At 63.1% G+C, this 57,671-nt stretch carries 48 protein-coding genes and 2 pseudogenes (2 of these 50 only partly in view); 35 read left to right on the plus strand and 15 right to left on the minus strand.

Annotation, left to right across the window (positions count from 1 at the left end; translation table 11 throughout):
- The 3 genes from RSO41_RS08485 to RSO41_RS08495 form a co-directional block, all read right to left on the minus strand.
- Window positions 1–1,156, minus strand: partial view of an NCS1 family nucleobase:cation symporter-1 gene (locus RSO41_RS08485; RefSeq protein WP_315618683.1) — the 5' portion only. It extends 290 nt beyond the left edge of the window; the window shows 1,156 of its 1,446 coding nt (coding positions 1–1,156); the start codon lies at window positions 1,154–1,156; its stop codon lies beyond the left edge, outside the window.
- A gap of 74 nt (window positions 1,157–1,230) precedes the next feature.
- The gene (locus RSO41_RS08490) at window positions 1,231–2,490 is read right to left on the minus strand and encodes an NCS1 family transporter (RefSeq protein ID WP_410000318.1); all 1,260 of its coding nucleotides are present in this window, start codon (window positions 2,488–2,490) and stop codon (window positions 1,231–1,233) included.
- Between the two features lie 241 nt (window positions 2,491–2,731).
- Entirely contained in the window at window positions 2,732–3,472 is a 741-nt protein-coding gene (locus tag RSO41_RS08495; RefSeq protein WP_315618685.1) for an aspartate/glutamate racemase family protein, read from the minus strand.
- Between the two features lie 645 nt (window positions 3,473–4,117).
- Between RSO41_RS08495 and puuE the strand changes: the two genes are divergently transcribed.
- Window positions 4,118–5,053, plus strand: a complete 936-nt coding sequence (gene puuE / locus RSO41_RS08500) for an allantoinase PuuE (protein WP_315618686.1) — start codon at window positions 4,118–4,120, stop codon at window positions 5,051–5,053.
- Between the two features lie 149 nt (window positions 5,054–5,202).
- Here the strand turns inward: puuE and RSO41_RS08505 are convergent, their stop codons facing one another.
- Window positions 5,203–6,651 (minus strand): YfcC family protein, encoded by a 1,449-nt coding sequence (locus RSO41_RS08505; protein WP_315618687.1) that lies wholly within the window; start codon window positions 6,649–6,651, stop codon window positions 5,203–5,205.
- A 380-nt stretch (window positions 6,652–7,031) separates the two neighbouring features.
- Here RSO41_RS08505 and RSO41_RS08510 point away from each other — a divergent pair, with 380 nt between their 5' ends.
- From RSO41_RS08510 to RSO41_RS08545, 8 genes are all read left to right on the plus strand, one after another.
- Window positions 7,032–7,565, plus strand: a complete 534-nt coding sequence (locus RSO41_RS08510; RefSeq protein ID WP_315618688.1) for an ureidoglycolate lyase — start codon at window positions 7,032–7,034, stop codon at window positions 7,563–7,565.
- Window positions 7,562–8,398, plus strand: a complete 837-nt coding sequence (locus RSO41_RS08515; RefSeq protein WP_315618689.1) for a bifunctional allantoicase/(S)-ureidoglycine aminohydrolase — start codon at window positions 7,562–7,564, stop codon at window positions 8,396–8,398. Before RSO41_RS08510 ends, RSO41_RS08515 begins: the two co-directional genes overlap by 4 nt.
- A 352-nt stretch (window positions 8,399–8,750) precedes the next feature.
- Window positions 8,751–10,529 (plus strand): glyoxylate carboligase, encoded by a 1,779-nt coding sequence (gcl, locus tag RSO41_RS08520; RefSeq protein WP_315618690.1) that lies wholly within the window; start codon window positions 8,751–8,753, stop codon window positions 10,527–10,529.
- A 204-nt stretch (window positions 10,530–10,733) separates the two neighbouring features.
- Window positions 10,734–11,510, plus strand: coding sequence for a hydroxypyruvate isomerase (gene hyi / locus RSO41_RS08525; protein ID WP_315618691.1), 777 nt, complete (start codon window positions 10,734–10,736; stop codon window positions 11,508–11,510).
- Between the two features lie 74 nt (window positions 11,511–11,584).
- Window positions 11,585–12,472 carry a 2-hydroxy-3-oxopropionate reductase gene (locus RSO41_RS08530; RefSeq protein WP_315618692.1) on the plus strand — a complete coding sequence of 296 codons (888 nt, stop codon included), beginning with the start codon at window positions 11,585–11,587 and terminating at the stop codon, window positions 12,470–12,472.
- Between the two features lie 289 nt (window positions 12,473–12,761).
- A complete protein-coding gene (locus tag RSO41_RS08535; protein ID WP_315618693.1) occupies window positions 12,762–14,072 on the plus strand; it encodes a glycerate kinase in 1,311 nt (436 codons plus the stop codon).
- Entirely contained in the window at window positions 14,069–15,556 is a 1,488-nt protein-coding gene (pyk, locus tag RSO41_RS08540; protein ID WP_315618694.1) for a pyruvate kinase, read from the plus strand. The genes RSO41_RS08535 and pyk overlap by 4 nt, the downstream gene beginning before the upstream one ends.
- A gap of 94 nt (window positions 15,557–15,650) precedes the next feature.
- On the plus strand, window positions 15,651–16,382 hold the full coding sequence (locus tag RSO41_RS08545; RefSeq protein ID WP_315618695.1) for a GntR family transcriptional regulator: 732 nt from the start codon (window positions 15,651–15,653) through the stop codon (window positions 16,380–16,382).
- A gap of 215 nt (window positions 16,383–16,597) precedes the next feature.
- On the opposite strand, the gene RSO41_RS08550 is transcribed toward RSO41_RS08545, so the two are convergent.
- Complete coding sequence (locus tag RSO41_RS08550) at window positions 16,598–17,299, minus strand: FMN-dependent NADH-azoreductase (protein ID WP_315618696.1); 702 nt, start codon at window positions 17,297–17,299, stop codon at window positions 16,598–16,600.
- Between the two features lie 122 nt (window positions 17,300–17,421).
- Here RSO41_RS08550 and RSO41_RS08555 point away from each other — a divergent pair, with 122 nt between their 5' ends.
- From RSO41_RS08555 to RSO41_RS08565, 3 genes are all read left to right on the plus strand, one after another.
- Window positions 17,422–18,327, plus strand: coding sequence for a LysR substrate-binding domain-containing protein (locus tag RSO41_RS08555; RefSeq protein ID WP_315618697.1), 906 nt, complete (start codon window positions 17,422–17,424; stop codon window positions 18,325–18,327).
- Between the two features lie 459 nt (window positions 18,328–18,786).
- Window positions 18,787–19,299, plus strand: coding sequence for a DUF192 domain-containing protein (locus RSO41_RS08560; RefSeq protein ID WP_315618699.1), 513 nt, complete (start codon window positions 18,787–18,789; stop codon window positions 19,297–19,299).
- Between the two features lie 135 nt (window positions 19,300–19,434).
- Window positions 19,435–20,211 (plus strand): 5'-nucleotidase, lipoprotein e(P4) family, encoded by a 777-nt coding sequence (locus tag RSO41_RS08565; protein ID WP_315618700.1) that lies wholly within the window; start codon window positions 19,435–19,437, stop codon window positions 20,209–20,211.
- Window positions 20,212–20,304: 93 nt separating this feature from the next.
- Here the strand turns inward: RSO41_RS08565 and RSO41_RS08570 are convergent, their stop codons facing one another.
- Both RSO41_RS08570 and RSO41_RS08575 read right to left on the minus strand, forming a co-directional pair.
- Entirely contained in the window at window positions 20,305–21,189 is an 885-nt protein-coding gene (locus RSO41_RS08570) for an ion transporter (RefSeq protein WP_315618701.1), read from the minus strand.
- Window positions 21,190–21,236: 47 nt separating this feature from the next.
- A complete protein-coding gene (locus RSO41_RS08575; RefSeq protein ID WP_315618702.1) occupies window positions 21,237–22,103 on the minus strand; it encodes a CYTH domain-containing protein in 867 nt (288 codons plus the stop codon).
- Between the two features lie 108 nt (window positions 22,104–22,211).
- Here RSO41_RS08575 and RSO41_RS08580 point away from each other — a divergent pair, with 108 nt between their 5' ends.
- The 6 genes from RSO41_RS08580 (at window position 22,212) to glrR (ending at window position 29,994) form a co-directional block, all read left to right on the plus strand.
- Window positions 22,212–22,892 (plus strand): TIGR00153 family protein, encoded by a 681-nt coding sequence (locus RSO41_RS08580; protein WP_315618741.1) that lies wholly within the window; start codon window positions 22,212–22,214, stop codon window positions 22,890–22,892.
- Window positions 22,893–22,947: 55 nt separating this feature from the next.
- Complete coding sequence (locus tag RSO41_RS08585; RefSeq protein ID WP_315618703.1) at window positions 22,948–24,213, plus strand: anion permease; 1,266 nt, start codon at window positions 22,948–22,950, stop codon at window positions 24,211–24,213.
- A gap of 226 nt (window positions 24,214–24,439) precedes the next feature.
- Window positions 24,440–25,753 (plus strand): amino-acid N-acetyltransferase, encoded by a 1,314-nt coding sequence (gene argA / locus RSO41_RS08590; RefSeq protein WP_315618704.1) that lies wholly within the window; start codon window positions 24,440–24,442, stop codon window positions 25,751–25,753.
- An 802-nt stretch (window positions 25,754–26,555) separates the two neighbouring features.
- Complete coding sequence (locus RSO41_RS08595; protein WP_315618705.1) at window positions 26,556–28,040, plus strand: HAMP domain-containing sensor histidine kinase; 1,485 nt, start codon at window positions 26,556–26,558, stop codon at window positions 28,038–28,040.
- A gap of 2 nt (window positions 28,041–28,042) precedes the next feature.
- Window positions 28,043–28,588 (plus strand): hypothetical protein, encoded by a 546-nt coding sequence (locus RSO41_RS08600; protein ID WP_315618706.1) that lies wholly within the window; start codon window positions 28,043–28,045, stop codon window positions 28,586–28,588.
- Window positions 28,589–28,602: 14 nt separating this feature from the next.
- Window positions 28,603–29,994 carry a two-component system response regulator GlrR gene (gene glrR, locus RSO41_RS08605; protein WP_315618707.1) on the plus strand — a complete coding sequence of 464 codons (1,392 nt, stop codon included), beginning with the start codon at window positions 28,603–28,605 and terminating at the stop codon, window positions 29,992–29,994.
- Between the two features lie 263 nt (window positions 29,995–30,257).
- On the opposite strand, the gene xseA is transcribed toward glrR, so the two are convergent.
- On the minus strand, window positions 30,258–31,622 hold the full coding sequence (gene xseA, locus RSO41_RS08610) for an exodeoxyribonuclease VII large subunit (RefSeq protein ID WP_315618708.1): 1,365 nt from the start codon (window positions 31,620–31,622) through the stop codon (window positions 30,258–30,260).
- 133 nt (window positions 31,623–31,755) lie between these two features.
- Between xseA and RSO41_RS08615 the strand changes: the two genes are divergently transcribed.
- From RSO41_RS08615 to RSO41_RS08630, 4 genes are read left to right on the plus strand one after another with little or no spacing between them, the layout of a single operon-like run.
- Window positions 31,756–33,480 carry an alkaline phosphatase D family protein gene (locus RSO41_RS08615; RefSeq protein WP_315618709.1) on the plus strand — a complete coding sequence of 575 codons (1,725 nt, stop codon included), beginning with the start codon at window positions 31,756–31,758 and terminating at the stop codon, window positions 33,478–33,480.
- A gap of 12 nt (window positions 33,481–33,492) precedes the next feature.
- On the plus strand, window positions 33,493–34,095 hold the full coding sequence (locus tag RSO41_RS08620) for a hypothetical protein (RefSeq protein WP_315618710.1): 603 nt from the start codon (window positions 33,493–33,495) through the stop codon (window positions 34,093–34,095).
- The gene (locus tag RSO41_RS08625; RefSeq protein WP_315618711.1) at window positions 34,092–35,666 is read left to right on the plus strand and encodes a GMC oxidoreductase; all 1,575 of its coding nucleotides are present in this window, start codon (window positions 34,092–34,094) and stop codon (window positions 35,664–35,666) included. The genes RSO41_RS08620 and RSO41_RS08625 overlap by 4 nt, the downstream gene beginning before the upstream one ends.
- 36 nt (window positions 35,667–35,702) lie before the next feature.
- Window positions 35,703–36,803, plus strand: coding sequence for an alpha/beta fold hydrolase (locus RSO41_RS08630; protein ID WP_315618712.1), 1,101 nt, complete (start codon window positions 35,703–35,705; stop codon window positions 36,801–36,803).
- A 122-nt stretch (window positions 36,804–36,925) separates the two neighbouring features.
- On the opposite strand, the gene RSO41_RS08635 is transcribed toward RSO41_RS08630, so the two are convergent.
- A complete protein-coding gene (locus RSO41_RS08635) occupies window positions 36,926–37,981 on the minus strand; it encodes an AbrB family transcriptional regulator (protein ID WP_315618713.1) in 1,056 nt (351 codons plus the stop codon).
- A 202-nt stretch (window positions 37,982–38,183) separates the two neighbouring features.
- Between RSO41_RS08635 and guaB the strand changes: the two genes are divergently transcribed.
- The 4 genes from guaB (at window position 38,184) to RSO41_RS08655 (ending at window position 43,096) form a co-directional block, all read left to right on the plus strand.
- Window positions 38,184–39,653, plus strand: coding sequence for an IMP dehydrogenase (gene guaB, locus RSO41_RS08640; protein WP_315618714.1), 1,470 nt, complete (start codon window positions 38,184–38,186; stop codon window positions 39,651–39,653).
- 158 nt (window positions 39,654–39,811) lie between these two features.
- Window positions 39,812–41,389: a glutamine-hydrolyzing GMP synthase gene (gene guaA / locus RSO41_RS08645; protein WP_315618715.1), complete on the plus strand. Its 1,578-nt coding sequence runs from the start codon at window positions 39,812–39,814 to the stop codon at window positions 41,387–41,389.
- 112 nt (window positions 41,390–41,501) lie between these two features.
- The gene (locus RSO41_RS08650) at window positions 41,502–42,314 is read left to right on the plus strand and encodes a hypothetical protein (RefSeq protein ID WP_315618716.1); all 813 of its coding nucleotides are present in this window, start codon (window positions 41,502–41,504) and stop codon (window positions 42,312–42,314) included.
- Entirely contained in the window at window positions 42,311–43,096 is a 786-nt protein-coding gene (locus tag RSO41_RS08655) for a hypothetical protein (protein ID WP_315618717.1), read from the plus strand. The genes RSO41_RS08650 and RSO41_RS08655 overlap by 4 nt, the downstream gene beginning before the upstream one ends.
- Before the next feature lie 177 nt (window positions 43,097–43,273).
- Here the strand turns inward: RSO41_RS08655 and RSO41_RS08660 are convergent.
- Window positions 43,274–43,546 (minus strand): annotated as a pseudogene (locus RSO41_RS08660) (integrase core domain-containing protein); the annotation flags it as partial.
- Between the two features lie 195 nt (window positions 43,547–43,741).
- Between RSO41_RS08660 and bla the strand changes: the two are divergent.
- The 4 genes and pseudogenes from bla (at window position 43,742) to yghU (ending at window position 46,872) form a co-directional block, all read left to right on the plus strand.
- Entirely contained in the window at window positions 43,742–44,647 is a 906-nt protein-coding gene (gene bla / locus RSO41_RS08665; protein WP_315618718.1) for a class A beta-lactamase, read from the plus strand.
- A 118-nt stretch (window positions 44,648–44,765) separates the two neighbouring features.
- On the plus strand, window positions 44,766–45,677 hold the full coding sequence (locus RSO41_RS08670) for a putative RNA methyltransferase (RefSeq protein WP_315618719.1): 912 nt from the start codon (window positions 44,766–44,768) through the stop codon (window positions 45,675–45,677).
- A pseudogene (locus RSO41_RS18465) lies at window positions 45,643–45,888 on the plus strand (hypothetical protein); the annotation flags it as partial. The gene RSO41_RS08670 and the pseudogene RSO41_RS18465, both read left to right, overlap by 35 nt.
- A gap of 114 nt (window positions 45,889–46,002) precedes the next feature.
- Window positions 46,003–46,872 (plus strand): glutathione-dependent disulfide-bond oxidoreductase, encoded by an 870-nt coding sequence (gene yghU, locus RSO41_RS08675; RefSeq protein ID WP_315618720.1) that lies wholly within the window; start codon window positions 46,003–46,005, stop codon window positions 46,870–46,872.
- 180 nt (window positions 46,873–47,052) lie between these two features.
- Here the strand turns inward: yghU and RSO41_RS08680 are convergent, their stop codons facing one another.
- The 4 genes from RSO41_RS08680 to RSO41_RS08695 form a co-directional block, all read right to left on the minus strand.
- Window positions 47,053–47,259: a cold-shock protein gene (locus tag RSO41_RS08680; RefSeq protein WP_149321704.1), complete on the minus strand. Its 207-nt coding sequence runs from the start codon at window positions 47,257–47,259 to the stop codon at window positions 47,053–47,055.
- A gap of 377 nt (window positions 47,260–47,636) precedes the next feature.
- Entirely contained in the window at window positions 47,637–48,524 is an 888-nt protein-coding gene (locus RSO41_RS08685; protein ID WP_315618721.1) for an LD-carboxypeptidase, read from the minus strand.
- Between the two features lie 133 nt (window positions 48,525–48,657).
- Complete coding sequence (locus tag RSO41_RS08690; protein WP_315618722.1) at window positions 48,658–48,978, minus strand: hypothetical protein; 321 nt, start codon at window positions 48,976–48,978, stop codon at window positions 48,658–48,660.
- A gap of 88 nt (window positions 48,979–49,066) precedes the next feature.
- Window positions 49,067–49,936, minus strand: coding sequence for a LysR family transcriptional regulator ArgP (locus RSO41_RS08695; protein WP_315618723.1), 870 nt, complete (start codon window positions 49,934–49,936; stop codon window positions 49,067–49,069).
- 98 nt (window positions 49,937–50,034) lie between these two features.
- Here RSO41_RS08695 and RSO41_RS08700 point away from each other — a divergent pair, with 98 nt between their 5' ends.
- The 3 genes from RSO41_RS08700 (at window position 50,035) to RSO41_RS08710 (ending at window position 54,762) form a co-directional block, all read left to right on the plus strand.
- The gene (locus RSO41_RS08700) at window positions 50,035–50,652 is read left to right on the plus strand and encodes a LysE/ArgO family amino acid transporter (protein WP_315618724.1); all 618 of its coding nucleotides are present in this window, start codon (window positions 50,035–50,037) and stop codon (window positions 50,650–50,652) included.
- Between the two features lie 153 nt (window positions 50,653–50,805).
- Window positions 50,806–53,877, plus strand: coding sequence for an EAL domain-containing protein (locus RSO41_RS08705; RefSeq protein WP_315618725.1), 3,072 nt, complete (start codon window positions 50,806–50,808; stop codon window positions 53,875–53,877).
- A gap of 111 nt (window positions 53,878–53,988) precedes the next feature.
- The gene (locus RSO41_RS08710) at window positions 53,989–54,762 is read left to right on the plus strand and encodes an META domain-containing protein (protein WP_315618726.1); all 774 of its coding nucleotides are present in this window, start codon (window positions 53,989–53,991) and stop codon (window positions 54,760–54,762) included.
- Between the two features lie 149 nt (window positions 54,763–54,911).
- Here the strand turns inward: RSO41_RS08710 and RSO41_RS08715 are convergent, their stop codons facing one another.
- Complete coding sequence (locus RSO41_RS08715) at window positions 54,912–55,631, minus strand: YebC/PmpR family DNA-binding transcriptional regulator (RefSeq protein WP_315618727.1); 720 nt, start codon at window positions 55,629–55,631, stop codon at window positions 54,912–54,914.
- A 155-nt stretch (window positions 55,632–55,786) separates the two neighbouring features.
- Between RSO41_RS08715 and RSO41_RS08720 the strand changes: the two genes are divergently transcribed.
- Together RSO41_RS08720 and RSO41_RS08725 are read left to right on the plus strand one after the other, a co-directional pair.
- Window positions 55,787–56,974 carry a Xaa-Pro peptidase family protein gene (locus RSO41_RS08720; protein ID WP_315618728.1) on the plus strand — a complete coding sequence of 396 codons (1,188 nt, stop codon included), beginning with the start codon at window positions 55,787–55,789 and terminating at the stop codon, window positions 56,972–56,974.
- 119 nt (window positions 56,975–57,093) lie between these two features.
- Window positions 57,094–57,671, plus strand: partial view of an ABC transporter ATP-binding protein gene (locus tag RSO41_RS08725; RefSeq protein WP_315618729.1) — the 5' portion only. 1,321 nt of this gene lie beyond the right edge of the window; only the first 578 of its 1,899 coding nucleotides appear in the window; it begins with the start codon at window positions 57,094–57,096; its stop codon lies beyond the right edge, outside the window.

A 57,671-nucleotide genomic window follows, 5' to 3' on the forward strand; every position in this document is an offset into this window, starting at 1 on the left:
CCACGGCCCCGAGGGCATTGACGAAGCCGGCGATGCCGATCTTGCTGATGACTGCCATCCACAGGGCGCCGACGAAGAAAGCGATCACGGCAGTGATCAGGCCACCGATGCGAAAGCTGATGCGGCGCGGAAAGAGGTTGGCCAGGTCATAGGCCGGCGGAATGAAGTTGGCGACCAGGTTGATGCCCACGGTGGCGGCGAAGAAGGTGATGGCGGCGACGATGGTCAGCGGCAGTGAATCGACCCGGTCGATGATGTCCGAGGGATTGGTCAGCGTTTCGCCGAACAGTGCCAGGGTGCCGGCCGTGATGATCAGCGCGATGAAGGAGAAGAAGGCGACGTTGAGGGGCAGGCCCAGCAGGTTGCCGAGCTTCATCTCGCGCTCGCTGCGCACGAAGCGGGTGAAGTCGCCGAAGTTGATCACCACGGCGGCGAAGTAGGCGATCATGGTGCCGGTAATCGCCATGAAAGCGGTCAAGGCATTGCCTTCGTAGTCGCTGGCACCGCTGAAGATGGTGCTCACCGCCGGCAGCAGATCGCTTCCGGCCTTGAACCAGACAATGATCATCAGCGCGATCATTACCACGTAGACGAGCGGACCCGCCCAGTTGAGGAAGTGCTTGATGCGTTCGATGCCTTGCCAGAAAAGGGCGATCTGGAAGCACCAGACGATCACGAAGGAAAGCCAGTCGAGGGCTGTCATGCCGAGCCACTGGCCGCCGGGGTCGCCGAACAGCGAGGTGAGCAACAAGGACACTGCCGTGGAAGCGAAATAGGTCTGCACGCCGTACCAGAAGATGCCGATGACAGCGCGCAGCATGGCCGGGAAGTTGGCGCCGTGAACTCCCATGCTGGCGCGGATCATCACCGGGAAAGGAATGCCATACTTGACGCTCGGCTTGCCGGTCAGGTTGACCAGTACCATCACCACGAATCCGGCAAGAATGATCGCTGCCATGACGGCCCAACCATTGAGGCCGTAGGAGATGAACAGCGAGGCCGCGAGCGTATAGCCGAACAGGCTCTGGATATCGTTCGACCAGACATTGAAGATCTCGAACCAGCCCCAGGTGCGCCGTTCCGACGTGATCGGCGCGAGGTCGTCGTTGTACAGGCGTGGATCACGGCTCTGGATGTCCAGTTCTTGGTCCGTCATGAAGGTGTGCCTTTTGGTCTTGTTGGGCGAACGAAGGCCCTCCCCGTCGGGAGGGCCATGGGTAGCGGTAAGGCTCAGTCACGAAAGCGCTGGCAGGGGGCCCAGTAGCGCATCAGCAGGTAGTAGGTCAGGCCCGCCGGGATCAGGCTGGCGTACCAGGACACGGTGGAAATGCTGAAGGCGGCGATCACGCCCACCGCGGTGGCCACCAGGGCGGCGACGTTGACGCCGCGATAGGGGCCTTGCTCGTCGTACAGCTTGCCGAGGTCCAGCGTACGGCGGCGAATCAGGTAATAGTCCACCACCAGCACCGCGAAGATCGGGCCGAGAAAAGCCGAGTAGGTCTGCACGAACATCTGCAGGCCGGCGGCGGACTCGTCCTTGACCAGTTCCCAGGGGAAGGTGGCGAAGGCCAGCAGACCGACGATCACGGTGGCCGTGCGGAATTTCAGTTTGAAGGCATCCATCAACACATAGGTCGGTGGCACCACATTGTTGAGGACATTGGTGGTGACCTGAGCGAAGGCGATGAACAGCAGGGTGGTCATCAGCAGCGGGGTGTTGTCCACGGCGTTGGCGAAGACCTTGACCGGATCCGCCACGCCGGTGGCCTCGGATACCATGTAGCCGATCAGTCCCATGAACATCGTGCAGGGCAGGATCGACATGGCATAGATCGTGGTCAGCAGGCCTGGCCCGGTGCCTTCCTTGTGTTCACGGGAGTAGTCGCTGACGTTGAGCATCATGGTGCTGTAGATGCCCAGGAACAGCATGGTGGCACCCCAGAAGGGCATGCCCCAGGAGCCTTCCATGGTCAGCATGCTGGCGGAGAGCTCGTCGCCATAGCGCTGCACCGTGCTGTAGAACATGTAGACCAGCGAGCACAGGATGAAGGCACTGCCGATGTTCTCCAGCCACTTGATGCCCTGGAAGCCCAGCACTGACAGGGCGATCTGCAGCAGCTGGAAGGTGATGAAGAAGAAGACCAGATTGTCGAAACCGAACAGGGTCGCCGAAACCATGTTCAGGGCGCCGGCGCCGATCCAGCTCTGGAAGCCGTACCAGACGATGGCGGGCACGGCGCGCACGAGCCCGGGCAGGCGAGTGCCGGAAAAGCCGAAGGCACTGCGCGCCTGGACCATGAAGGGAATGCCGTACTTGTAGCCGGGTGCGCCATTCAGGGCCAGGGCAAGGCCGATCACGAAGCAGCCGATGGCGATGGCCAGGGTCGCCTGGATGAGGTTGAGGCTTCCGACGACGCTGGAGCCCATGGTGAAAGTGCCGATCGAGACACAGCCACCGAACCATGCCAGCAGGTAGGAAGTCCGTCCCATGATGCGCGTCTTCTGTGGCGCCAGGGATTCGTTGCCTGCCGACTTGGTGCCGGATTCGGGGGTGGGGGGTGTCGTGGGATCGGTGGCGGTCTTGGCGCCATTCGGGGCGCCCGTGGGGGAAGGTGCCATGGTGGTGTCCTCGCAAGTGGTTCGCTGATTGTCGTTGTTGCCGATTTCCTGCGGGAAAACGGTGAGGCTTGCGGTCTGTGTCCTGACGCGATGTCAGGCGGCTTTGGCGTGATTATTCGGTTGAGCCGGATAGGTGCTCGAAGCGGCCGACGAAGGTCTTGGGGCGTGGAAAGGCAAGGTCGCCATGCTTGCTGGTACCGAGCCCCAGGCCGACGAGCGCCTCGGCCAGCTTGACGGCGGCGGTCACGCCCTCGACCACCGGTAGTCCGACCGCTTCGGCAATCTCGTCGGTGAGGTCGGCCATGCCGCCGCATCCCAGCACGATGGCACCGACGCCATCCTCATCGCGTGCTCGTCGGCACTCCTCGATGATTCGCACCAGAGCGGCATCGCCATCGTCCTCCAGATCGAGAACGGGGATCTCGGCGGCACGCACCCGGCGGCAGTGATGGCGAAAACCATACTGTTCGAGCAGATGCTCGGCGATGATGCCGGTGCGTCCCAGGGTGGTGACGACCGAGAAGCGTGTGCTGATCAGGGTGGCCATATGGAAGGCGGCTTCGGCGATGCCGATCACCGGTGCGCGTGTCAATTCGCGTGCCGCCAGCAGGCCGGGATCGCCGAAGCAGGCAATGATATGGGCGTCGGCGCCTTCTCGGTCACCGGCTGCCACCTCTTCGAGCACACCCACGGCGCTGATCGCCTCGTCGAAGTGGCTCTCGATGGAAACCGGGCCATGTGCCGGCTGGGTGGCCATGATGCGAGTGTCCGAGGCGGCAATGCGGCGTGCGGCGGTAGCGATGGTGTCGGTCATGCCACGGGTCGTGTTGGGATTGATGACATTGAGGCGCATGGCGGCTCCCGGATTATTTTTGTGAACAAAAAGATAATGTGTTGTACACAAAGTAGGATTGAATGATGCCGATAGCAAGGGGTTTTTCCTTTTCTCGGCTGACAGATTTCTCATTGCTAAACAATGGGTTGTGAGCTTTTATGCAATGCATTCGTGTGTACATTTTCTGTGCCCACATTTTGTTCACAATATGCGTATCGGTATGGCCGGACTTTGCCGCTATCCGCTGTATACTTCCTTGCCTGACAACCGATTCGATCTTCCTGAAGCGGGCCCATGCCGTCCATGGTTGCGTGTGAGCGAAGCAAGGGCGGGTGGCGGAAAGGGGGGCAACGGCAGGGCTTGGATACCGGGCTTGATTTTTTGTATACAAAAGTAGAGCCTGAAAGCGTCGTCCGTTGGCGGGGAACAGCCCTCTGCATGGCGCGTCTCCGTCGACGTGATCTAGTGTCCTGTATCAGCTCTTTCAACGAACCTCCGAAACAGGACATTAGGCAACGGGACTTGCATCCATAGTGGGTACACACTAGTATTTTATTGTATACATTTAGTGTCGCTCAGAATGCGGCTACCATGCGCCGAGGCCCATGACGACGATGCCGGGCCGCAATACGAGCGTCGCGAAAACAAGAAGGAAGCTTCGTCATGACATCATCGACTCGACGCGATTACCCCCGGGACCTGGTCGGCTATGGTCGCACGCCGCCTCATGCCGATTGGCCGGGCCGGGCACGCATTGCTGTCCAGTTCGTGCTCAATTACGAGGAAGGCGGCGAGAATTGCGTGCTGCACGGTGACAGCGGTTCGGAGCAATTCCTGTCCGAGATCATCGGTGCCGAGTCCTATCCAGACCGCCATCTGAGCATGGAATCGATCTACGAGTACGGGTCACGGGCAGGCGTCTGGCGAGTGCTGCGCGAATTCGAGCGTCGCGGCCTGCCGCTGACCGTCTTCGGTGTGGCCATGGCGCTGGAGCGCAACCCCGATGTGGCGCAGGCTTTCAAGGAGCTGGGGCACGAGATCGCCTGTCACGGCTATCGCTGGATTCATTACCAGAAAATGCCCGAGCATATCGAACGCGAGCACATGCGCAAGGCCATCGAGATCTTCCAGTCGCTGTACGGGGAAACGCCGCTTGGCTGGTACACCGGTCGTGACAGCCCCAACACCCGTCGTCTGGTGCTCGACGAGGGGAGCTTCCTCTACGACAGTGACTATTATGGCGACGATCTGCCGTTCTGGACGCGCGAGGCGGACAGTCAGGGCCGTGAGCATGATCATCTGGTGGTGCCCTATACCCTGGACAGCAACGACATGCGTTTCGCTGCTCCCCAGGGGTTCAACACCGCGGACCACTTCTTCACCTATCTGCGTGATGCCTTCGACGTCCTCTATGCCGAGGGCGAGGAAACACCGAAGATGCTGTCGGTGGGGCTACACTGCCGCCTGATCGGTCGCCCCGGGCGCTTCCGCGCCCTGCAACGGTTCCTCGACCACATCGAAGCTCATGACCGCGTCTGGGTCACCCGGCGCGTGGATATCGCCCGGCACTGGGCCGAGCGTCATCCGGCACGCGGGTAACCCGCTCGATGCAGCGTCTCGATCCCATGGTGACAAGCGTTGCAGCACCTGATCCTCGATATTGTCTCGAGAATCAGGTGCTGCGATGGGGCGAGTCGTGGCGGATTGACAGTGTCAGGCTGACAGGTGCCAGTCAGTTGCGGAAAGGCTTAGCCGGCCCACTGAGTGGCCTGGGCAAAGGTCAGCAGGCACAGCGAGATCAGGACCCAGGTGCAGAACAGCGGGAAGAAGAACTTGATCCATTTCTGCCAGGGAACACCCGCCAATGCCAGGGTCGCCATGAAGTAGCCGGAGGTGGGATAGAGGATATTGCCGATACCGTCGCCGAGTTGATAGGCGAGGACGGCAGTCTGCCGGGTAACGCCGATGAGGTCGGCCAATGGCGCCATGATCGGCATGGTGACCAGGGCTTGGCCGCTGCCGGAAGGTACCACGAAATTGAAGCCGAGCTGGGCGAGATACATGCCGATGGCCGACAGCAGGCTGGGGAGCTCCCCGACCAGGTTGCCCAGCCCATAGACCAGCGTGTCCATTATCTGGCCATCCTCGAGTACCACGGCGACACCTCGGGCGATACCGGCGATCATGGCGCCAACCAGGACATCCCGAAAGCCCTGGTTGAATCCTTCACAGATTTCTTCGCCGTTCAGGCCGGCTATCAGGCCGACAACGATCCCCATGATGATGAACAGCCCGGCCATTTCCATCATGAACCAGCCCTGAGCGAGTACGCCGTATACCAACAGGGCGAAGAAGCCGAAGGCGGCAAGAGCGGCGAGCTTCTGGCGGGAGTTGGCAACCAGGGCACCTTCGTCGGTGGCGTGCTGATAGGAAGCGCGCTTCTCCGCCTCGGCCTCGTCGTCGGCCATCAGGCTCAGCGAAGGGTCGTTGTGGACCTTGCGCGCATAGCGCATGACGAAAAAGATGCCGACGCACAAGATAATGACGAAAATGATCGCGCGCAGTACGAAGCCCGAATAGAGCGGCAGGCCGGCGAGCTGCTGGCCCAGTCCGGTGTTGATGGGATTGAGCACGCCCGTGGTGAAGCCTGCCGTCGTGGCGCAGAGCGCCACGGCGGCGGCGGTCACCGAGTCAAAGCGCAGGGCGATCATCAACGGCAGGATGACTGGCACATAGACCAGCGACAGTTCTTGCGTACCGATCAGTGTGGCCACCACGGCAAATGTCGTCATGAGAACCGGAATCATCAGCAAGCTTCGGTTGGCGAAGCGTCGGCTCAGCTTGTCGACCCCGATCTCAATGATGCCGGTGCGTCGCAGCACCATGAACATTCCGCCGATCATGAAGGTGAAGAACACGACCTGACCGGCGCTCATCAGCCCATTGGGAATCGCCAGCATGAAGTCGACCGGACTGACAGGGGTCGACTCGACGAACTGGAAGGACGCCGCATCGATGGTGGTGCGACCATCTGGCCCCGGGATACGCTCATAAGAGCCTGCCGGCACGAAGTACGTGGCGACCGAGGCGAGAGCGATGAAAATGAAGAGAATTACATAGATATGGGGTATCTGAAACGAGCTTTTATGGCTTTTTCGGGATGCTCGGCTATCAGTGGTCTGAGGCTGTTGGGACATGCAGTACCTCGGGTTGTTGTTGAGATGTGGCACGGGTGCCTTGCTTGGGACAGATACGCTCGAAGGCTTGAGACTTGTGCATGGGCGTGATTTGAAACAAGACATGGCGAATTGCTGCCTGGTGGCTGAAGCGAGAGAGGAGCGTCACCTCCTTCTCGGTATTGCCACGGTCTCGATTGAAGCTTAATCTGGAAAAGATTTCCATATTTTTCTTTCAGGCGACTGCCGCAGGCCGAGGGTCACGCTGGAACTGTGTCGCAGGTATGGCAGCCACGGATGATCGATGAGCCGAAAATCTTGATAAGAGGGTGGCGGTGCCCGAGGTGCCGTAGTCGTTTGTAATGTCCGAGAGATGGCCCATCTCTCATGCAGGAGGTTATATGCTTGAACTCGAGGCGCGTCCGCTTACCCCGGAGGCGTTCGCCCCCTTCGGCGAGGTGATCGATACGCGGGTCTCCGATTACTTCCATATCAATGCCGGCCGAACCCGGCGTTACCATGACCTGGCGCGCGTCGAGACGCTGGGCGAGGAGGCGCGGGCGCTGATCAGCATCTTCGTCAGCCAGCCCATCAGCGTGCCGCTGGATTTGTCGTTCCTTGAACGACATCCCCAGGGCAGCCAGGCGTTCGTGCCGATGCACGAAGAGCGCTTCATCATCGTGGTGGCGCCCCCCGGCGAGCGAATCGACCCCGAGAGCGTGCAAGCCTTCGTCACCGATGGCCACCAGGGGGTCAACTATCGTGCCGGTACCTGGCATGCCATCCAGTCCGTCCTGGAATGCGAGGGCGAGTTTCTGGTCGTGGATCGCGGTGGCGAGGGCAACAACTGCGACGAGCATCCGATCGACATCCGCGTGACCCTGCCCCATGGCGAGGCCGTCACGTCTCCACGTGAACAAGAGGAAACCCCGTGACCCAGAGACAGTACTATGCCCCCCACGGTGGCCACCCGGGACAGAAGGTCATGACCACCGACCGTGCCATGTTCACCGAGGCCTTCGCGGTCATCCCCAGAGGCGTCTATCGCGACATCGTCACTAGCAAGTTGCCTCATTGGGAGAATACCCGGCTCTGGATTCTGTCCCGGCCACTGTCCGGCTTCGCCGAGACCTTCTCCCAGTACATCATGGAGGTCTCGCCGGGCGGCGGCAGCGAGCGCCCCGAGAGTGATCCGGGCGCCGAGGGTGTGTTGTTCGTGGTGGAGGGCGAGATGGTGCTGACCATCGCCGGCGAGACGCATCGCATGGTGCCGGGCGGCTATGCTTTCCTTCCACCGGGGTGTGACTGGCAGCTACGCAACGAAGCCGATGCGCCGGTGCGTTTCCACTGGATTCGCAAGGCCTACGAGTTCGTCGACGGCATCGAGGTGCCCGAGCCCTTCGTGGTCAATGAGAACGACATCGAACCGACGGTGATGCCGGACTGCAACGAGGTCTGGGCCACCACGCGTTTCGTCGATCCAGATGACATGCGTCACGACATGCACGTCACCATCGTCACCTTCCAGCCTGGTGGCGTGATCCCCTTCGACGAGACTCATGTCATGGAGCATGGCCTCTACGTGCTCGAGGGCAAGGCGGTCTACCACCTCAATCAGCAGTGGGTGGAAGTCGAAGCCGGCGACTACATGTGGCTGCGTGCCTTCTGCCCCCAGGCCTGCTATGCAGGTGGCCCCGGTCCTTTCCGCTACCTGCTGTACAAGGACGTCAATCGGCACATGGCGCTGCCCTACAGCAAGCGTCGCTGATCGGCGCCTACTGCACGGGGCACGCGAGGAACCCGACGCCCCTCGACTGACGCCGTCGCGACAGCCCTGCAAGACCCTGTTCGGCCGCTGTGCCACGCAGGGTCTTTTCGTGTATCCAGCATGCCATTCTTCGGCGCCCATGATCGGCTGGGCGGGCCGGAGGAGCACGGCTGGCACCTTCGATCATGATTTTACGGGAAAAATTTCCATTTTTAGCAACCTATTGAATTTCCGGTGATAGATAATCTGGAAATATTTTTCACGATGTATTGACGGCTCCCGGCGGGTGAGCCTAGTCTCTGTATACAGAAATTATTTCCAAAAAATAAAACCCGTTACCGGAGGAATCGTCATGGCTCGCATGACCGCTGCGGAAGCTGCCGTTCACGTGCTCAAGAAAGAGGGGGTCGATGTCGCCTTCGGCCTGCCCGGCGCTGCCATCAATCCCTTCTATGCCGCGATGCGCAAGGTCGGCGGCGTGGATCACGTTCTGGCGCGTCACGTCGAGGGCGCCTCGCACATGGCCGAGGGCTACACCCGCACCCAGCCGGGTAACATCGGCGTGTGCATCGGCACCTCTGGCCCGGCCGGCACCGACATGATTACCGGCCTGTATTCGGCCTCCGCCGACTCCATCCCGATCCTGTGCATCACCGGCCAGGCGCCGGCCAGCAAGCTGCACAAGGAGGACTTCCAGGCGGTCGACATCCAGGCCATCGCCGGCCCGGTCACCAAGTGGGCGATTACCGTGCGTGAGCCGGCCCAGGTGCCGCGTGCCTTCCAGCAGGCCTTCCAGATCATGCGCAGCTCGCGCCCGGGCCCGGTGCTGCTCGACCTGCCGATCGATGTGCAGATGACCGAGATCGAGTTCGATCCGGACACCTACGAGCCGCTGTCGGGCTATAAGCCCGCCGCGACCCGTGCCCAGGTCGAGAAGGCGCTGGGCATGCTCGACGAGGCCGACAAGCCGCTGCTGGTGGCTGGGGGCGGCATCATCAACGCCGATGCCAGCGACCTGCTCACCGAGTTTGCCGAGATCACCGGTGTACCGGTCATCCCGACGCTGATGGGCTGGGGCACCATTCCCGACGATCACCAGCTGATGGCCGGCATGGTGGGGCTGCAGACCTCACACCGCTATGGCAACGCCACCATGCTCGAAGCCGACTTCGTGATGGGGATCGGCAACCGCTGGGCCAACCGCCACACTGGTGATCTGGCCACCTACACTGAGGGTCGAAAGTTCGTTCACGTCGATATCGAGCCGTTTCAGATCGGCCGTATCTTCGGCCCGGACCTCGGCATCGTCTCCGATGCCAAGGCGGCGCTGGCGCTGTTCGTCGAGGTGGCCAAGGAGTGGAAGGCCGAAGGCAAGCTGAAGGATCGCAGCCAGTGGGCCGAGGAATGCCAGGAGCGCAAGCGCACCATGCTGCGCAAGACCGATTTCAAGGAAACGCCGGTCAAACCCCAGCGTGTCTATCAGGAAATGAACAAGGCGTTCGGCAAGAACACCCGCTACGTGACGGCCATCGGCCTGTCGCAGATCGCCGGCGCCCAGTTCCTGCACGTCTACAAGCCGCGCCACTGGATCAACTGTGGTCAGGCGGGCCCGCTGGGCTGGACCGTTCCGGCCGCGCTCGGCGTGCGTCGCGCCGATCCGGAAGCGGACATCGTGGCGTTGTCCGGCGACTATGACTTCCAGTTCATGATCGAAGAACTGGCGGTGGGGGCGCAGTTCAACCTGCCCTACATCCACGTGCTGGTGAACAACTCCTACCTGGGGCTGATCCGCCAGGCCCAGCGAGGCTTCGACATGGACTATCAGGTCCAGTTGTCGTTCGAGAACATCAATTGCCCGGAAATCAACGGTTACGGCGTGGATCACGTCTCCGTGGTCGAGGGCCTGGGTTGCAAGGCGATCCGCGTGACCGATCCCGAGGAAATCGCCCCGGCGCTGGAGCAGGCCAAGCAGCTCAAGGACCAGCACAAGGTGCCGGTCGTGGTGGAGGTGATTCTCGAGCGGGTCACCAATATCTCGATGAGCGGCAAGGACTTGAGCACTGTCAACGAGTTCGAGGCGTTGGCCGAGAACGAAGCGGATGCGCCGAGTTCCATCGCCGCTCTGCGCTGAGGGAACACTGATTTATTGCTGCGTTCGATATCTAGGTCGCCGGCGGTGCTCACAATCCTCATTGAGCATCAAGTCAACTTCGGTTGCTGTGCTCCGGCGGCGACCAATCCATCTTCGCTCGCGACATAAATCCGTCGTTCCCGATAGCCCAATATCAATCGCGAGAGCACGCTGACATAAACGACAAGACACGGGGAGATTCACATGGCCAAGTTTGCCGCCAATCTCAGCATGTTGTTCACCGAGGTGGACTTTCTCGATCGCTTCGAGGCCGCCGCCAAGGCGGGGTTCAAGGGAGTCGAGTACCTCTTTCCCTATGATTTCGGCGTCGACGAGATCAAGCAGCGTCTCGACGACAACGGCCTGACCCAGGTGCTGTTCAACCTGCCGGCCGGCGATTGGGGCGCCGGCGAGCGCGGTATTGCCTGTCACCCGGACCGCGTCGAGGAGTTCCGCGCCGGCGTCGACCGGGCGATCGAATATGCCAAGGTATTGGGCAATACTCAGGTCAATTGCCTGGCCGGCATCCAGCCGCAGGGCGTGAGCGACGACGAGGCCCGCCAGACGCTGGTCGATAACCTGCGCTTCGCCGCCGAGAAGCTCGAGGCCGCGGGCCTCTTGCTGATCGCCGAGCCGATCAACACCCGCGATATCCCGGGCTTCTTCCTCAACCGCACCGAGCAGGCGCTGGCGCTGTTCGACGAGGTGGGCTCGAGCAACCTGAAGCTGCAGTACGACATCTATCACATGCAGATCATGGAAGGGGACCTGGCGCCGACCATCGAGAAGCACTTCGCGCGCATCGCCCACGTGCAGTTGGCCGACAACCCGGGCCGCCACGAGCCGGGCACCGGCGAGATCAACTATCCCTTCCTGTTCGGTCACCTCGATCGCCTGGGCTACCAGGGCTGGATCGGCTGCGAGTACAAGCCGGCCGGGTCGACCCAGGAAGGCCTCGGGTGGCTGGACGCCGTTCGCTGAAACGCGACTGCGCGTTTTACTACCGCTAGAGATCGAGATACGAAGCGACGCACGCAAGTGACAGGAGAATCATCATGAGCAAGATCGGTTTTATTGGCCTTGGCATCATGGGTCGTCCCATGGCGGGCCATCTGCTGGACGCCGGCCACGAGCTGACGACCGTAAAGCGTGGCAGCCTGGACGAGACCCTGGCCTCCAAGGGCATGAAGGAGCTCGATAATCCCAAGGCGGTGGCCGAGGCATCCGAGGTGGTCATCACCATGGTGCCGGATACCCCCGACGTCGAAGAGGTGCTGTTCGGCGAGGGCGGTGTCATCGAAGGGCTCAAGCCCGGCACCCTGGTGATCGACATGAGCTCCATCGCCCCGCTGGCTACCCAGGAGTTCGCCAAGCGTATCCACGATGCCGGCGGCGAGTATGTCGATGCCCCGGTATCCGGCGGCGAAGGCGGTGCGATCAACGCCGCTCTGACCATCATGGTCGGTGCCTCTCAGGAAGGTTTCGAGCGTGCCAACCCGCTGCTCGAGATCATGGGCAAGACCATCACCCATATCGGTGACCAGGGCGCCGGCCAGACCTGCAAGGTGGCCAACCAGATCGTCGTGGCGCTGACCATCGAGGCCGTGTCCGAGGGGCTGTTGTTTGCCTCCAAGGCAGGGGCCGATGTGTCCAAGGTGCGCGAATCACTGCTTGGCGGCTTGGCTCAGTCGAAGATCCTCGATGTGCACGGTCAGCGCATGATCGATCGCACCTTCGATCCGGGCTTCAAGATCAAGCTGCACCAGAAGGATCTCAACCTGGCACTGGAAGGGGCGCGGAGCCTCGACCTGGCATTGCCCGGTACCGCCAATGCCCAGCAGCTGTTCCAGGCCTGCGCCGCGAACGGTGGTGCCGACTGGGACCACGCCGGCATCCTGCGTGCCCTCGAACGGCTCGCCGACCACGAAGTCGGTAGCCGCTGAGTCCTTCCCGTCGGCCGTTGTGGCGGCCGGCGGGGGACAGGGAGGTGACTGCTCCCTAATGGCAGGCGTCGGGTCGTCGTCTGCCAGGCCGTTTCCACGGCCATTGCCCGGTGACGGACTTCCCCTGAAGCACCTCTCGTCACCGGGCCCTTTTTTGGGAGGTCCTGCGTAAATCCCGGTGTACCTTTCGCCACCCGCATGATAACCGTGAAGGGATATCGAGCGGAGTGGTTACGGCGAGGCGTTCGCCGATTTAGGCAGTACTTTCCTGCGTGAAGGAGACTTTCCGATGAATGCCCTTTCCCCGCTGCTTTCCTCCGACCGGCCCGAGGCCGTGCGCAGTTGGCTGACCCGCCTTGGCGAGACCGCCGTGGCGGCCGTGCACCCGGATTCGCTGTTGCCCGACAGGTTGCCGACTCCCCCGGCCGGTCGCACCCTGGTGGTGGGAGCCGGCAAGGCGGCGGCCGCCATGGCGGCCGCCCTGGAACGTGCCTGGCAGGCCAGGCATCCCGATGCGCCCCTCGAGGGCCTGGTCGTGACGCGTTATGGGCATGGTGCCGAGTGTCGCGACATCGAGGTCCTCGAGGCGTCCCACCCGATGCCCGATGACTTGAGCGAACGCGCCGCCCGCCGCATGCTCGAGTCCATCGAGGGGCTGGGCGAGGACGATCTGGTGATCGCGCTGGTGTCCGGCGGGGGATCGGCGCTGATGACGCTGCCGGCACCCGGTGTCGGCCTGGATGAGAAGCAGGCCCTCAACAAGGCATTGTTACGCTGCGGCGCGCCGATCCGCGAGATCAACACGGTTCGTCGTCATCTGTCCGCCATCAAGGGGGGGCGACTGGCCGCCGCCGCGCACCCGGCACGGGTGCTGACCTGGCTCATCTCGGATGTGCCCGGCGATGAAGCCTCCTTGATCGCTTCCGGTCCGACCCTGCCTGATGCCACCACGCCGGCCGATGCTCTGGCGATCCTCGAACGGTATGGCATCGAGGTTTCCGAGGCGGTGCGCCATCACCTCGAGACCAATACCGAAGCACCACACCTCGAGGATCCAGACTTCGCCCGGGACGAGAGCGACATCCTCGCTCGGGCCCGGGACGCCCTGTCCGCCGGCCAGGCAGCCGCCGAGGCCGAAGGTATCGAGGTGCGTCTACTGGGCGACGATCTCGAAGGCGAGGCGCGAGAGCTCGGGCGGGCCCAGGGACGGATGGCGCTGGCTGCTCAGGATGGCCTGTCTCGGCCTTTGCTGATCCTCTCCGGCGGGGAGACCAGCGTGACGGTCCATGGCGATGGCCGCGGCGGGCGTAATGTCGAGTATCTGCTGGGGCTCTTCACGACCCTCAAGGGGGCGTCCGGCATTCACGCCCTGGCCATCGACACCGACGGCATCGATGGCTCCGAGGACAACGCCGGGGCCATCTTCGGGCCGGCCTGCTGGGAGCGCATGCGCGAACTCGGTCTTGATCCCGACGACTATCTGTCACGTAATGACGCCTATACTTTCTTTGATGCGCTGGATGACCTGATCGTGACCGGTCCGACGCGCACCAACGTCAACGACTTTCGTGCCATTCTGGTATTACCGAGGACTTCATGACGCTGCCCCCCCATGCTCCGATCCACGAGCCGATTCGCCGCACCAAGATCGTCGCCACCCTCGGGCCCGCCAGTGACAGGCCCGGCGTGCTCGAACGGATGATTGCCGCCGGCGTCGATGTGGTACGCCTCAACTTCTCCCATGGCGCGCCCGACGACCACCGCCGCCGCCTGGCCGAGGTGCGCGAGATCGCCGCGCGGCTCGGCCGCAGCGTCGCGGCCCTGGGCGACCTGCAGGGCCCCAAGATCCGCATCGCCCGCTTCCGCGACGGTGCCGTGGACCTCGAGGAAGGTCAGGCCTTCGTGCTCGATGTCGCCCTGGACGGCGAGGCCGGCGACGCCGGCCGGGTCGGCTGCGACTACAAGGCTCTGGCCGACGATGTCGTGGCCGGGGATCGCCTGTTGCTCGACGATGGCCGCCTGGTACTCGACGTCGCGCACGTGGCCGGCAGCGAGATTCACACCACCGTGGTGCAGGGGGGCCGGCTCTCCAACAACAAGGGCATCAACAAGCAGGGCGGCGGGCTTTCCGCCCCGGCGCTGACCGACAAGGACAAGGCCGACCTGGAGACCGCCATCGACATCGGCGTCGACTACCTGGCGGTGTCCTTCCCGCGCAGCGCCGCCGACATGCACGAGGCCCGCGAACGGCTCGGCGAGGCCGGTGCCGAGATCGGCCTGGTGGCCAAGCTCGAACGTGCCGAAGCGGTGGCCGATGACGCCACCCTGGACGGCATCATCGAGGCCAGCCAGGCGGTGATGGTGGCTCGCGGCGATCTCGGCGTGGAAATCGGCGACGAGGCGCTGATCGGCACCCAGAAGCGCATCATCAAGCATGCCCGCAGCCACAATCGGGCGGTGATCACCGCGACCCAGATGATGGAGTCGATGATCGAGTCGCCGCTGCCGACCCGCGCCGAGGTGTTCGACGTGGCCAATGCCGTGCTCGATGCCACCGATGCGGTGATGCTTTCCGCCGAGACCGCCGCCGGCGATTTCCCGGTGGAGACCATCGAGGCCATGGCACGGGTCTGTCTGGGCGCCGAGCGCGAGCGCATCGCCCAGGAATCCGGGCACCGCATCCACGAGGGCTTCTCGCGGATCGACGAGACCATCGCCCTGTCGGCGATGTACGCCGCCAACCACCTCGCCGGCGTGGCCGCCATCGCCTGCATGACGGCCACCGGCTATACGCCGCTGATCGCCTCGCGCATCCGCTCGGGGCTGCCGATCGTCGGCCTGGCCCACAACCCCGTCGCCCAGCGGCGCATGGCGTTGTATCGTGGGGTGATATCCCTGCCCTTCGACACCAGCGCGATGTCGGCCGGCGAGCTCAACGATCGTGCGATGGAGCGTCTGGTGGCCCAGGGCATCGCCGAGCCGGGTGACCATGTGATCCTGACCCGCGGGGATCACATGAACGCCCACGGCGGCACCAATACCCTGAAGATCCTCGATGTGGGCGATGACCATCGCACCGGTTGAATGATGGGGAACTGTATACAAAGTGAGGTTGGAGTGTGGTCAGCAGGCGTGAAACATGCGAAGGTCTCGACAGGCAATCCCGGGGAGACAGTCCATGAATAACGCCTGGCACAAGGAGATGCTGGCCGAGGTCAAGGCCGGCGGTCGCATCAGCGACCAGGATATCGTCGAGAAAGTCAGACGCGCGGTATTGACGCAGCGTCTGCCGCCCGACACCAAGCTGCCGGAAGTGACGCTGGGCGAGGTGTTCGGCGTCAGTCGCTCGGTGGTGCGCAAGGCATTGACGCGTCTGGCATCCGAGCATGTCGTCGATCAGCGGCCCAACCAGGTGGCCCGGGTGCGCGCACCGAGCATCGAGGAAACCCGTGAGACGTTCGAGGCGCGACGCCTGGTCGAAGGCGAAGTGGCCGCGCAATTGGCCGGCCGTCTCGACGCCGAGGTCATGGCGACTCTGGAAACCCAGGCACGCCTGGAAACCGAGGCCTACGAACGTGGCGACGAGCCGGCACGCATCGAGCATTCCCTGACCATTCACCACCTGCTTGCCGAGCATTCGCCCAACCGGGTGCTGGGCGCGATGCTCACTGACCTGGTGCTGCGTACCTCCATCGTCATCGCCCTCTACAAGCGTCCGAGCCTCGCTTCCTGTTATCTGGAGAACGACCATCCGCGCCTGCTCGACCGGCTCGGCAAGGGCGACGGCGAGGCCGCCCGCGCCTGTGTCAACGACCACCTCCACAGCCTCGAGGCACTGCTCGACCTGCGTCCCCGCGAGAACAGCATCGATTTGATGTCGATCTTGGGGCGCACCGCCGAACAATCCTAGGCGTTACCTGAAAACTGCCTGCGCTCGACCATACGGCGTTAAAAATCAGCGTAAAATGCTCATTTACACTCGTAAACTCCGCTTTTTTGCTGATTTTTGCCTTGTGACCTACATGGACGTGGGAAATGCGCTGGCCCGCCGGGAGCGGGCCTAGCCTCGGTCTTCGCTCGCCGACTTTTCAGGCAAACCCTTGTGTCTTTCCGGCCAAGAGGCTGTCAGGCGGGCTCCGCTCGCTCCCCGGCATGGATGGTCTGCGAGAGGTGGGCGGTTAGTGCGTCCACATCGCGTTCCGCCGCCTCGATGGAGGCTGCCAGCAAGGCGCCGCCTTCCTCCTGATATTCGACGGCAATCCGGTGGATCCGGGTGATGCCGATGAATTCCAGTACCGTGGTCAGATTGGGCTCCAGGTGATTCATGTGGGCCATGGGGCCGCCAGGGCCGAGGCCGGACTCGCCCCGGGACGACAGTATCACCGCGTGGCGGGGGCGGTCGGCCAGCAAGGGGATGAACGGGTCTTCGGGCCGATTTGGCTCATAATCCACCGTACGCCCAAGACGTACGACCTGATCTACCCAGGCTTTCAGGGTTGCCGGCATGCCGAAGTTATAGAGTGGCGCACCGATGACCAGAATGTCCGACGCGGTCAGCTCGTTGACCAACTGGTCGCTTTCGGCGAGCGTATCTGTCATCCAAGAGGGCCGCTGCGCCGATGGCGTGAAGGCGGCCTGAATCCATGGCTGGTCGATGAAGGAGGGGGGATGGCCGCCGATATCTCGGTAGGTGACGCGATCGTCGGGTCGTCGGCCTTGCCAGCCGGAGACGAAGCGGTGCGTCAGCCGGCGGCTGATGGAACCGTGGTCGTCGGTACCGGCGAGGCCGGGGCGGGCGCTGGCGTCGAGTTGTAGGATATGGGTCATGATTGTTACCTCATGATGTGAGTTGGCTTCAGGTATCTTTTAGTGGCCAGGTCAGCCTAGAATCACGGCATATAGGCAACAAACGATCTTTTCTTGCGTGTTGAGATGAGCTGAGTTCATCCATGATCCCCCGCCGATTACCCTCCCTGTCCTCCTTGAGGGCATTTGAAGCGGCTGCCCGTCACGAGAGTGCCAAGCGGGCGGCAGAGGAACTGTCCGTGACCGCCACGGCCATCAGCCACCATATCCGTGGTCTGGAAGACGCCCTCGGTGTGACGCTGTTCGTTCGCAAGCCTCGGCAACTGGTGCTGACTCGGCAGGGGGACGAGCTGTTCCAGACACTGGAGAGCGCCTTCGACAGCATCGGCGATGTCGTCGAGCGCTTGAAAACGGTGCCCGTCCGCCAGGCGGTAACGCTCTCCACGACGCCGGCGGTGGCGGTGCGCTGGCTGTTGCCCTGGGTATGCCTGCTGCGCGATTCGCATCCGGACATCGACCTGCGCATCCATGCGTCCCACGATCCCGTCGCGCTGGATGGCGTCACGGCGGACCTGGCCATTCGCTACGGAGATGGCCATTGGCCGGGGCTGGTGGCGGAGAAACTCTTCGATAATGTTTTCATTCCCGCCTGCAGTCCGCATCTGGACTTGAAGCGCCGGAAGGAGCTGCCCGTCCATTCGCTGATTCACTTCCGTCCCCAGGGAGGCTCGGTGGCGCCGCTGGACTGGGCTGGCTGGCAGAGGCGGGCCGTCGTGCCGGCGCTCGATGTCAGTGCCGGACTGGTGTTTTCCGATGAAACCCATGCCATCTCCGCCGCCGTCGGAGGGCAGGGAGTCGCGCTGATGAGCCGTCCGCTGATTGCCGATGAACTGGAAGAAGGGCGCCTGGTGCAACCCTTCGGGCCGGAACTGGAAGGCAAGCCGTTCTATCTTGTCCACCCGGAAGACCGACGGGATGACCCGACCATCCTTGCCATTCGCGATTGGGTGATGCAGGTGTCGGGCGGCCTGCGTTCAGCGAGCGAGTAAGTGGTTTCGGCCGCGGGTGCGAAGGTGGTGTATCTTTCAGGCAACCTTGCGGTCGACGACAGTGAAGCGTTCTGGGCCCTTGCGTCGCTCGGACTACTCGGGGCCGACGGATAGTGACTGGCGTTCTGTCCGAGCGTTCGTCCCGGCTATGGAAACGCCGAATAAATCGCCGAGTATAGTGAAGGCTAGGCCCGTTCCCGACGGGCCATCGCATTTCCCACATCCTTGTGGGCCACGCAAGGCGCACGGAGCACAGAAAGCGAGACATAATGTGTAGTTAGGCGACTTTCGACCGGGCTGGCGCACCAGCACCGAGCACAAATTCGCCGGGAGCGAATTTGAACCGTCTTTAGACGGGCCCGCAGGGTAGTCGCCAGGGATGGCGGCTATAGCGAAGCGATTTGCATGTGCAGGCATTTAAGCAGTGTTTCCCCATCACCAGCCATCGAGAGGACCCGCATGAACCCGACCCGTCGCCGAATGCTGCAGGGCATGGCGCTGTTGCCGTTGCTGACCCTGTGGCGACCCGATGCCGATGCTCGATCCTCGAGGCTGCCCACCACCACCTTGACGGTTCACAGCGCGCGGGGGCCACATCGGCTGACGGTGGAGCTGGCGCGCAGCGCCGCCGAGCGTAGCCGCGGGCTGATGGAGCGTGACTCTCTAGCCGAGGATGCCGGCATGCTGTTTCTCTATGGCGCCGCCCAGCCCGCCCATAGCGGCTTCTGGATGTATCGCACACGCATTGCCCTGGACATCGCCTTTCTCGATGCTGAGGGGCGCATCAACGACATTCATCGCATGCAGCCCTGCCGCGCGACGTCGCCGAGCGACTGCCCGGTGACGCGCCCCTCGGCGCCCTATCATGCCGCCCTGGAGGTCAATGCCGGCTACTTCGAGGCGAAGGGAATCGAGACCGGTGATTGCCTGAGCTGGCCGGAACAGGATGACGGTGCCTGCCGTCGACCGTAATCTTCCCCCCGCCACCGACGGCCGGCTCGCCCTAGATATTAATTTGAACGTGTAATAAAAATAAAATATGATCATATGGCTGATTTTCGATAACAAAGCGTGATCAAACTTCCGATCACCAAGCAGGAGATGTTCATGATGATGTTCAGCCGCCATACATTGCTCGCCGCCGCGCTGTTTGCCGGTGTGACGCCGTTCGCCAACGCCGCGACCGATGGCACTGATGGTGAAACACTCTGTGCCCAGGCCGCCTATTCGATGGGGCTTCGCTATCAACAGCGTTCCGCCGAAGTCGCGGCCTTGCAGCGTCAGGGCTATGCGTTGGCCACCCTGCGTCTTGAGCAGGCCATCGCCGATCATGACGCGAGCGCTGACCTGGCGATCATCACCGACCTGGACGAGACGGTACTCGATAACAGCGCCTTGCTGGTCCGCGACATGCAGGCATGCCATGACTACACCACCTGGGATACCTGGAAGCACTGGGAGCGCGAGGGCGAGCCGCGCCTGATCCCCGGCGCCGCGGACTTTCTGGAATTCGCCGACGAGCAGGGCGTGGATATCTTCTATGTCTCCGACCGCTACCAGGAGAACGAGGCCGATACCATCGCGAGCCTCGAAGCCCTCGAACTGCCCCAGGTATCGAAGGACAGCGTCATGCTGCTCGGGCCGCCCAAGGCGGAACGTCGGGCCGAGGTCGTCGAGAACCACACCCTGGTGATGCAGCTCGGCGACTCCCTGCATGATTTCTCCGGCGAGTTCGCCGACGCAGACCTCGAAGGCCAGCGCCGCCTCGTCGAGGAAAACGCCGAGCGATTCGGCGACGACTGGATCGTCTTCCCCAACGCCGGCTATGGCGACTGGAGTGAAGCCGAACTCAACGCCTGGGAGGCATCGCTCGAGGTGGAGTGATCCACACCCGGGAAGCGCTGCTTCAATGCTGCGCTCGTCGGCATCTCAGCCAAGACTGAAACGCCAGTCGAGAAATCTCGGCCAAGGTGCGCCTCATGTCTCATCGACGTGAGGCGCATCGTCGTTTTCGGCCCTGGGGTCCGGGGTCTCTTCGTCCAGCCAGGTGCCACAGTGCAGGCAGTAGCTGGCACGCTTTTCGTGTCGATCGTGCCCGCAGCCGGGACAGGCCTCGTCGGAATAGCGATCGGCGCGGATCGAGCGGATCACTTCGGCGGAGAAGACCCCGGTGGGCACGGCGATGATCGAGTAGCCGATCAGCATCATCATCACCGAGATGGCCTGGCCCAGTGGGGTCACCGGTGCGATATCGCCGTAGCCGACGGTGGTCAGGGTGACGGCTGCCCAGTAGATCGATTTGGGAATGCTGGTGAAGCCGGCCTCGGGGGGTTCGATCAGGTAGACCACCGAGGCGAAGATGGTAATCAGCATGCAGACGGTGAACAGGAACAGGAAGATCTGCCGAGCGCTGCGTTTCAAGGCGTCGATCAGCAGGCGTCCTTCGCCGACGAATTCCATCAGTCGCAGTACGCGGAAGATACGCAGGGCGCGCAGCAGACGTACCACCACCAGAGACTGAGCGCCGGGCAGCAACAGGGCCAGCCAGGTGGGCAGAATGGCCAGAAGGTCGATGATGCCGTAGAAGCCGCGCAGGTACTGCCAGGGTCTTTCAAGGCAGTAGAGGCGAAGGGCCAGTTCGAGGGTGAAGAGCAGGGTAAAGCCCCACTCCAGCCAGTGGAACAGCGCCCCGTGGCGCTCTCGCAACGGCACGACACTTTCCAGCATCACCACCAGCACACTGCACAGGATCACCCCGATCAGGGCGATGTCGAAGGCCTTGGCCGAGGGCGTGTCGGACTCGAAGATGAGCTGGAAAATCCGCGTACGCAGGCCTTCCGAGGCGGGCTTGAGGTGGCTCACGGTAGGTGTCGTCCTTGTCGTTGTCGAGACTCAGGCGTTGTCGAGACTCAGCCGAGTGTGGCGTCCCCGGGAAGGTGGCGTGACAGGGACAGGGCGCGAATGCCGAAGGCCTCGTTCAGCCAGGTACTGTCATCCAGGGCCCTGGCCAGCCAGCCGGCGTCGTTCGCCGTATCATCGTCCCGTTCCGCCAGGCGTTGGAAGGCGTCTTTTGCCTCGTGGCGCCAGGCCGGGTCGCCGGTATCGCACAAGGCATCCAAGGCCACGCTGGCGCGATGCAGCCAGGCGGAGGGGGGGCCGCCTGCGGGGAGGTGCCAGTGTCCGAGGAGCAGGGCACCGCCCCTGGCAGCCTTGCTGGTGTCCGAGGGGCGCAAAGGCACGCTTTCGGCCAGGATGGCGGCAAGGTCGTGCAGGGCGCTTTCCGTGCCGCTCTTGAGCTCGAGCTCCAGCTCGCGGATCATCGCCGTGTGCTCGCCGGCACGAATCTCCCCGGTATCCAGCGCCACCTCGATGACGGCGTTGTCGCCTTCTACCCACCAGGTCTCGCGGGTGAAGTCGGTGGAGAAGCGTGGCTCGAGGCGCGACAGGGTGTCCCGGCCGAGTGCCGCCATCGGGGGGATCTCGGCGAGTCCCTCGAGATCCAATCCGGGGCCATCCACTGGCCATTCCCATTCGCCACGGCTCGAGAGGCCGCCACCGCCCTGGCCTCGGGTCTTCACGGTCTGCAGCAATCGCTCGCCGTCGCGACGCAGGCGCAGGGCGCTCCGTGAGCGCTCCAGGTCGCCCTCGGGGGTATCGAAGTAGGTGTTGCCCAGTCGGCCGACCCGTGAGGGCAGGGCGGCGAGGCGGGGGTGGCGGCGCAAGGCGTCCGGCCCCGATTCGCCCAGGGCCAGCTTGAGTTCGATTTCACTTGCCATGGAGTGCTTGCCTTGTGGGGATAAGATGAAAGATAGATGAATTTTTCATGACGTCGGGGTGGCCAATCACTATACTGACGCCGCCATTTTCCAAGTGTTCAGATGCCCATGGTGACATCCAACCCTTTCTCCGCGATGTTTGGCCGTTCGCCATTCCAGCCGTTGCTGGCGCACATCGTAAAGGTCAATGACTGCGCGGAACAGTTGCTGCCGTTCTTCGAATCCACGCTCAACGGCGACTGGCAGGAAGCCGGCGTTCACCGCGAGACCATCACGCGTCTCGAGCACGAGGCCGACGAGCTCAAGACCGAGCTGCGCCTCAATCTGCCCAACACCATGTTCCTGCCGGTATCGCGGTCCGATCTGCTGGACCTGATCAGCGTCCAGGACAAGATCGCCAACAAGGTTCGCGACATCACCGGCATCATGCTCGGTCGCAGCATGCAGGTACCGGAAACCCTGGCCGAGCCCATGCGCGATTACATGCAGACTTCCGTGGCGTGTGTGGGGCAGGCTCGTCAGGCCCTGGAAGAACTCAAGGACCTGCTCGAGTCCGGCTTCGGGCGCAACGTCTCCGACGTCATGCAGAACCTGATTCGCGAGCTCCATACCCTGGAGCAACAGGCCGACAGCCAGCAGATCGCGATCCGTCGCCAGCTGTTCGCGCTGGAAGACAGCCTGCCGCCGGTAGAGGTGATGTTCCTCTACCAGATCATCGACTGGGTCGGTGAGCTGTCCGATCGCGCCGAGCGCGTCGGCAGTCGCCTTCAGATCATGACGGCCAACTGATCGGGAACTCCCGAACACCATCCGCCACACTCTGACCGCAGAAGGACACCGTCCTATGTCGATCATCGCGCAGCATAGCGACCTCTTCATCATCCTCGCCTGTCTCTTCGGCCTGTTCATGGCTTGGGGGGTCGGGGCCAACGATGTTGCCAATGCCATGGGGACCTCGGTGGGCTCCAAGGCGATCACCATCAAGCAGGCGATCATCATCGCCGTGATCTTCGAGTTTCTCGGCGCCTGGTTGGCCGGTGGCGAAGTTACCAACACCATCCGCAAGGGTATCATCGACCCGGCCATGCTCCAGGGCGATCCTCAATTGCTGGTCTACGGCATGCTGGCTGCCTTGTTGGCGGCGGCCACCTGGTTGCTGATCGCCTCGATGCGTGGCTGGCCTGTCTCCACCACCCATTCCATTGTCGGTGCGATCGTCGGTTTTGCCATGGCCGGGCTGGGACTCGATGCCATCGATTGGGGCAAGGTGGGCCAGATCGCTGCCAGTTGGGTGGTCTCCCCGCTGATGTCCGGTTCCATCGCCTTCATGCTGTTCAAGTCCGTTCAACACCTGATTTTCGAGAGTCGCGATCCCTTCGCTGCCGCCAAGCGCTATGTGCCGATGTATGTCTTCCTGGTCGGCTTCATCGTCTCCATGGTGACCTTTACCAAGGGGCTCAAGCACGTCGGCCTCGAGCTCGGTTTTGGTGCCAGCTTCCTGTATTCCATACTGGTAGGTTTGGCTCTGATGGCGCTGGGCGTCATGCGAGAGCGTCGCGTAGGTGCCGGGAAGCGTCAGGATGATGCCTTCGGCTTCGGAGGCGTGGAGCGTGTCTTCGGGGTGCTGATGCTGTTCACTGCTTGTGCCATGGCCTTTGCCCACGGCTCCAACGATGTGGCCAACGCCGTCGGCCCCCTTGCCGCGGTAATCAGCATCGTCGAGAGCGGTGGCAAAGTCGGTGGTGAGGCCCTGGTGCCCTGGTGGGTACTGGTGCTGGGCGGTGGCGGCATCGTCATCGGCCTGGTGACCTATGGCCACAAGGTCATCGCCACCGTGGGGACCGGCATCACCGAGTTGACGCCGAGCCGTGGCTTCGCCGCGACCCTGGCCGCTGCCACCACCGTGGTGCTGGCTTCGGGCACCGGTCTGCCCATCTCTACCACCCAGACATTGGTCGGTGCGGTGCTCGGCGTGGGGCTGGCGCGTGGCATGGCGGCACTCAACCTGAGAGTGATCGGCACCATCGTGATGTCCTGGCTGATCACGCTGCCGGCGGGCGCGGGCCTGGCGATCATGTTCTTCTTCATGTTCAAGGGGATGTTTGGGTAAGCGTCGAGCGACGAGATACGAGATACGAGATACGAGCTGAAGGGGTGACGGCTTAGAGGGTGGTGGCAGCATCCTGCTCGCGTCTCGCGTCTCGCGTCTCGCGTCTCGCGTCTCGCGTCTCGCGTCTCGCGTCTCGCGTCTCGCGTCTCGCGTCTCGCTGCTGCTTTCATGGGTCTGATATAGTCGAGGCTCATCTTCCCCTTTCACCTGCTGCCGGAGTGCGGCCTTGGATACTCGCTTTCCCTTCGTCGACTGGTTTCGTAATTCCTCGCCTTATATCAATGCGCATCGAGGGCGAACCTTCGTCATCCTGATCGAGGGTGAGGCGGTGTCCGAGGGGCGTGGTGAGCAGCTCATCCAGGACCTGGCGCTGCTGCACACCCTGGGAGTTCGCCTGGTGGTGGTGCTGGGGATCCGCCCTCAGGTGAACGGTGCCCTCGAGGCGGCCTCGATCACGCCACGCCGTCATCATGGCCGCTGGGTCGCCGATGAGGCGATCATGGCACGGGTCGAGCGAGTCGCCGCCGAGCAGCGTCTGTGGCTGGAGTCGCGACTTTCCCTGGGGCTTCCCAACTCGCCGTTACATGGTGTCGAGATGACGGCCGTGTCCGGCAACCTGGTGATGGCCAAACCACTGGGCGTGCGGGATGGTGTCGATTTCGCGCGGAGCGGCGAGGTGCGCCGGGTCCGTGAGGCAGCGATCACTGGCTTGCTGGAACAGGGGTCGCTGGTGCTGCTGCCTCCATTGGGGTATTCCAGCACCGGTGAAGTCTTCGACCTGGATGCCGCCGAGGTGGCCCAGAAGGTCGCCACGGCGCTGACAGCCGACAAGCTGATCCTGCTTGGCGAGGCCAGCGGCCTGTCCGATGCCCGGGGGCAACTGCAACGCCAGTTGACGCCGGACGAGGCCAGCGCCTGGCTCGATGACGCCTCCCCCGGCGACGAAGCTTATCGTCATCTGGGGGCAGCCTGTGCCGCCGCCCGTCATGGGGTGGCGCGCACTCATCTGTTGTCGTGGCGTGACCACGATGCCCTGCTTGGTGAGCTGTTCACCCGCGACGGCGTGGGCACCATGATTTCCCGTCATCGCTACGAGCAGCTGCGCGCCGCCCAGGTCGCGGATATCGGCGGCCTGCTGGAGCTGCTCGAGCCGTTGGAACGGCGCGGCATGCTGGTACCGCGCTCCAGGGAGCGGCTGGAGTACGAGATCGATGATTATGTGGTCATCGAGCGCGACGGCATGGTCATTGGCTGTGCCGCCCTGCATACCTTTCCTGAGGCCAGCGTGGGCGAGCTCGCCTGTGTGGCGGTACATGTCGATTATCGTGGCGGCGCCCGGGGCGACCTGCTGCTGGGCGAAGTCGAGCGCCGTGCCCGTCGGCTGGGACTGGACGCCTTGTTTGCCTTGACGACCCACACGGCGCACTGGTTCTTCGAGCATGGCTTCGGTACCGCTGAGCTTGTCGACCTGCCGCCCCTCAAGCGCGATACCTACAATCACGCCAGGCAGTCGAAGGTGTTGTTAAAGTCGATTTCCTGAGAGTTCTGGCGCCCCTCCTTGTTAAACGTGCTCTAAAGTGTCGCCTTTGGGAGACGTTTTATCTTGTTGTTATAAAAGAGCTTTTTTTATTTCTCTCAGTAGGCGTCGCCATGTGGCGACGCTTTTTCGCGTTCAATGATGCTGTGGTGGCCGGCTCGGGGAGATTTGCGAGAAAAGAGTTTTAATAATTCACTGATAATAAAGGTTTTTATTTTTTATGGCATGCATGTGGCACTACTCTGGGTGAGCAAGCGGAAAACGATTCATACGGCTCGAATCGTTCTCCGGTCGCTGCGAGGCATGCGATATCACTGCCCTGTGTGCCCGGCCTCGAAGCGGCCAATGTCTGCTCCAGCGATGTGTGACTTTAGGTTGCGATGAGACGGTACCGACGACGTCAAGGACGTGTACCGAAAAGGGCAAGGATGCTCTGGCATGGACGCCTCTCCCCCGAAGGGGGAATGAATCGCGCAGCGGCGCCCCTTGAGGCGACGGTGCCAGGATCGAAGCAAGGGTGGTTCGCTACCCGACACTCGATGACCGGCCCCTGGTGGCAAACGGCTTCGGGTGGCTTCGAGGGTCTTTCAAGGCCCATGGAGAGTCGATCGACGGACGGGACCAGGCCAGTCGATCGAGCGGCTTTCCAACCCTTCAGTTCCCTGCGTATTGGGCCGGCCCTGCCGGCCTTTTTTTTGCTGCACATTCTCGTGCATGACGGTTTGCAGGCTGGCCGGCGAAACTCTGGTATTCTCGAGCAAGAGCGATGGTGCTTCTTTTCAATTTTTTCGATAGAACGCTGGCCATGACTTCAGCCGTTTCCCGTCGCTGGCGCCCACGCTCCTTGCTGCAGCTGGTGTTGCTGGCCTTTCTCATGGTGATGCTGCCGTTGGCCGTGCTGATGTTCCAGGCCGGCCAGGCATTGTCCGAGCTTTCACGCCTGGCCGATGTCAGTGCCCGCCAGGCGGTGGAGGAGACCCGGCGTGCCCGGACCCTGGGAGCCCTGGCCCTGGAGCTGGAGCGCTCCGCTCGCCAGTATGCAGTGGTCGAGCAGGAGAGCCTGCTCGATATCTACGATGAACGCCTGGCGGAATTCCGGCAGTTGCTGGCCAGGCAACGCGAACTGTTGCCCGATGACCCGGATGTCGCGGCACTCAGCGAACAGCTGGATGAGCTCGCCGAGCTGCCGGACCTGCCCGTCGAACAGTTTCAGGAGCGCCTGTCGGCCTTCCTGCCGTTTGCCCGGCATACCGAGGCCATGCGGCAGGCGACCAATCAGCGTATCGATGAACGACTCGATGATATTCGCGCCCGGGCCGAGTCGGTGCAGACGCGACTATGGTGGCAGACGGCAGCACTGGTATCGGCCAGTCTGTTGTTGATGCTGTTGTTCACGCGCTTGATCATTCGTCCGATCCGCCAGCTCGAGCGGCACATTCTGGGTATCGGTAGCGGTAGCCAACAGCAGAGCATGACGCCCGTCCAGGGCCCCGCAGAGCTGGTCCGGCTGGATGAGCGCCTGGACTGGCTCTCTTCACGGCTCGATGAGCTGGAGGAGCAGAAACAGCAGTTTCTGCGCCACATGTCTCATGAGTTGAAGACACCGTTGGCCAGCGTGCGTGAAGGGTCGGCGCTGCTTACCGACGGTGTGGCCGGCGAGATCACCGAGCACCAGCGTGAGATACTCGAGCTGATCGATGCCAGTGGCAGTGAGTTGCAGCAGCTCATCGAGCAACTACTCGACTACAATCTGCTGCAGCACAATCGTCGCCTCGATCTCGAATGTCTGGATCTGGCAACGGTGGCCAAGGAGGTGCTGGCCAAGCATCGGCTGGCGCTGCAGCAGAAAGAAATGCGGGTCGTGAGTTTCGATGGTCCCGTGAACTGGCGGATCGACCGCACCGCGACGGGGCGCATCCTCGACAACCTCATCTCCAACGCTGTCGCTTATGGTGAGGATGGGGGCGAACTGGAGATCCGCGCCCATTCCACGTCGACATTGCTGGTGCTCGAGGTGGCCAACAGTGGGGAGTCGATTCCCGATGAGGATAGAGATCACCTCTTCGAGGCCTTCTACCAGGGCCGTATACGCCGCAAGGGGGCGCTGAAGGGATCGGGCATTGGCCTTTCGGTAGCCGCCGACTGCGCGCGGCTGCAGCAGGGAACACTGGAGCTGGTCGAGGATCGGCTGTCGGTATGTTTCCGCCTGACGCTGCCAGCGCCTGTCATGGATGACGACGCAACAGAGTCATTACCCGCGCTGGCGGGAACGCACGCAAGGAGCGGATGAATATGAATGCACGTGCCCTGATGGTCTGCCTGGCCGCCGCCTGGCTGACAGGTTGCCAGTGGTTGCCTGCGCAATCCCGGGATGACGTGGCGGAGACCACGGTGGCCAAGGTCGAGACGCCGAACTGTTACGCTGAAGTGCCCGGTTTCGCCGATGAAACCTGTCTGCTGCGTGACTGGGTGGCCTTCGGCCTGGCGTCTCAGCGTGGCGATGGTGAATGGCGTGAACGTATGCGCGAGCGTCTCGTCGGCACCCAGACCGAGACACGCCTGGCTCGGGCCGTGGTGATGTCCTGGGGGCCGCCATCGCAGTGGAAGCAGGCGTCGGAATTATTCAAGGCCGACCTGCATGCGGCGCCGCCGCGCTTGCAACCCTTGTTGCGCTACTGGCTCAACGAGATCGAGCGACGCCGTGATCAGCAGCACCGTCTGGCCAGTAGTGAGCAGGCACGGGATGCTCTGGTAGAGGAAAAGGAGGCATTGGCGCAAAAGCTCGATGCCTTGACCGACATCGAGCGAAACATCAATTCGCGACAGCGTACCGAATGACGCGGAGACACGACATGACCCCGAGCGGACACTCTCGAGCCACTGCCGATTCAACGGCGCACATCCTGCTGGTGGACGATGACGTCAGCCTGCTGAAGCTGCTGGGAATGCGGCTGGAGAGCCGTGGCTACCGCGTGACCACTGCCGAGAGCGGCCGGGAGGCCCTCAAGCACCTGGATACCGGGCGCCCGGATCTGGTGCTGTCCGATATGCGCATGGACGAGATGGATGGCCTGGCATTGTTTCAGGAGATCCAGAAACGTCTGCCCGGACTGCCCGTGATCATTCTGACGGCCCATGGCTCGATTCCCGATGCGGTCAGCGCCACGCGCCAGGGGGTCTTCGGCTTTCTCACCAAGCCGGTGGATCGGGACGAGCTGTTCACCACCATCGACGACGCCCTGGCCCATACCTCGGCGGCGGCCGGCGAGGATGATAGCTGGCGCGAGGCGATCATCACCCGTAGCCCGGAAATGGAGCGAATCCTCGAGCAGGCCAGGATGGTGGCGAGCTCCGATGTCAGCGTCCTGGTGACCGGGGCTTCCGGCTCCGGCAAGGAATTGCTGGCCGGCGCCATTCACAAGGCCAGCCGGCGTGCCGACAAGCCTTTCATTGCCATCAACTGCGGCGCCTTGCCCGAGCAACTCCTCGAGAGCGAGCTGTTCGGCCATGCCAAGGGCGCCTTCACCGGAGCGATCAGTGACCACCGGGGGCTGTTCCAGGCCGCCGATGGTGGCACCCTGTTCCTCGACGAGATCGGTGACATGCCGCTGGCCCTGCAGGTCAAGCTGCTGCGTGCCTTGCAGGAGCGTCAGATTCGCCCCCTTGGATCGACCGCCTCGGTATCCGTGGATGTACGCCTGATCTCGGCGACCCATCGCGATCTGGGCCAGGCCATGCACGACGGGGAGTTCCGCGAGGATCTCTTCTATCGTCTCAACGTGGTGAACCTGAAGCTGCCGCCGCTCAAGGAGCGCGCCGAGGATGTGCCGCTGCTCGCCAAGTACCTGGTGACCCAGGCCGCCGAGCGCCACAAGCCCTTCGTCAAGGGCTTCTCCAAGGAGGCCATCAACCTGCTGGCCTCGAGCGCCTGGCCGGGCAATGTGCGTCAACTGGTCAACGTGGTGGAGCAATGCGTGGCCTTGACCAGCTCCCCGATCATACCTGAGGCGCTGGTGGCGCAGGCCCTGGTGGCTGAAGAAAATGCCCTGCCGACCTTCAACGACGCCCGGGCCGGGTTCGAGCGCAGCTATCTGATCAAGGTCCTCAAGATCACCGAGGGCAATGTCACCCAGGCGGCGCGAATCGCCGGTCGCAACCGAACGGATTTCTACAAGTTGCTGGCCCGCCACGAACTCGAACCCTCGACCTTCAAGCCGAACGTCGCTCTCTCGAATCGGGCTTGAGACGTGCCGCCCGGCTTGCCATTCCAGGTGGAAAGGTCGGGGATGTGCCGATGAACTTGCCCGAGGTACCGCCCGGCGAGTCATTCGCGCATCCGTCTCGGTCGATAAAAGTCTGCGCCCGGGGTGGGCGCAGACAAGGCGAGCATTGGATGACGTTTACCGTGTTGTCGCGTCGTGGAAGCCACTCGCCGATCGGCACCGTCAGCCTGCCATGCAGGGCGGTATGGTAATGAAACTGGCAGAAATGTAAATAATATTTGTTATCAATTGCGATCGGGCGTCGAGGGAGGGCTGGGTGTCGGCAACACTTCGAGCGCCAGGCGGCCCTCGCCGAGCCTGGCCTCGAGTCGCTCGCCGGGGCGAGTATCTTCGGCGCGCTTGACCACATGTCCTTCGGGTGTCTCGAGAATCGAGTAGCCGCGGCCCAGTATCGCCAGGGGGCTGACCGCCTGGAGCTCCCGCGACACGGCGGCAAGGCGTTCGCGATGACGGGCCAACGAGCGGGGCATGCTCCGACGCAGTCGCTGGGCGGCCAGCGTCAGGCGCTGTTCGGCCTGTTCTACTTGCCATTGCGGCGAACGCAGCGCCAGGCGTTGACGAAGATGGCGTTCCCTCTCCCGTCGTTCGGCCAGTCGAGCGTTCATGGCACGATGCAGCCGGCCATGCAGCTGTTCGAGCTGGCGTCGGCGGTAGGCGAGCACTTCACCCGGGTGCCGCAGTCGGGCTCTCAAGTGGTCGAGCCGTTGGCCCTGGGTGTCCAGGCGAGCCCGCTGCGAGCGTGTCAGGCGTTCCTCGAGCTGGACCAGGCGCTGGCGCAGGGCGGCGGCATCCGGAACCAGTCGTTCGGCGGCCGCCGAGGGGGTGGGCGCACGACTGTCGGCGGCGAAATCCGCCAGGGTGACGTCGACTTCATGACCCACCGCCGACATGACCGGCAGACGAGAGTGGAAGATGGCCCGGGCCAGGTGCTCATCGTTGAAGGCCCAGAGATCCTCCAGGCTACCGCCTCCTCGCGTGACCAGGATGGCATCGCGTTCCGGCTCCAGGGTCGATTGACGGTTGAGCAGCCCGAGTGCGGCGATAAGTGCCGGGGCCGCCTCGCGGCCCTGTACCGGCACCGGAATCAGGGTGACCTGAGACAGTGGCCAGCGTGCGGCAAGCACCGCGAGCACATCGCGAATCGCCGCGCCGGTGGGCGAGGTCAGCACCAGCAGGTGGCGAGGCGGAAAGGGCAGGGCGCGGGCATTGGCGAACACGCCCTCGGCGTCCAGCTTGGTCTTGAGCCGCTCGAAGGCCGCCAGCAGTTCCCCTTCACCGGCCGGCTGCACGGCATCGGCGATGAGCTGGAAGTCGCCGCGAGGCTCGAACAGCGATACCCGGCCGCGCACCTTGACCCGGTCGCCGTCACGCATCGGCGCGGTCACGAAACGCGCGCGATTGCGGAACAGCGCGCAGCGTAGCTGGGCGCGTTCATCCTTGAGCGTGAAGTAGACATGCCCCGAGGCCGGCCGCGATACACCGGAAAGCTCGGCCTCCACCCAGACCTCGCCGATCCCGCTCTCGAGAAGCTGTCGAGCGTCGCGGTTGAGCTCGCTGACGGAGAGGGCAGTGTCGTCGGCGCTGGGCATGGGCATCCTCGTCGGGGGTGTGCGGCGCTCCGTACTGTAGCGCGATTGCGTTAGGCGCGACTACGCTTATCCAGGGGCGCCATCGTCATGCCGGCGCATCCCCCGAATATCGCGCCAACGGAGGAGGCCCATCATGTCGGGACTGCGCGCGCCTCAGCTCGGGCCCATCGTCGGGCATACCTCCCATGATCGTTGTCGGCTCTGGATCCGTGGCCGCGCGCCCCGGGACGAAGGCGCCCATCTCGGTGCGGAGATGCGCACGGTGGGGCTGTTGGGGGTCGTCGACGAGCGCGGCCGGCTGCGCACCGGCGAGGCGGGCCGACCCTGGGCCTACTATTTCCGCCTGCATCGCGAGTTCGATCGTACCGGTACCTTCGTGCTGGGCCAGGAGACGAGCCTCGGCGGCGAGGACGGCCCCGCCCCCTTCCCGCTGGAACCGGATACCGACTACCGGGTGCGCATGGCGACCCTGACCGTCGACGATCCGCTGCCGGACGCCGAATCCCTGGGCGATGGTGACCTGGCCGAACGCCTGCCGCCACTCGCTACCATGGGGGAGCTGCTCGAGGGCTTCGACTCGGCGGACTGCGAGGCACGCTTCCGGACCTTCCCCGACCCCGATGCCGGCCCGGCGGACGAGCTGAGTTTCCTGATCGGTTCCTGCCGCTACCCGGGCCTGTTGTGGAAGATCAAGGAGGCGGATCGTATCTTCGCGCCCATGGCGGCGCAGTTTCAGCGACAGGGCGGGCGATGGCCGGCGCGCTTCACATTGTTGATGGGCGACCAGATCTATGCCGACAAATACCACCGCCACCTGCCGATCGGCCGGGCCGACACCTTCGAAGAAATGCAGTCGCGCTATCACGAGGCCTTCGGGGCTCCCAACATGCGTCGCCTGCTGCGTCGCTCGCCGGTCTACATGATCCTCGACGACCACGAGATCGAGGACAACTGGAGCCAGGACCGGCTGCGCGACAATCACCACCTCTTCAACATCGCCATCGGCGCTTACATGAGTTACCAGTGGAGCCATGGTCCGCGCAGCTTCGGCCGCCGGCTCTATTACCGCTTCGAGTGCGCCGGCTATCCGTTCTTCGTGGTTGATACCCGCACCCAGCGTTACCGGCAGCGGGCCGGCCTCCATGACAACCACCTGCTGGGCCGGCCGACCATCGATCCGGCCCACCCCGGCCAGCTCGACCGGTTGCGCGAGTGGCTGAGCGAGCAGCAACGCGAGCACGGCAACGTGCCCAAATTCCTGGTTACCTCCAGCGTCTTCGCGCCGAGCCCCATCGACGAGCGCCTCGGCAACGAACTCCGCGACGAACCCGAGAGGCAGCGCCTGGCGGCCAATCTCGAAAAGCGCGAGGCCAGCGACGCCTGGCCGGCCTATCCACGTACCCGCCAGGCGATCCTCCAGCACATCTTCGATAACAGGATCCAGAACGTGGTCTTCCTGAGCGGCGATGTGCACTGTGCCAATATCGCCCGGCTCAGCTTCGAGCACGAGCAGGGCGATATTGGCTTGTTCGCCTACGACGTCACCTCCTCGGCGCTCTATTGGCCCTTCCCGTTCGCCGACGGCGACCCCAATGGCTTCGTGCATGACTCCCGCGAGGACGAGCAGTACGACGGCTTCCCGCTGGAGGGCGGAGAGGGCGATCACAGCGGACCGGTGGTGCACTACCGCGCCTGGGGCTTCAGCCAGGAGGACAACTTCTGTCGGCTCGAGCTCGACAAGGGCCGTCATCGGTTGCGTGTTCGGGTGCTCGATGCCCAGGGGGAGCCGGTGAAGGTCACCGATTCCGAGGGCCGGCGGGTGCAGGCCAACGATCTGCCACTGGCGCCCTGGGACTGACGGAGGAACGCCATGACCGCGGGCATTGCCTTCGAGGAGACCATGCGCGGCGCCTTCGCCTTGGGCGAGACGGAGCCGGAATGCGGCGCAGCTGCGGGGTGCCAGGCCGGTACCCGCCTGGCCATGCACGCCGCCGTGGCCATCGACAACCTGGCGGCCTTCCTGGCCGATCCCGAGCACCCGGGGCGGCTCACGGGGCGCGTTGACTTCCCGCCCCTGGGAATGGATCTGGACGCCTCCAACGGCGCCTTCCGGCTGTTTTCCCCGGCCGGCGCCGACGGCATGGGCCGGCGCATGGTCTATGAACTGGGCTTCACGACCGATGGCGCCGCCTACTACCTGGCCGGGGAGAAACGCGTGTTCGACGATCCGGGGCCCGATCTGTGGCGTGACACCACCACCCTCTATACCCGATTGCACCGGGGCGAGGACACCGACGGCGAGGTGATCGGCGCCGGCATCCTCGAGCTCGGCGTGCCCCAGCTGACGGCGTTGCTGTCGACGCTGCGGCCCACCGGGGACGGCGACGTCCATACCCTGGCCACCTTCGGCGGCTTCTTCTTCGGCGAGCTCTGGGACCTCTACGCCCCCTTGGCCCGGGACGCTCGGCCATGAGCACTTGCTTCGATGCCATCGTCATCGGCTCCGGCTTCGGCGGCGCGGTTTCGGCCTGCCGGCTGGCCGAGGCCGGCCAGCGGGTCCTGGTGCTCGAGCGCGGCCGGCGCTGGACTACCGAAGAGCTGCCGCGCGGTCCCGACGACGACTGGGTCTTCGATGCGCAGGCCCCGCAGCGCCACCATGGCTGGCTGGACCTGCGGCTCTTCCCGCGGGTCGGCGTGGCCCAGGGCGCAGGTGTCGGTGGCGGCTCGCTGATCTACGCCAACGTCTTCGTCGAGGCCGAGCGTTTCGTCTTCGACCACGGCTGGCCGGAAGAGATCGACTTCGAGGCCCTGGCGCCGCACTACGCCACCACCGGGCGCATGCTCGAGGTCCAGACCCTGCCCGAGGGCCAGCGCACGGCGCGCCATCGGCTGATGCGCGAGGCCGCCGGGGCCACCGGCGCCGCCGATCGCTTCCGCGACCTGCCGCTGGCGGTGCGCTTCGACGAGGCCTGGCACTACGGCCTCGAGGATCCTCACGACCCGCGCCACAGCCGGGAAGAGACCAACGTCGCCGGCCTCGCCCAGGGGACCTGCGTGCATTGCGGCGAGTGCGACCTGGGCTGTCCGGTGGGGGCCCGCAACACCCTGGATCTCAACTATCTGGCCCGGGCCGAGGACCACGGCACCGAGATCCGGCCGCTGTGCCTGGTGTACGCCATCGAGCCGGAAGGAGACGGCTACCGAGTGCGCTACCGGCGCCTGGACGGTGGCGACGAGGGCAGCGAAAGCGCCCATCGAGTGGTGGTGGCCGCGGGCTCGCTGGGCTCCACCGAGCTGCTGCTGCGCTGCCGCGATCAGTACCGCACCTTGCCGGCGGTGTCGCCCCGGCTCGGCCACGGCTGGTGCGCCAACGGCGATTTCCTCACCCCGGCGCTCTACGCCGGGCGCGATGTCTCGCCGACCCGGGGGCCGACCATCACCTGCGCCATCGACTACCTGGACGGCAGCGACGGCGGCGCGCGCTACTTCGTCGAGGACGGCGGCTTTCCCGATGTGGTCGGCAACGCCCTGCGCGCCGCCCTCGAGCGCCACGCCGCGGGAGAACGGCTCTTCGAGGGCTGGCGGTTGCTGCTCGATGGCTTGCTGAGTGGCCGGGACCCCCACGCCCACCTGATGCCCTGGTTCGGCCAAGGCGTGGACGCCAGCGACGGCGTGATGCGCCTGGAGCGCGGCTGGTTCGATCGTGACCTGGCGCTCGAGCTCGACTACGACGTGCGCCGCTCGCGGCCCGTCGTCCAGGCGCTGATCGAGCGTCACAAGCGCCTCTCCTCGGTTACCGGCGGGCTGGCGCTGGAGCCGCCCTCCTGGTCATTGTTCGACTACCTGCTGACCCCACACCCGCTGGGTGGCTGCAACATGGGCACCAGCGCCGAGGACGGCGTGGTGGACCACAAGGGCGAGGTGTTCGGCTACCCGGGCCTGCACGTGCTGGACGGCGCCATCGTGCCCCGCGCCCTGGGACTCAATCCCTCGCGGACCATCGCCGCCCTGGCCGAGCGGGCCATGGCCGAGATACTTGCGTGAGGCGTGAGGCGAGACATACCGATCAAGGAGGGCATCATGAGTCGGGAGATACCGCTCTACACCCTGGAGGGCGTTCAGGACGCCGAGACCAGCACTCATCACTTCACCACCGAGGACGGCCTGGGGCTGTCGCTGCTGCGCTTCTGCCGGGCCCCATGCCGCGACGTGGTAATGATCATCCACGGCCTGACCACCTCCTCGGACATGTTCATCCAGCCCGAGCACGACAACCTGGTCTCCTGCCTGCTGGATGCCGGCTTCACCGACGTCTGGACCCTGGACTTCCGCATGAGCAATCGCCATGCCTACAACCTCCAGCCCAGCGACTGGTCGATGGACGACTGCGCCCTCTATGACCATCCCGCGGCCGTGGCCAAGGTCCGAGAGGTGGCCGGCGACGACGTCAACCTCCACGTCATCTGCCATTGCCTGGGGGCCATGAGCTTCACCATGGCGCTGTTCGCCGGCACCGTCACCGGCATCCGCTCCTGCATCGCCAACAGCGTGGCGCTGACGCCGCACGTGCCCACCTGGTCGCGGATCAAGGGCCACGTCTTTCCCTTCATCATCGAGCGCATCCTCCAGCAGCCCTACGTCAGCCCCCGCTGGAGCGAGGACCCGCGACTGACCATCGGCAAGCTGCTCTCGAAGCTGGTCTCGCTGTTCCACCGCGAGTGCGACGTGCCCGCCTGCCATATGCTCTCGTTGATGTGGGGCACCGGCTGGCCGGCGCTCTACCGGCACGAGAACCTCGCCGAGATCACCCATCGCCGCGGCGGCGACCTCTATGGCCCGGTGGGGCTCAACTACCACAAGCACGTGCTGAAGATGCTGGGGCGCGGCCACCGCCCGGTGCGCATGAAGCCCGACGATCCCTGCTACGCTGATCTGCCCGACGACTATATCGCCGGTGCCGAGGCCGTGGAGACGCCCTGCCTGTTCATGACCGGCGACACCAACCGGGTCTTCACCGACAGCAACCTCCATTGCCACCGGGCCCTGGAGGAAGTGGTACCGGGGCGCCACCAACTGGCGATCTTCGAGGGCTACGGCCACCAGGACGTATTCATGGGCAACCGAATCCATGAGGATATCTTCCCGCGGCTGATCGACTTCCTCGACCAACACCGCGGCTGACGGGCGGGCGGCGTCTCACCGCCGACACATCGGATGCCAACCAACCCGCTGTCCGAGGCCCCCGCGCCTTTCGTGGGAGCGCGATTCATCGCGCGAATGGCGCCGTCAGGCGCCCGGGGGTTCTAGCTCCCGGAACGCTCGAGCGTTCTCAGCAACGCCGGCAGGATCAACACCAGCACGCTGATGCGCAGCAGGTGGTGGGTGGTGACGAAGGCCGGGTCGATGCCCAGCGTCAGCGCCACCAGGCTCAGCTCCGGGGCGCCGCCGGGCATGTAGGCGAGCAGCGCCGCGGCGGCCGAGTAGCCGGTCAGCAGATGGCCGACCCAGGCGGCGACCACGGCGAGGGCCAGCAGCACCAGCGCCTGGCCGACGGCCATGACCAGCGTCTGGCCGACCCGGGCCAGCGAGGTGCCGGCGAAGCGCACGCCCACGGAAACGCCGATCAGCACCTGGGCCAGCGCGAGCAGCGTCGGTGGCACCGCAGCGTGGGTGACGCCGCTGAGGTGCAGCGCCGCCGAGACCAGCGCCGGGCCGAACAGCAGCGCGTTGGGCAGGCGCAGCAGGCGTGCCAGCCACAGGCCGCCGAAGCCCGCGGCGACGAGCCAGGCCGCATCCACGGGGCCGGGCAGCCACAGCCAGCGCGACGGGTCCGGCGTGGCGCCGGCCAAGTCGACGTGGCCGATCGCCTGGAGCACCGGTGGGATCGCCACCAGCAGCACCAGGATGCGCACCGCATGAGTCATGCCCACTACCCGCAGGTCGGCGCCGGAGGCCATCGCCATCACCGTGACCGTGGAGACGCCGCCCGGCACCCCGGCATACAGCGCGGTCTCCCGGGAGTGGCCGGCGATGCGCTGCGAGAACCACACCGAGAAGGCCATCATCGCCGCCGTGGCTACCAGCATCACCGCAAGACTCAGGCTCCACAGCCCCAGGTCGCCGGAGAGCTCCGGCGTGAAGGCCGAGCCCAGCATCACCCCGATCACCACCAGCACGCCCTTGCGTCCGCGCCCCGGGGAGCGCAGACGCGCGCCGCAAAGGCTCGCCACGGTGGTGGCGATCATGGCGCCGAGCAGCCAGGGCAGCGGCAGGTTCACGGCGAAGGCTGCCGCCCCGCCGGCCAGCCCCAGCGCCAGGGTGGGCAGAAAGCGAAGAAAGGAAGCGATGATGGGGGGCAAGGAGACTCCTGTAGTGTTGCCGACCCGACGGAACGATGAGAGTCGTGAGGGGGCTAAGTATACCGGCCTTGTCCCGCTCGAGCGACATGGGGGCTGCCCAGCAGCGCCGGTCGCGACTCACATTGCCCGAATTCGGTGGCCCGCGTTATAATGGTGGATTAACTTCACTCCCTCCTCCACAGCTCACTGGGTGTTGCCGACTATGTTACGTATGGCCCAAGAAGCTCTTACGTTCGATGACGTATTACTCCTACCCGGCTACTCCGATGTCTTGCCCAAGGACGTCAGCCTCAGAACTCGCCTGACTCGCAACCTCTTCCTGAATATCCCGCTCGTTTCCGCCGCCATGGACACCGTGACCGAAGCCCGCCTGGCCATCGCCATGGCGCAGGAAGGCGGTATCGGGATCATCCACAAGAGCATGACCATCGCGCAGCAGGCCGCCGAGGTGCGCAAGGTCAAGAAACACGAGAGCGTGATCGTCAAGGATCCGGTGACCGTCGGGCCCAAGGCCAAGCTGGCCGACCTGCTGGCCATGGCCAAGGAATACGGCTTCTCGGGCTTCCCAGTGGTGGAGGGAGAAACCCTGGTCGGCATCGTCACCGAGCGCGACATGCGCTTCCAGCCTAACCACGGCGACAGCGTGGCCGATATCATGACGCCCCGCGAGAAGCTGGTCACCGTGGCCGAAGGCACCGAGCTGGCGATCATCAAGGGCAAGATGCAGGAGCATCGCGTCGAGAAGATGCTGGTGGTGGATGGCGACTTCCGGCTGCGTGGTCTGGTCACCTTCCAGGATATCGAGAAGGCGCGCACCTTCCCCTACGCCGCCAAGGACAGCGATGGTCGACTGCTGGTCGGTGCTGCCGTGGGTACCGGCCCCGAGACGCCGGATCGTATTGCCGCACTGGCCGAGGCCGGTGTCGATGCGGTCATCGTCGACACGGCCCATGGCCACTCCAGGGGCGTGATCGATCGGGTGGCCTGGGTGAAGGAACACTATCCGCAGATTCAGGTGGTCGGCGGCAACATCGCCACGGCGGAGGCGGCGAAGGCGCTGGCCGAGGCGGGCGCCGACGGCGTCAAGGTGGGCATCGGCCCGGGCTCGATCTGCACCACCCGCGTGGTGGCTGGTGTCGGCGTGCCGCAGATCACCGCCGTTTCCAACGTGGCCGAAGCGCTCAAGCCCTATGACGTGCCGCTGATCGCCGATGGCGGCGTGCGCTTCTCGGGCGACCTGGCCAAGGCCGTGGCCGCCGGTGCCAGCTGCGTGATGGTGGGCGGCCTGCTGGCCGGCACCGAGGAAGCGCCGGGCGAGGTCGAGCTCTACCAGGGCCGGACCTACAAGGCCTACCGTGGCATGGGCTCCATGGGCGCCATGTCGCAGACCCAGGGCTCCAGCGACCGTTACTTCCAGGACAAGAGCGAAGGCGTCGAGAAGCTCGTGCCGGAAGGCATCGAAGGCCGCGTACCCTACAAGGGCGTGATGGGCGCCATCGTGCACCAGATGATGGGCGGCCTGCGGGCCTCCATGGGCTACACCGGCTGCCGCGACATCGAAGAGATGCGCACCAGGCCGGAGTTCGTGAAGATCACCGGCGCTGGCTTCAACGAGTCCCATGTGCACGACGTGCAAATCACCAAGGAAGCCCCCAATTATCGTGCGGGCTAACGCCCACCCGAGAGGGAAGATGTAAGAGATAAGAGGGAAGAAGAGGGGGAGGAGGCACCACAGTGTGTGTCTCTTCCTTCTTCATTCTTCCCTCTTTGTTCCGAGCAGACCGTGACCCAAGCCGCGGTGCTTGAGTCCACAACGGCGGTGGCCATTTCATGCAAGATATTCACGCCCACAAGATCCTGATCCTCGATTTCGGCTCCCAGTACACGCAACTGATCGCCCGTCGGGTGCGCGACATCGGGGTCTATTCCGAGATCCGCGCCTTCGATATCACCGAAGAAGAGATTCGCGACTACAATCCCAACGGCATCATCCTCGCCGGGGGGCCGGAGTCCGTTACCGAGCTCGATTCTCCCCGTGCGCCGCAGTGCGTCTTCGAGATGGGCCTGCCGGTGCTCGGCATCTGTTACGGCATGCAGACCATGGCCGAGCAGCTTGGCGGTGGCGTGGAAGGTTCGCAGAAGCGTGAATTCGGCTATGCGCAGATCCGCCTGGACGGCGAGAGTGCCCTGTTCGAGGACATCGCCGACCATATCGAGGCCGAGAGCGGCAAACGCCTGCTCGATGTGTGGATGAGCCATGGCGACAAGGTCGCCCGGGTACCGGACGCCTTCAGCGTGATTGCCTCCACCGAGAGCTGCCCGATCGCCGCCATGGCCTGGGAAGAGAAGCGCTTCTACGGCGTTCAATTCCACCCCGAGGTGACGCATACCCTGCAGGGCCAGCGCATCCTCGAACACTTCGTGTTGGGCATCTGCCAGGCGGAACGTTGGTGGACACCGGCGCAGATCATCGAGGACCAGGTCGCCCGAGTGCGCGAACAGGTGGGCGATCGCCATGTGCTGCTGGGGCTGTCCGGTGGCGTCGACTCCTCGGTCGTTGCCGCACTGCTGCACAAGGCCATCGGCGACCAGCTGACCTGCGTGTTCGTCGACAACGGCCTGCTGCGCAAGGACGAAGGCGACCAGGTGATGAAGACCTTCGCCAGCCACAAGGGCGTGCGGGTGATTCGCGTCGACGCCGAGGAGCAGTTCCTGTCGCGTCTCGAGGACGTGCACGACCCCGAGGCCAAGCGCAAGATCATCGGTAATACCTTCATCGACGTCTTCGATACCGAGGCGGCCAAGATCGAGGGGGTGGAATTCCTTGCCCAGGGCACCATCTACCCGGACGTGATCGAATCCGCCGCCGCCAAGACCGGCAAGGCGCACGTCATCAAGTCCCACCACAACGTGGGCGGCCTGCCCGAGACCATGAAACTCCAGCTCGTCGAGCCCCTGCGCGAGCTGTTCAAGGACGAGGTGCGCAAGCTCGGCGTCGAGCTCGGCTTGCCCTACGACATGGTCTATCGTCACCCCTTCCCGGGGCCGGGCCTCGGTGTGCGCATCCTCGGTGAGGTGAAGAAGGAATACGCCGACATCCTGCGCGAGGCCGACGCCATCTTCATCGAGGAGCTGCACAAGGCCGACTGGTACCACAAGACCAGCCAGGCCTTCGCCGTCTTCCTGCCGGTGAAGTCCGTCGGCGTGGTCGGCGACGGCCGCCGCTACGAGTGGGTCATCGCCCTGCGCGCGGTGGAGACCATCGACTTCATGACCGCCCGCTGGGCGCACCTGCCCTACGAGCTGCTGGAGAAGGTCTCCAACCGCATCATCAACGAGCTCTCCGGCGTCTCCCGCGTCACCTACGATGTGAGCAGCAAGCCGCCCGCCACCATCGAGTGGGAGTGAGTATCTAGAAGTTGCTTGACTCTTAAAGCCTGCTGAAAAGCAGGCTTTTTTATTGCCTTATTTTCAGCTATCGTGTGGTTGAAGAAAATATTACTCATTAAGAGATCAAGACATGAGCTTCAGTGAAGGTACTCTTTTAGCGGGGATGGAGTTGTCGAAACTATCTTCGACATGGGGTATCTATAAAGGGGACGTGGAAAGACATGACGGTGAGATAGTGAGTGTTTATCTAAAGCCTTCGCTTCCACCGAGGTTTGCTTTTAAAGAGTTTTTTGCGGCGTTTTTGTCAAAACTGTTTGACGTTTCAACTCCAGACCCCTATTTGGTTTTTATTCCGAAAGACTATGGTTCAACTCCTAATGGTGAGGATTTTTCAGGAATCTTTTGCTTTGCCATGGAGATTAAGAAATATCCAGATATGAGTCGTAATTTTTCTGGCGAATTTTTTGAGAGCAGTAAGGTTGCAGAAGAGTTTTTGAAGAAACCTGATGTTGCTTTGATGGGTGTTTTTGATGAGGTTTTGTATAATCAAGATCGTCATCATGAAAATGTCTTATATGATGGCGAGTCCGTCTGTTTGATTGATCATGAGCATGTTCTTTGTAAAAACAATAAAGATGTGGAGTTGGGAGACCATAACTGGATGTGGTCTATTGCAAAAAGTGCAAGTGAGCTAAGCTTTAGGAGGGTGGAGAAGAAGGTTTTTGAGCTTTTGAATAGCAATTCTTATGAGGATGTTCCTAGGGTCGCGTACGAGAGTTTGTGGGAAGATCTTTCGCTTGTTTATGATAAGTTGGAAGTAGGGGGTAAAAAATTCCTTAAAGAGGATGCTTTAACCTATTGCTATCGATCTCGAGCTATTCTGAGCTTGGTGCAAAGAACATGCGATAGTCACAAGTTAAATCAGATGAGCTTTCCGTTATGAAAACTACAACTATCTTGAATTGGTGGCCGGTTTATTTGGAGCTTATACTTGATTCAAACGAGAGGATATGCGTAGGAGTTTGTTATGAGAATCCCGAGAAAGATTTTTTTTATAAAACCGCTTTGAGGAAGGATTTATCTGAAACGCTGTTCAGCGATCGGAAAGCAGCGGTTGGTAACTTGGCCAAACATGCCTGTGAATATTCGGTCCGGCTCTTGAAAGAAAGGAAAGTTGGTGGTGGAGAAGAAGTAGCGCCTGGTGTTTCTTTAGGTAAGAGACGAGTTGTTGAAGGTTATGAAATAGGCGAAATTCATTCTAGAGTATTGCGGAAGGTTTCTTTTTTTAGTTATTTGGATTTTTACGAGAAGGGTTCTGGGTCTGCTGAGCCAGCCAAGGGGTTCTCTGATTTTGTTTATGATCATCTGTTAAGTATGAATTCAAATATAGTTGGTTTCTTTAATCGTCAGCTTCGAGTGGCCGGAGCAATGAAAACCTTCGACTTTGCTGATAATGCTGGTGGGTTGGCCGCTAATTTTTACGTATTTAAAAAAAATAGCAGGATATATAAGGCAGAGGTTTCATGTCTTGAACTTAGTATGATCAAGGAGTATTACAGTAAGGTTTCTCTCGTTGCCATGATTGATAGTGGTTACAGGTCAAAGTCTAAGAGACTGAGAAGTTATAAAGAAGTTGAAGGTGTGGCGAATCATTTGAATGTTGGGTTTAAAGTGGTGGATAGCCCAAAAGATGCTGCGAGTTACCTTAGAGAGAATGTTGCTTGATGTTTTTACTCAGAGGTGTGCAGGTTAAGAGTTTCTGGATAGGTTGTCGCATCAAAAATGTTCAACCTGTCAACTCGAAATGCTGATGCTTCGTTTAGCGACACACCTCTGATGCGATTGTATCGATTGTACAGTGATGGTATTCGCCTTACACATGCCCCCGTGGGCTCCCTATAGTTAAGCAGTGTTTTCTGCCGTTTTCCTGGGCTCCCTCTCCGTCGCCTTGAGGAGTCCTTTCTTGAAGACGGCATAGGGCGTCGCCCCCTTCATGTTGCGGCCTTGATGTGGGCGCTTGGTGTTGTAGATGACGAGGTAGTTATCCAGGCCCGCCTGCATCTCTTCCAAGGCCTCGTACCACTTGGTGCGCCCCTGGATGCGGAAGTGCTCATCCAGCAGCGTGCGGTGCAGCCGCTCGAAGAACCCATTGCTTTGTGGCCGGCGCACCTTGGTCATGGAAATGAGTGGCAGGCTTAATTTATCTCTAGTGGCGACCACCTCACTATCCATCAGGCCCTTCTAGGAAATCGTTGTCACCCAGCGATGCCCGACTAGAACCCGCCCAACGGCGGGTTCTTTTTTGCCTCGCGCGTGACCGCCGGCTATTCTGTTCGATCCGATTCTGCTTATCTTGCTCAGGAGCCCACCATGCCGACCCTTTCACGCCGCCAGGTCCTCGGGACCATGACCGCCGCCGGCGCCATGCTCGCCGTGGGCCCGCCGGCGTTCGCCGCCACTTCGACCTCAACCACTTCCGCCGCCACCTCCGACCTCGACCAGCGGCTGGCGGAACTGGAGCGCGCGGAGGACGACCGCGTGGGCGTGGCGCTGATGAACGTCGCCACCGGCGCGGTAGCGAGCCATCGCGGCGACGAGCGGTTCCTGTTCAACAGCACCGGCAAGTTCTTCATCGCCGCGGCGGTGCTGGCACGGGTGGACGAGGGTAGCGAGACGCTGGATCGCCGCATCGTGGTCGAGGAGGGCGATCTCGTCGGCTGGACGCCGATCACCGAGAAGCGGCTGGGCGAGCCCGGCCTGATGGTTGCCGAGCTATGCCAGGCGGCGGTGGCCTGGAGCGACAACGCGGCGGCGAACGCGCTGATCGAGAGCGTCGGCGGTCCCGAGGCGGTCACCGCCTTTCTGCGTTCCATCGGCGACGACACCACCCGGATGGACCGCGTCGAGCCCGACCTTAACACTCACGATCACGAAGGCGACGAGCGCGACACCACGACCCCGCTGGCCATGATGTCGACGCTACGCACCCTGATGCTGGGCGACGCCCTGACGCCGTCGTCGCGCCACCAGCTCGCGTCCTGGATGATCGAGGGCAAGGTCGGCGACGCCCGGCTGCGTGCGGGCATGCCGTCGTCGTGGCTGGTCGGCGAGAAGACCGGCACCAACGGCGTGGGCAACGCCAGCGATATTGGCATCGGCTGGCCGGGCGACCGCGGCGCGGTGATCGCCGTCGCCTATACCCTGATGCCCAGCGCGACCGGGGAGGAGCGCGACGAGACCATCGCCACCGTCGGGCGGCTGGCCGCCCGCGTATAATGTCGCTCCACAGCGCGCCATCGGGCAGGGCTCGATGGCGCGACCGTGAACACAGCAGCGGCATGAGAGCGTCATGAATCGCGGAACGAATGCAGGAACGGAAGGGGATGGCCGCCCCATGAGCACCACACCATTCGAGGCGCTGGCCTGCCCGTTGGATGGCGACCTGCTGGAGCGGCACGACGGCGCCTGGCGCTGCCCGGTCGGGCACAGCTTCGATATTGCTCGCCAGGGCTATGTGCACCTGCTGCCGGTGCAGAACAAGCGCTCCCGCGATCCCGGCGACAGCAAGGCGATGGTGGCGGCACGGCGGCGCTTCCTCGAGGCCGGCCACTACCGACCCATCGCCGAGGCGGTGAGCCGGGCCGTGCTGGAAGGGGCGCCCGTCGGCGGCACGCTGCACTGCCTGGATGCCGGCTGCGGGGAGGGCTTCTATCTACGAGAGCTTGCTGAAGCAGCGGCCGAGCGCGAGGCCGCGACATCGACCAAGAAAGCCCGGGGCGAGGCGCCGGTGCTCTCCCTGCTGGGTGTGGATATCTCCAAGTGGGCGGTGCTGGCCGCCGCCAAGCGCCAAAAGGCTGCCACCTGGGTGGTGGGCACCAACGCCCACCTGCCGGTGCAGGCGGAGAGCCTGGATCGCGTGCTGTGCCTGTTCGGTTTCCCTGTCTATGCGGAGTTCGCCCGCGTGCTGAAGCCGGGCGGCGAGCTGCTGATGGTCGAGGCCGGGCCGGACCACCTGCGCGAGCTGCGCGAGATCATCTACCCGAGCCTCAAGCCGCCCCGGGAGGGCGATGCGGCCGCGCCCGAGGGCTTCATGCAGCAGTCCTGCGAGACGCTGCGCTATGCCATCGAGCTCGAGGGCGCCGAGCCCATCGCCGACCTATTGGCGATGACACCGCACTTGCACCGTGCCGGCGCCGAAGGGCGCGAGAAGGCCGCGGCGCTGACCTCGCTTTCCCTCACCGTGGACGTGCGGTTGACGCGGCTGGCTCGCGATGGTGTGCCGGACCGGATATCCCCCTCGATGTGATCGCCGGAGCCCTGAACGCATCCGTTGCACGAAAGGCGCTGTGAGCCCATGGTTCGCGGCGCCTGTTCATTTTAAGACCCCATGTCCACTCCTTTGGCCTCCCTGTGGCTCGGCGGTGTTTGCCGCCAACGTGGCAGGCGTGCCGCTGGACGTTGCGCGCATGCTGCAGATCGTGGTGGTCAGCACGTTGATCTCGGTGGGCACCGCCGGGGTGCCCGGAGGGGTCGAAAGGCAACCTTTAACAGGCTATCTTTCCCCTGTCGGAGGCAGGCGGCGATGTGGAAATGCATCGTCGCGCCTACAACGCACTCGCACAGGAATTCCCATGAGCCAAGATACCGAGTACACCCCGCCGAAGGTCTGGACCTGGCGCCAGGCGAGCGGTGGCCAGTTCGCCAGCATCAATCGTCCCATCGCCGGGCCGACCCACGATAAGGAACTGCCGGTCGGTCAGCATCCCTTCCAGCTTTATTCGCTGGCCACGCCCAATGGCGTCAAGGTCACGGTGATGTTCGAGGAACTGCTGGCGCAGGGCCACGAAGGCGCGGAATACGATGCCTGGCCGATCAAGATCGGCGACGGCGATCAGTTCGGCAGCGGGTTCGTCGAGGTGAACCCGAACTCCAAGATTCCGGCGCTGATGGATCACGGTACCGAAGAACCGACCCGGGTCTTCGAATCGGGCGCGATCCTGCTGTACCTGGCCGAGAAGTTCGGTACGTTCCTGCCGGCGGACGTCAAGGCCCGGACCGAGGCGCTCAACTGGCTGTTCTGGCAGATGGGCAGCGCGCCCTTCCTGGGTGGCGGCTTTGGTCACTTTTACGCCTATGCGCCGGTGAAGCTCGAGTATCCCATCGACCGCTATGCTATGGAGACCAAGCGTCAGCTCGATGTTCTCGATCGCCACCTGGCGGAGCATCGCTACCTGGCCGGCGATGAGTACAGCATCGCCGACATGGCCAATTGGGCCTGGTATGGCCAACTGGTGCTGGGCCGTCTCTATGATGCGGCCGAGTTTCTGGAGGTCCACACCTACGAGCATGTGGTGCGCTGGGCGCGGGAGATCGATGCTCGTCCGGCGGTTCAGCGGGGCCGCATGGTCAACCGAACCTTCGGCGAGCCTGAGCTGCAGCTTCATGAGCGCCACAATGCCAGCGATTTCGAGCACAAGACGCAGGACGTCATCGGTTCCTGAGCTGCCGGACGTGCACATCGAGCGTCGTGGGCCTATGGTCCGCGACTCACTCGCCAGAACGGCGATGCTTCCTCCGTGACGCCTGCGTATCAGACACGTGGACACAACGAAACGGGGCCCGCATGAGCGGGCCCCGTTCAACGAACCGCCAGGGTTCGCGTGCTCTCGTGATCCCTGGGATCAGCCGAGAGACTTGATGTTGGAGGCCTGGAGGCCCTTCTTGCCCTGGGTCACGTCGAAGGAGACGCTTTGACCTTCCTGGAGGGACTTGAAGCCTTCAGCCTGAATTTCGGAGAAGTGGGCGAACACGTCGTCACCGCCGTCGGCAGGAGAAATGAAGCCGAAACCCTTGGAATCGTTGAACCACTTGACGGTACCAGTCGTCATTTGAAAATCCTCTCGCGCTAAGCGCCTTGTAAAGTTTCTGGTATTACCCAGGATCAGTAGCGGGTACAACAAGAAATACAATTACAGGCTGTCGAAAAGAATCGAATGCTTCTGGAACCATGCTGCTTGCTCACCAACTGGCGCCACAATGTCACGCTGCCCCGCTGAGGTCAAAGACTTTCGAAGGCTGTTCAACGAGCGGGTGTATCGCAGGTTCGGCCGACCTGGGCGATGCGGGTCACCGGCTTGCCGGCGCCAGGCCCCGGTATAAGGGGGTGCCCAGGTGCTATCCTGGCGTGTTCTGCAAGGAGTAAATGAGCATTTTGAGGCCGATTTCAACACAGTATCACCGTGCGCAGGCACTGTTCGTACTGATCCTAGCCGTCGATGGTGAGGCGCCTGCCGGCGATGCGGCCGGTGGCACCGTAGCGCCAGGGGCGGTTGTGCAGGCCGTGGCCGCTCGGCAGGCCGGTATAGAGCGGTAGCCCGAGCGGTGCCAGGGTCTCGGCGACGATGGCTTCCAGCGGCGTGTCGTCGTAGGGCCGGCAGCCCTCGAAGGTGCCCAGGCATACCGCGGCGGCCCGGTCCAGGGCGCCGCCGTGCACCAGCTGCCACAGCGAGCGTTCCAGGCGATAGTAGGGCTCGCCCACGTCCTCGAGAATCACCAGCGAACCGGGTGGGGCGCGAAAGCCTACTGGGGTGCCGATCAGGCTGGCGAGCGTGGCAAGATTGCCGCCCACGACGGGCCCTTCCAGAGTGGCTGGAGCGTCCGTGTAGGGTGCCAAGGGGTAGTCGAGAGATGTCGGCCCCTGAATCAGTGCCAGGGTCTCCTCGAACTGGCGCTGCACGATTTCCCGTTGATCGGCCTCGCCCTCGAGCACGCCGGCGGCGGCCTTGGCCACCGGCCCGTGGATGGCCGGCACGCCGTGGCGGTGGCAGTGATCGAGCAGCACTGTCACGTCGGAGTAGCCGATCAGCGGCTTGTTCGAACGCGCGAGGCGCGACCAGTCGATGCCATCGACCAGCTGGGCAGCGCCGTAGCCACCGCGCACCGCCCACACCGCCCGGGTCTCGGGGTCGTCAAAGGCGGCGTGAAGCTGGGCCAGGCGATGCTCGCGGCTGCCGGCCAGGTAGCGCCTCGGCGTCTGCAGCGACTCATCGCAGCGTACCTCGGCGCCTAGTGCTTCCAGGCCGCAGATGCCGGCATCGATGGCCTTGGGAGCGGTGTAGGACGACGGGGCGATGAGGCTGACGGCGAGCGGCATGGAAGACTCCTCGTGGGGCGAAAGGCGCAGCTCGGCATTGTCGACGGGATCCGGCCGACTGTCACGGGGTGATGGTCTGCTTGGGGGACCTTGAGCGCCACCTCGCCTGTCGCGGGGTGGCGAGTCGCGGTCATCAGGGTTTGGGGCCGGTGGTGGCCTGTTCGAAGAGCTCCGCCTTGGCATTGCGCATGATGTCTTCGCAGGCGGCCTGCTGGGTGAGTTCGGTGAGCAGCTCCTGGGATATGATAAAGCCCTTGCCGAGGCAGTCGTCGACGTCTTCCCGCGATATCCGGGGCTCGGTGTAACAGTCGAGCTTGATCGTCCTTCCACCGCCGTCCAGGCGGTCGGCCAGCTGTCGCAGTCGCCAGGCGAGGCGAGTCTTCCAGTTGTCCGATGCTTCCGCGCCTTCGGTCACGCTCAGGGTGCAACGCCATTCGGGCTTGTAGACCTTCATGCGAACCTCCTGATCGGCTTGGAAATAATGATCGATCCTAGGGCAGGCTCCGTCCAAGGAAGAACACGGCAGCCTGGCACCGTTCTGCTCAGGTTAGTTGCACCGTGCGCAGTGTGCTCGTCAGACGCTCCAGCAGGGCGCCGCTGTGCCGCCAGAAGTGCCAGTAGAGGGGCACCTCCAGGGCATGGCCGGGAGCGAGGCTGACCAGCTCGCCTCGATTGACCGCGTCCCTTACCTGCATCATCGGCATCATGCCGTAGCCCATGCCGGCACAGGCCAGGCGCACGAAGCCTTCCGATTCCGGGCAGAGATGATAGGGGAAGGGGCCATGGTAGCCGAACCGGGCGAGGAAACGATGCTGGAGTTGGTCATGGGGGCCATAGACGATGGCCGGTGACCGACGAAAGGCGCTTTCGGTCGGCCCATCGGGGAAGTGCCGCGCGATATAGTTCGGCGTGGCCATCGGGTGGTAGGTCATCGTGCCCAACGGTACACAACGTGCACCGGCGATCGGCTGGTCGCTGGCGCACAGGCAGGCGGCCACGTCGCCATCGCGTAACCGCTTGAGCCCGATATCCTGGTCCTCGATCACCAGGTCCAGTAACACATCCTCGCGCCGGCAGAAGTCGCTGACCGCCGATGCCCACCAGGTCACCAGGCTGTCGGCGTTCAGCGCGATTCTCAGGCGTGGCGAGGCGACTTCGAGGGTCGGTAGGGCACTGCCCAGTTCGCGTTCCAGCAGGGACACTCGTTGATAATGATTGAGTAGCCGCTGGCCGGCCGGTGTTGCCGCCAGATGAGGGTGGCGGACCAGCACGGGTTGGCCGAGCCTCACTTCCAGTGCCTTGATGCGTTGCGATACCGCCGACTGCGAGAGCCCGAGCACGTCGCCGGCTCGCTCGAAACCTCCGGATTCCAGGACGGTCGCCAGGGCCTCGAGCAATTTATAGTCAAGCATAAGTTATACTGATGCAGTATTAGTAGAATGATTTTTTAGTATAACAGCATGTCGTTAATCTGGCGTCGCTATTCGCAAGCCAGTGAAGGACGATATCGATGTTCGAAAGCTATCTGACCGGGCTGTTGGTGAGTGGTGGCATCATTATTGCCATCGGCGCCCAGAATGCGTATGTGCTGGGATTGGCGGTGCGGCGCGAGTACCACTGGTGGTCGGCCGGGCTGTGCATGAGCACCGATCTGTTGCTGGTGACCGCCGGGATGTTCGGGGTCAGTGCCATGCTGCTGGCGGTGCCGGATGCTATGGCGATCATGCGCTGGTTGGGCGTGACCTTTCTCGCTTGGCTGGCATTGCAGGGGCTCTATCGTGCCATCACCGGACGCCAGGGGCTGGTGCGTGCCGAGGCCGAAAAGCGGGGCCTGGTCCAGGTACTACTGGCCACGCTGGGGGTGACGGTGCTCAACCCTCAGGTGTACCTGGATACCCTGCTGCTGATTCCTTCGGTCGGCGCACAACAGGAAAGTGCTGCCGCCTTTGTCGTCGGCGCCGGTAGTGCCTCGGTATTGTGGTTCAGCCTGCTGGCCTGGGGGGGAGCCCTGCTGTCGCCCTGGTTATCCCGGCCGCTGGCCTGGCGACTGATCGATGGCGGTATCGGGGTGATGATGGCCGCGATTGCCTTTCAATTGGCGGGGGAAGGGTTGAAACATGCCGCATGATGTGATGAGGGCAGCGACAACACTCATTCAACGTTGAGTTTGTTGCTTTTTTTATCAGCACTATCTTAACTCTGGAGGAGATCGAACAGACGAACGACCGACAAAGGGGGGACCGACGAATGCAGGCGGGCAATATGGAGCGTCGAGTCGCACATGAGGGATAGCCAAGTGCGTACCTGGCGCTTTTCCAGTGTGGTGCTGGTACTCGGGGTTGCGTTTTTGACGTTGACCTCCGGCGTGCTGCTCACGGCGGCCTATCTGGGGTCGGAAAAGGCACTGCACGCCGCCATGGGTCGAACCCAGATACGTGACCAGCGCCTGCTCGATGAGGTGTTGGCCGAACGTTTTCGTGCCATCCGTTGGCAGGGGGTCGAGGTGAGCCGTGATCCCGAGCTGCAACGTGCCTTGCGCGCTCGGGACATGCGGGCCGTGTCACAGGCTTTGGGTGAGCAGTTGAAGGGCGCGCATCGGTACCCTGTCGAGGCGTTTGTCGTTGAACGGGGCGATGCAGTCGCGGTCGCATCCCGCAAAACGAATGCCGAGGCTCTGCCAGAAGACGCCTTGCGCGAGCTGGTGCCTGGTGAAGGGGCCCCCCTGGGCGTCTGGCGTACCGCTTCCCGGTCGGGAAACGAAGGTCGGGATGACTGGCTGACGCTGACGATACGCATCGCCGATACGGTATCCACCGCTCCGGTCGGGCGTCTTCATGTCTTCGTCAGCCTCAGCGGCAATGCCTGGCTGGCGGACATTCTGCGCCGCATCTTCGGTGCCCTGGCGGTGTCGGTGGAGCGTGATGGCGAGGTGCTGTTGGCGAGTCAGCAGGCGGAAGGACAGTTGTCGGCATTGAGAAACGTGGATGCCCCGCCGTCTCTGCCTCACGGCACCGAGGCCGGGGTGTGGCGCGAACATCGTTGGCAAATCGACGACAGCGCCGAATATCATGTCCGCTCTCTGCTGCCCGATACCGCTACACCAGCGCTTCGCGAGATCTACCAATCCACTCTGCTGATCGCCGGCCTTCTGGTGGTCGTGCTTGGCGTGGCCTGGATGCTGGTCATGCGGCATCTGGCCGGCCGTGCCCTGAACAACCTGGTGAGTTATGCCCAGCGTGTCTTGGAACCGGGTGAGCCGCCGGCCTTCCGGGGAGGCCCCTTTCAGGAATTCAATCGCGTGGGGCGTGCCTTCGAGTCAATGCTGCGGCAGTCACGCGAACAGGAGAAATACCTTGCCGGCATCATCGAACATTCGCCTGACCTGATCTTTGTCAAGGATACCGATGGTTATCATCGTCTCGCCAACCGGCAATACGCGCGTGCCCTGTGGTCGGCGCCGGAAATGCTGACCGGCAAGCGCGACGAGGAGCTGTTGCCGGAGGCGGTACTGGGCCAGGCGAAGGCGTCGGATCATGAAGTGTTTGAGGGTGGGGGACCGGTCAAGTATGAAACGACCCTGCACACACCGGACGGCGAGCAGAGTTTTCTGGTGACCAAGTTTCCCATCGGCGACGATCCGGAGTCGCCTCGCTTGATGGGGGGCATCGCGACCGACGTCACCGATCTCAAGGAGACCCAGGAGCGGCTCGGACTGGTGCAGCGGGTCTTCGCCGAAACTGGCGAGGCGATCATCGTGCTCGACGAGCAGCGCCGTGCCCTGATTGCCAATCGGGCTTTCAGCGAGATGAGCGGTTATAGCCAGGTGCATACCACCGAGGCCATCCGAGCTTTCCTGCTCGAGCACCCGGAAGTCGCCAACCAGCTTGGCAGGGAGCGCCGCTGGCAGGGACAGTGCATCTTCGCGCATCGCGAGGGGGGCTCCTTGCCGGTACTGGTGTCGGTGACCTGCCTGCGACAATCCTCGGGCGTCAAGTACCATGTGCTGCTGTTCAACGACATTACCGAGCTCAAGCTGGCCGAGCATCGCCTCGAGCATCTGGCTTGGTACGATCAGTTGACCGGTCTGCCCAATCGCAGCCTGTTCGCCTTGCGCCTCGATGAGGCCCTGCAGGGGGCGAGCACGATGACGGCCGTGCTGTTCATCGACCTCGATCACTTCAAGGACATCAACGATACGCACGGCCATTCCCTGGGTGATCAGTTGCTTTGTCAGGTCGGGGAACGGCTGCGTACCTGCATTCAGGCCAAGGATCTCGTCTCGAGATTCGGTGGCGACGAGTTCACGGTATTGCTGCGTGATATCGATAGCGAGACGCAGGTGGTGTCGATTGCCGACCGGGTCATGCACACCCTGGGGTGTCCGTACGAACTGGGCGAAGTGGAATGTGGCAGTACCGCCAGCATCGGTATCACGCTGTCCATGTATCATGGCGGGACCGCCGAGACGCTGCTGCGCAACGCCGATCAGGCCATGTACGAGGCCAAGGCGCAGGGCCGCCAGCGGGTCGTGCTCTTCGAGCCGGACATCGATGCGCGGCATCAGCAGCGCCTGAGTTACGAGACGGGGCTGCGTGAAGCGATAGACAAGCAAGAGCTGTTCGTGCGTTATCAACCGCGTTTCGACATCTCGGGGCGCCGGGTCGTGGGTGCCGAGGCACTGGTACGCTGGCAGAGCCATGAGCACGGGCTGGTGCCGCCCGATACCTTCATCCCTATTGCCGAGGGCACCAGGCTGATCGTCGAGATCGGTCGTTTCGTGCTCGGTGAGGCCTGTCGGCAGGCAGCGGCCTGGGCCAAGGCGGGCTACGCCGTGCCGGTCTCGGTCAACCTCTCTCCCCGCCAGCTTCGCGAGGAAAGCCTGTGGCGCGATATCCGAAAGGTGTTGCGTGAAACCGGGCTACCCCCGCGAATGCTGGAGCTCGAGCTGACGGAGACCATGCTGGTGGATAACATCGATCGGGTGTCGCCGTTGCTCCAGCGTATCCGTGCCATGGGAGTCCGCGTGGCGATCGACGATTTCGGTACGGGTTACTCGTCGTTGACCTACCTGAAGCGCCTGCCTATCGATGTGGTCAAGATCGACCGTGCCTTCATTGTCGATATACCGGGCGACCGTGATGATGAAACGCTTCTCGAAGCCATCGTCGGCATGGCTCGGAGCCTGAACTACCGGGTCGTGGCGGAAGGTGTGGAGAGCGAGGAGCAGCGCGTCTTTCTGGAGGCGCTGGGCTGTGACGAGTTGCAGGGCTTCCTGCTGGGACGACCGGAACCGCCCGATATACTCTCGGCCCGCCTCGGTCGATCCTTGCGAGTCGCCTGGGGAGGCAGGTAAAGGACGCCGTCGGTGTTGACACCATGCCCTTTTGCGTCAGCCTGTGTTCGAACCTTTGGCCAGCTTGAGGTCCAAGGGGCGTCATATCACCATTAATCAGGATGAACTGCCATGAAACGGATGTTTCTTTTTTTCTATTTCCTGTTGGCCGCCGTGTTTCTGGTCGGGTGCGCGGCGGTGGAGCGGTCGGGAGCCGAGAAAGCCGAGGCGGCGTTTGGTGAATTGCCGGCCAGTTTCCGCGGGGAGCTGCCTTGTGCCGACTGTGCCGGCATTCGCTACCATCTGTCGCTGTTTGCGGATGGCGTCTACACCCTGGAAACGGTCTACCTGGGCAATGGCGAGGAAGGTCGCTTCCACGAGAGAGGCGAATGGTCGCTGGATGGTGCAGGCAAGACCCTGACGCTGACGGACGATGAAGGGGCTCGCTTGTGGCGGGTGCGTGATGCGTCCACCCTGGAAGCGCTCGACCTGGAAGGCCATGAGATCGAATCGTCCTTGAACTATACCCTGAAGCGCACCGAGAGCTTCGTCACCGAGACACTGGAGAACAGCTATTGGCGGCTCATCGAGCTGAAGGGCGAGCCTGTCCAGGTAGTGCAAGGACAACGCGAGGCGCATCTGGTACTGCATGGCGAGAATAGCCGGGTTGCCGGAGCCACGGGGTGCAATCGGCTATCGGGCAGCTATCGACTGGAAGACGATCGGCTGAGTTTCGGCCCTCTGGCGACCACGCGGATGGCCTGCATGAACGAGGCCAATGTGGAGTCGCGCTTCCTGGCGGCGCTGGAAGAAACGGCCTCCTACCGCGTGCTGGCCGACCGACTGGAACTCTACGATGACGAGGGTGAGCTGCTGGCGCGGTTCGTGGTACAGCATCTGACCTGAACGCTACGCGTTGTCTGAAAACTGGCCGTGCTCGCCCATCTCGTTTTCAGACAAGACTTACTTGTCGATTTCCCCCCGGCCGGCCCAGGTGGCCGGCCATCTTGTGTCGGCCGCCCGGGACCCAGGCGTAGACACGGTGCGGACAATATCTACGGCAATTCGCCGCCATGATACACATTCTGCACATCCTCCAGATCGTTGAGCATGTCGAGCAGCTTCTCGAACAGGGCGACGTCATCGCCTTCCACCGGCGTGGTGGTCTGGGGCACGAACTGGATCTCGTCGACCTCGAACTCGAGCTCGCCGAAGGCGTCGAGCAATGACTGCTTGGCTTTGGCATATTCGGTGTGGGGCGCGAAGACAGTGATGCGTCCGTCTTCGTTCTCGATGTCGGTGACATCGACATCGGCCTCCATCAGCGCTTCGAGGGTGCCTTCCTCATCGTCGCCGTCGAAGGCGAGAATCGCGCAGTGGTCGAACATGTGGCTGACGCTGCCGGGGGTGCCGATCTTGCCCTTGCACTTGGTGAAGCAGGTGCGAACATCGCCGATGGTACGGTTGGGGTTATCGGTCAGACACTCGACGATGACCATGACGTTGCCCGGGCCGAACCCTTCGTAGCGTGCTGGCGAATAGTCTTCGCCCCCCACGCCATTGGCCTTGTCCAGTGCCTTGTCGATGACGTGAGCGGGGACCTGAGCTTTCTTGGCGCGTTCGATCAGGCCGCGCAGCGCCAGGTTGGCGTGAGGGTCGCTTCCCCCCTGCTTGGCGCAGACATAGAGCTCGCGTCCGAACTTGCTGTATACCTTGGTTTTCGCGTCGGCCGTCTTGGCCATGGATTCCTTGCGGTTCTGGAAAGCCCTGCCCATTGCGTTGTCCTGTTGCCTGGATTCTCGTGCGGGATTCTACGAAACCGCAGGAAATGGGAACAGTCTTATTTCGGCTTCCTGCAACGACCGCCTACACTGGGAAAGCTCGTGTGCCTCTCGGCATGCGGGGCCAGCCCAGTTGCCAGGAGCCCGCCATGGACTATCAGGCCTACCGTCATGCCCTCGCCGCGACCCAGAAAGGGAGCGAGTTGCCATTCGCCCCGGAGGAGTTCGAGACTCGCCGCCGCGAGGTACGTCGGCGAATGCGCGAGACGGGATTCGATGCCCTGCTGCTCACTGATCCGGCCGATCTGTACTACCTGACCGGCTATCACACTTTCGAAGTTTCGGTACATGCCTGCCTGGTGGTGACCGAGCATCGCCTGGTGCTGCAGGTGCCATCGATCGAGACCGGGCCGGCGGTGGTTACCGCCATGGTCGATGAGATTCTCGGCTACCGTTGGGAGAGCATCGAGGAGGTCATCGAACCGCTGACCGAGACGCTGGCGCCGCATGCCGTCATCGGGCTGGATGCCTTCAACGCGGGACTGCGTTTTGGCGTGATCGGCGAGCTTCAGGCCAGGCTGGGAAGGGCGCGCTTCCGCCATGATGGCGGTGAGCTGCTCGATCGGGTACGGATCGTCAAGAGTGCGGCGGAACTCGAGTATCTGCAGGAAAGCGCCCGTATCACTTCCCTGGGACTGCGAGCGGCGGAGGCGATCATCGCGCCCGGCATGACCGATAACCAGGTGGCAGCCGAGGGTGCCAGGGCCATGCTGGCGGCGGGAAGCGAGTTCATGAGCCTGCAGCCCATCGTCACCAGCGGGCGACGCATCGGGACCATCCACGTCAATCACAAACGCCAGATGATCGGGCCGGACGAGCCGGTGTTCCTGGAATTCGGGGCGGCCTTCCAGCGTTATACTGCGCCGATGATGCGGACTGCGGTGGCGGGAGAACCAAGCCGCGAGATGCGTGAACTCGGCGAGCTATGCCGGACGCTTGGCGATACTCTGTGCACGACCATGCGGCCAGGCAATACGTTCGATGAGGCGGCACGTGCCGCCGAAGCGGTGCTGACGCCACATGCCGAGCGGGTGTTCTTTTCCGGGGTCTTCGGTTATGCCGTGGGCGCTCAGTTTCCGCCGAGCTGGGTCGAGGGAACGGGGTTCATTGCGCGGGGACAGGATCGCATGTTCGAGCGCGACATGGTCTTTCACCTCCCGCTGTGCCTGCGCCTGCCGGGGGAGTGGGGTATCGGGCTGAGCGATACCGTCAGAGTCACGCCCGAGGGTGGTGTGGCCTTGACCGATAATGATTGGACGATCGCCATGTCCTCCTGAGCGGACCAATGGCGACGTTTCTGGCGCGACCTCGGATCAGACTCTTGACCTCAAGTTAGGTTAAGGAATTATCTTGCAGGCTCGCATTGCCCGTCCTGTCTTCTTTCGAGAGCGTCGCTATGTTCCGTTATTTCGAGAATCTGGTGAATCCCTACCCCGAGGGTGAACCTCGGGTACCCCCGCGAGGGCTACTGCCTTTCATCGTGCATTTTTCCCGGCCGGTGGCTGGCCTGTTGTTGGCCATGTCGCTGGCTACCGCCCTGGTATCGGCCGCCGAGGTGGTGTTCTTCCACACTATGGGAGAACTGGTCGACTGGCTGTCCAGTGCCGAGCGTGATGGCTTCCTCGCCGAGCACGGCTGGCGCCTGGCCGGAATGGGGCTGCTGGTCGTCGTGGGGCTGCCCTTGCTGGTGCTGTTGCAGTCGTTGCTGACCCACCAGGGCATCTTCGGCAATTATCCGATGCTCGGTCGCTGGCTTTCGCACCGCCATATGCTGCGCCAGAGCATGGCATTCTTTCAGGACGAGTTTGCCGGTCGCGTGTCGCAGAAGGTCATGCAGACGGCATTGGCGATCCGCGAAACGGTCATGAAGCTGATGGACCTGCTGGTCTATGTGGCCGTCTATTTTACCGGGGCCATGCTGCTGCTGGGGAGTGCCGAGCCCTGGCTCATGGCTCCTCTGGTGGTGTGGCTGGC

Origin of the sequence: Halomonas sp. I1, assembly GCF_032334135.1 — a bacterium.
GTDB lineage: Bacteria > Pseudomonadota > Gammaproteobacteria > Pseudomonadales > Halomonadaceae > Halomonas.

Coding starts and splice junctions, on each gene's coding strand:
- RSO41_RS08575 (WP_315618702.1), bottom strand. CDS start 22,103: ATGGCAAGTGAAATCGAACTCAAGCTGGCCCTGGGCGAATCGGGGCCG.
- RSO41_RS08580 (WP_315618741.1), top strand. CDS start 22,212: ATGGTGACATCCAACCCTTTCTCCGCGATGTTTGGCCGTTCGCCATTC.
- RSO41_RS08650 (WP_315618716.1), top strand. CDS start 41,502: ATGAGCTTCAGTGAAGGTACTCTTTTAGCGGGGATGGAGTTGTCGAAA.
- RSO41_RS08505 (WP_315618687.1), bottom strand. CDS start 6,651: ATGTCCCAACAGCCTCAGACCACTGATAGCCGAGCATCCCGAAAAAGC.
- RSO41_RS08655 (WP_315618717.1), top strand. CDS start 42,311: ATGAAAACTACAACTATCTTGAATTGGTGGCCGGTTTATTTGGAGCTT.
- RSO41_RS08710 (WP_315618726.1), top strand. CDS start 53,989: ATGAAACGGATGTTTCTTTTTTTCTATTTCCTGTTGGCCGCCGTGTTT.
- guaA (WP_315618715.1), top strand. CDS start 39,812: ATGCAAGATATTCACGCCCACAAGATCCTGATCCTCGATTTCGGCTCC.
- RSO41_RS08560 (WP_315618699.1), top strand. CDS start 18,787: ATGAACCCGACCCGTCGCCGAATGCTGCAGGGCATGGCGCTGTTGCCG.
- hyi (WP_315618691.1), top strand. CDS start 10,734: ATGGCCAAGTTTGCCGCCAATCTCAGCATGTTGTTCACCGAGGTGGAC.
- RSO41_RS08680 (WP_149321704.1), bottom strand. CDS start 47,259: ATGACGACTGGTACCGTCAAGTGGTTCAACGATTCCAAGGGTTTCGGC.
- RSO41_RS08495 (WP_315618685.1), bottom strand. CDS start 3,472: ATGCGCCTCAATGTCATCAATCCCAACACGACCCGTGGCATGACCGAC.
- yghU (WP_315618720.1), top strand. CDS start 46,003: ATGAGCCAAGATACCGAGTACACCCCGCCGAAGGTCTGGACCTGGCGC.
- RSO41_RS08695 (WP_315618723.1), bottom strand. CDS start 49,936: ATGCTTGACTATAAATTGCTCGAGGCCCTGGCGACCGTCCTGGAATCC.
- xseA (WP_315618708.1), bottom strand. CDS start 31,622: ATGCCCAGCGCCGACGACACTGCCCTCTCCGTCAGCGAGCTCAACCGC.
- RSO41_RS08700 (WP_315618724.1), top strand. CDS start 50,035: ATGTTCGAAAGCTATCTGACCGGGCTGTTGGTGAGTGGTGGCATCATT.
- RSO41_RS08585 (WP_315618703.1), top strand. CDS start 22,948: ATGTCGATCATCGCGCAGCATAGCGACCTCTTCATCATCCTCGCCTGT.
- RSO41_RS08625 (WP_315618711.1), top strand. CDS start 34,092: ATGAGCACTTGCTTCGATGCCATCGTCATCGGCTCCGGCTTCGGCGGC.
- RSO41_RS08490 (WP_410000318.1), bottom strand. CDS start 2,490: ATGGGACGGACTTCCTACCTGCTGGCATGGTTCGGTGGCTGTGTCTCG.
- RSO41_RS08565 (WP_315618700.1), top strand. CDS start 19,435: ATGATGATGTTCAGCCGCCATACATTGCTCGCCGCCGCGCTGTTTGCC.
- RSO41_RS08670 (WP_315618719.1), top strand. CDS start 44,766: ATGAGCACCACACCATTCGAGGCGCTGGCCTGCCCGTTGGATGGCGAC.
- RSO41_RS08555 (WP_315618697.1), top strand. CDS start 17,422: ATGATCCCCCGCCGATTACCCTCCCTGTCCTCCTTGAGGGCATTTGAA.
- RSO41_RS08550 (WP_315618696.1), bottom strand. CDS start 17,299: ATGACCCATATCCTACAACTCGACGCCAGCGCCCGCCCCGGCCTCGCC.
- RSO41_RS08620 (WP_315618710.1), top strand. CDS start 33,493: ATGACCGCGGGCATTGCCTTCGAGGAGACCATGCGCGGCGCCTTCGCC.
- RSO41_RS08615 (WP_315618709.1), top strand. CDS start 31,756: ATGTCGGGACTGCGCGCGCCTCAGCTCGGGCCCATCGTCGGGCATACC.
- bla (WP_315618718.1), top strand. CDS start 43,742: ATGCCGACCCTTTCACGCCGCCAGGTCCTCGGGACCATGACCGCCGCC.
- RSO41_RS08600 (WP_315618706.1), top strand. CDS start 28,043: ATGAATGCACGTGCCCTGATGGTCTGCCTGGCCGCCGCCTGGCTGACA.
- RSO41_RS08715 (WP_315618727.1), bottom strand. CDS start 55,631: ATGGGCAGGGCTTTCCAGAACCGCAAGGAATCCATGGCCAAGACGGCC.
- guaB (WP_315618714.1), top strand. CDS start 38,184: ATGTTACGTATGGCCCAAGAAGCTCTTACGTTCGATGACGTATTACTC.
- RSO41_RS08690 (WP_315618722.1), bottom strand. CDS start 48,978: ATGAAGGTCTACAAGCCCGAATGGCGTTGCACCCTGAGCGTGACCGAA.
- RSO41_RS08545 (WP_315618695.1), top strand. CDS start 15,651: ATGAATAACGCCTGGCACAAGGAGATGCTGGCCGAGGTCAAGGCCGGC.
- RSO41_RS08630 (WP_315618712.1), top strand. CDS start 35,703: ATGAGTCGGGAGATACCGCTCTACACCCTGGAGGGCGTTCAGGACGCC.
- RSO41_RS08530 (WP_315618692.1), top strand. CDS start 11,585: ATGAGCAAGATCGGTTTTATTGGCCTTGGCATCATGGGTCGTCCCATG.
- RSO41_RS08720 (WP_315618728.1), top strand. CDS start 55,787: ATGGACTATCAGGCCTACCGTCATGCCCTCGCCGCGACCCAGAAAGGG.
- RSO41_RS08535 (WP_315618693.1), top strand. CDS start 12,762: ATGAATGCCCTTTCCCCGCTGCTTTCCTCCGACCGGCCCGAGGCCGTG.
- RSO41_RS08595 (WP_315618705.1), top strand. CDS start 26,556: ATGACTTCAGCCGTTTCCCGTCGCTGGCGCCCACGCTCCTTGCTGCAG.
- RSO41_RS08510 (WP_315618688.1), top strand. CDS start 7,032: ATGCTTGAACTCGAGGCGCGTCCGCTTACCCCGGAGGCGTTCGCCCCC.
- gcl (WP_315618690.1), top strand. CDS start 8,751: ATGGCTCGCATGACCGCTGCGGAAGCTGCCGTTCACGTGCTCAAGAAA.
- glrR (WP_315618707.1), top strand. CDS start 28,603: ATGACCCCGAGCGGACACTCTCGAGCCACTGCCGATTCAACGGCGCAC.
- RSO41_RS08705 (WP_315618725.1), top strand. CDS start 50,806: ATGAGGGATAGCCAAGTGCGTACCTGGCGCTTTTCCAGTGTGGTGCTG.
- puuE (WP_315618686.1), top strand. CDS start 4,118: ATGACATCATCGACTCGACGCGATTACCCCCGGGACCTGGTCGGCTAT.
- pyk (WP_315618694.1), top strand. CDS start 14,069: ATGACGCTGCCCCCCCATGCTCCGATCCACGAGCCGATTCGCCGCACC.
- RSO41_RS08685 (WP_315618721.1), bottom strand. CDS start 48,524: ATGCCGCTCGCCGTCAGCCTCATCGCCCCGTCGTCCTACACCGCTCCC.